At 65.4% G+C, this 56,981-nt stretch carries 52 protein-coding genes (2 of these 52 cut by a window edge); 30 read left to right on the top strand and 22 right to left on the bottom strand.

Annotated features, from left to right (window positions below; all coding sequences use genetic code 11):
* Together B3098_RS17050 and B3098_RS17045 are read right to left on the bottom strand one after the other, a co-directional pair.
* On the bottom strand, positions 1-369 hold the beginning of the coding sequence (locus B3098_RS17050; RefSeq protein ID WP_286897948.1) for an MFS transporter. 1,203 nt of this gene lie to the left of the window's left edge; only the first 369 of its 1,572 coding nucleotides appear in the window; its start codon is at positions 367-369; the stop codon falls past the left edge of the window.
* Between the two features lie 86 nt (positions 370-455).
* Positions 456-959, bottom strand: a complete 504-nt coding sequence (locus B3098_RS17045; RefSeq protein WP_056326595.1) for a peroxiredoxin — start codon at positions 957-959, stop codon at positions 456-458.
* A gap of 247 nt (positions 960-1,206) precedes the next feature.
* On the opposite strand from B3098_RS17045, the gene B3098_RS17040 reads away from it, so the two are divergent.
* The gene (locus B3098_RS17040) at positions 1,207-1,629 is read left to right on the top strand and encodes a hypothetical protein (RefSeq protein ID WP_175138166.1); all 423 of its coding nucleotides are present in this window, start codon (positions 1,207-1,209) and stop codon (positions 1,627-1,629) included.
* A 40-nt stretch (positions 1,630-1,669) separates the two neighbouring features.
* On the opposite strand, the gene B3098_RS17035 is transcribed toward B3098_RS17040, so the two are convergent.
* The 7 genes from B3098_RS17035 to B3098_RS17005 all read right to left on the bottom strand — a co-directional run bounded on the left by B3098_RS17035 (position 1,670) and on the right by B3098_RS17005 (position 14,517).
* Positions 1,670-2,524 (bottom strand): DUF6708 domain-containing protein, encoded by an 855-nt coding sequence (locus tag B3098_RS17035; RefSeq protein WP_286897944.1) that lies wholly within the window; start codon positions 2,522-2,524, stop codon positions 1,670-1,672.
* Positions 2,525-2,638: 114 nt separating this feature from the next.
* On the bottom strand, positions 2,639-3,655 hold the full coding sequence (locus B3098_RS17030) for a DUF6708 domain-containing protein (protein ID WP_286897942.1): 1,017 nt from the start codon (positions 3,653-3,655) through the stop codon (positions 2,639-2,641).
* 51 nt (positions 3,656-3,706) lie between these two features.
* Positions 3,707-6,595 carry a toxin VasX gene (locus B3098_RS17025; protein WP_286897940.1) on the bottom strand — a complete coding sequence of 963 codons (2,889 nt, stop codon included), beginning with the start codon at positions 6,593-6,595 and terminating at the stop codon, positions 3,707-3,709.
* Between the two features lie 2 nt (positions 6,596-6,597).
* Complete coding sequence (locus B3098_RS17020) at positions 6,598-7,485, bottom strand: DUF4123 domain-containing protein (RefSeq protein ID WP_286897938.1); 888 nt, start codon at positions 7,483-7,485, stop codon at positions 6,598-6,600.
* Position 7,486: 1 nt separating this feature from the next.
* Positions 7,487-9,613 (bottom strand): type VI secretion system Vgr family protein, encoded by a 2,127-nt coding sequence (locus tag B3098_RS17015; RefSeq protein WP_286897936.1) that lies wholly within the window; start codon positions 9,611-9,613, stop codon positions 7,487-7,489.
* Between the two features lie 282 nt (positions 9,614-9,895).
* Positions 9,896-10,777 carry a dienelactone hydrolase family protein gene (locus tag B3098_RS17010; RefSeq protein ID WP_191576051.1) on the bottom strand — a complete coding sequence of 294 codons (882 nt, stop codon included), beginning with the start codon at positions 10,775-10,777 and terminating at the stop codon, positions 9,896-9,898.
* Between the two features lie 68 nt (positions 10,778-10,845).
* Positions 10,846-14,517, bottom strand: coding sequence for a DUF748 domain-containing protein (locus B3098_RS17005; protein WP_286897934.1), 3,672 nt, complete (start codon positions 14,515-14,517; stop codon positions 10,846-10,848).
* A 166-nt stretch (positions 14,518-14,683) separates the two neighbouring features.
* Here B3098_RS17005 and moaC point away from each other — a divergent pair, with 166 nt between their 5' ends.
* The 5 genes from moaC to glp are packed head-to-tail and all read left to right on the top strand — an operon-like array spanning position 14,684 to position 17,620.
* Positions 14,684-15,172 carry a cyclic pyranopterin monophosphate synthase MoaC gene (gene moaC, locus B3098_RS17000; protein ID WP_286897933.1) on the top strand — a complete coding sequence of 163 codons (489 nt, stop codon included), beginning with the start codon at positions 14,684-14,686 and terminating at the stop codon, positions 15,170-15,172.
* On the top strand, positions 15,153-15,404 hold the full coding sequence (locus B3098_RS16995) for a MoaD/ThiS family protein (protein WP_279970931.1): 252 nt from the start codon (positions 15,153-15,155) through the stop codon (positions 15,402-15,404). The genes moaC and B3098_RS16995 overlap by 20 nt, the downstream gene beginning before the upstream one ends.
* A 4-nt stretch (positions 15,405-15,408) precedes the next feature.
* Positions 15,409-15,891 carry a molybdenum cofactor biosynthesis protein MoaE gene (locus B3098_RS16990; protein ID WP_279970930.1) on the top strand — a complete coding sequence of 161 codons (483 nt, stop codon included), beginning with the start codon at positions 15,409-15,411 and terminating at the stop codon, positions 15,889-15,891.
* Positions 15,888-16,409, top strand: coding sequence for a molybdenum cofactor biosynthesis protein B (gene moaB / locus B3098_RS16985; protein WP_175137751.1), 522 nt, complete (start codon positions 15,888-15,890; stop codon positions 16,407-16,409). Before B3098_RS16990 ends, moaB begins: the two co-directional genes overlap by 4 nt.
* Before the next feature lie 5 nt (positions 16,410-16,414).
* On the top strand, positions 16,415-17,620 hold the full coding sequence (gene glp, locus B3098_RS16980; RefSeq protein WP_175124511.1) for a gephyrin-like molybdotransferase Glp: 1,206 nt from the start codon (positions 16,415-16,417) through the stop codon (positions 17,618-17,620).
* Here the strand turns inward: glp and mobA are convergent.
* From mobA to B3098_RS16965, 3 genes are read right to left on the bottom strand one after another with little or no spacing between them, the layout of a single operon-like run.
* Positions 17,605-18,225: a molybdenum cofactor guanylyltransferase MobA gene (gene mobA / locus B3098_RS16975; RefSeq protein WP_279970950.1), complete on the bottom strand. Its 621-nt coding sequence runs from the start codon at positions 18,223-18,225 to the stop codon at positions 17,605-17,607. The two genes, glp and mobA, sit on opposite strands and share 16 nt — an antisense overlap.
* A 7-nt stretch (positions 18,226-18,232) precedes the next feature.
* Complete coding sequence (gene moaA / locus B3098_RS16970; protein ID WP_286897929.1) at positions 18,233-19,333, bottom strand: GTP 3',8-cyclase MoaA; 1,101 nt, start codon at positions 19,331-19,333, stop codon at positions 18,233-18,235.
* Between the two features lie 7 nt (positions 19,334-19,340).
* A complete protein-coding gene (locus tag B3098_RS16965) occupies positions 19,341-20,450 on the bottom strand; it encodes a substrate-binding domain-containing protein (RefSeq protein WP_279970928.1) in 1,110 nt (369 codons plus the stop codon).
* A gap of 158 nt (positions 20,451-20,608) precedes the next feature.
* On the opposite strand from B3098_RS16965, the gene B3098_RS16960 reads away from it, so the two are divergent.
* The 10 genes from B3098_RS16960 to B3098_RS16915 all read left to right on the top strand — a co-directional run bounded on the left by B3098_RS16960 (position 20,609) and on the right by B3098_RS16915 (position 34,149).
* Positions 20,609-21,166: a formate dehydrogenase subunit gamma gene (locus tag B3098_RS16960; protein WP_286897927.1), complete on the top strand. Its 558-nt coding sequence runs from the start codon at positions 20,609-20,611 to the stop codon at positions 21,164-21,166.
* Positions 21,163-22,743, top strand: a complete 1,581-nt coding sequence (locus B3098_RS16955; RefSeq protein WP_175186289.1) for a formate dehydrogenase beta subunit — start codon at positions 21,163-21,165, stop codon at positions 22,741-22,743. Before B3098_RS16960 ends, B3098_RS16955 begins: the two co-directional genes overlap by 4 nt.
* Positions 22,744-22,756: 13 nt before the next feature.
* Entirely contained in the window at positions 22,757-25,633 is a 2,877-nt protein-coding gene (gene fdhF, locus B3098_RS16950) for a formate dehydrogenase subunit alpha (protein WP_286897925.1), read from the top strand.
* Between the two features lie 26 nt (positions 25,634-25,659).
* Positions 25,660-26,481, top strand: coding sequence for a formate dehydrogenase accessory sulfurtransferase FdhD (gene fdhD, locus B3098_RS16945; protein WP_279970926.1), 822 nt, complete (start codon positions 25,660-25,662; stop codon positions 26,479-26,481).
* Between the two features lie 17 nt (positions 26,482-26,498).
* On the top strand, positions 26,499-26,756 hold the full coding sequence (locus B3098_RS16940) for a formate dehydrogenase subunit delta (RefSeq protein WP_105240256.1): 258 nt from the start codon (positions 26,499-26,501) through the stop codon (positions 26,754-26,756).
* Between the two features lie 128 nt (positions 26,757-26,884).
* Positions 26,885-28,552 carry an OFA family MFS transporter gene (locus B3098_RS16935; RefSeq protein WP_286897919.1) on the top strand — a complete coding sequence of 556 codons (1,668 nt, stop codon included), beginning with the start codon at positions 26,885-26,887 and terminating at the stop codon, positions 28,550-28,552.
* A 141-nt stretch (positions 28,553-28,693) separates the two neighbouring features.
* Positions 28,694-29,818 carry a class I SAM-dependent methyltransferase gene (locus tag B3098_RS16930; RefSeq protein ID WP_286897917.1) on the top strand — a complete coding sequence of 375 codons (1,125 nt, stop codon included), beginning with the start codon at positions 28,694-28,696 and terminating at the stop codon, positions 29,816-29,818.
* A 180-nt stretch (positions 29,819-29,998) separates the two neighbouring features.
* Positions 29,999-30,511 (top strand): sigma-70 family RNA polymerase sigma factor, encoded by a 513-nt coding sequence (locus B3098_RS16925; RefSeq protein WP_286897915.1) that lies wholly within the window; start codon positions 29,999-30,001, stop codon positions 30,509-30,511.
* A complete protein-coding gene (locus tag B3098_RS16920; RefSeq protein WP_279970922.1) occupies positions 30,508-31,491 on the top strand; it encodes a FecR domain-containing protein in 984 nt (327 codons plus the stop codon). Before B3098_RS16925 ends, B3098_RS16920 begins: the two co-directional genes overlap by 4 nt.
* Positions 31,492-31,674: 183 nt before the next feature.
* Complete coding sequence (locus B3098_RS16915) at positions 31,675-34,149, top strand: TonB-dependent siderophore receptor (RefSeq protein ID WP_286897911.1); 2,475 nt, start codon at positions 31,675-31,677, stop codon at positions 34,147-34,149.
* A gap of 80 nt (positions 34,150-34,229) precedes the next feature.
* Here B3098_RS16915 and B3098_RS16910 read toward each other — a convergent pair whose 3' ends face one another.
* The 3 genes from B3098_RS16910 to B3098_RS16900 form a co-directional block, all read right to left on the bottom strand.
* Positions 34,230-35,474, bottom strand: coding sequence for an arsenic transporter (locus B3098_RS16910; protein ID WP_286897909.1), 1,245 nt, complete (start codon positions 35,472-35,474; stop codon positions 34,230-34,232).
* A gap of 15 nt (positions 35,475-35,489) precedes the next feature.
* The gene (locus B3098_RS16905; RefSeq protein WP_279970919.1) at positions 35,490-35,795 is read right to left on the bottom strand and encodes an MFS transporter; all 306 of its coding nucleotides are present in this window, start codon (positions 35,793-35,795) and stop codon (positions 35,490-35,492) included.
* Positions 35,796-36,158: 363 nt separating this feature from the next.
* Positions 36,159-37,097, bottom strand: a complete 939-nt coding sequence (locus B3098_RS16900) for a GlxA family transcriptional regulator (RefSeq protein ID WP_286897907.1) — start codon at positions 37,095-37,097, stop codon at positions 36,159-36,161.
* Positions 37,098-37,359: 262 nt separating this feature from the next.
* Between B3098_RS16900 and B3098_RS16895 the strand changes: the two genes are divergently transcribed.
* Positions 37,360-38,118 carry an SDR family oxidoreductase gene (locus B3098_RS16895; protein ID WP_286897904.1) on the top strand — a complete coding sequence of 253 codons (759 nt, stop codon included), beginning with the start codon at positions 37,360-37,362 and terminating at the stop codon, positions 38,116-38,118.
* Between the two features lie 52 nt (positions 38,119-38,170).
* Positions 38,171-39,400 carry an MFS transporter gene (locus B3098_RS16890; protein ID WP_286897902.1) on the top strand — a complete coding sequence of 410 codons (1,230 nt, stop codon included), beginning with the start codon at positions 38,171-38,173 and terminating at the stop codon, positions 39,398-39,400.
* 18 nt (positions 39,401-39,418) lie between these two features.
* On the opposite strand, the gene B3098_RS16885 is transcribed toward B3098_RS16890, so the two are convergent.
* The 3 genes from B3098_RS16885 to B3098_RS16875 form a co-directional block, all read right to left on the bottom strand.
* A complete protein-coding gene (locus B3098_RS16885) occupies positions 39,419-40,192 on the bottom strand; it encodes a DUF1345 domain-containing protein (protein ID WP_286897901.1) in 774 nt (257 codons plus the stop codon).
* 69 nt (positions 40,193-40,261) lie between these two features.
* Positions 40,262-40,786: a chromate transporter gene (locus B3098_RS16880; RefSeq protein ID WP_286897899.1), complete on the bottom strand. Its 525-nt coding sequence runs from the start codon at positions 40,784-40,786 to the stop codon at positions 40,262-40,264.
* A complete protein-coding gene (locus tag B3098_RS16875) occupies positions 40,783-41,358 on the bottom strand; it encodes a chromate transporter (RefSeq protein ID WP_286897896.1) in 576 nt (191 codons plus the stop codon). Before B3098_RS16875 ends, B3098_RS16880 begins: the two co-directional genes overlap by 4 nt.
* A gap of 139 nt (positions 41,359-41,497) precedes the next feature.
* Here B3098_RS16875 and B3098_RS16870 point away from each other — a divergent pair, with 139 nt between their 5' ends.
* The 8 genes from B3098_RS16870 to B3098_RS16835 all read left to right on the top strand — a co-directional run bounded on the left by B3098_RS16870 (position 41,498) and on the right by B3098_RS16835 (position 49,533).
* A complete protein-coding gene (locus B3098_RS16870; protein WP_175124492.1) occupies positions 41,498-42,427 on the top strand; it encodes a LysR substrate-binding domain-containing protein in 930 nt (309 codons plus the stop codon).
* Positions 42,428-42,564: 137 nt separating this feature from the next.
* Entirely contained in the window at positions 42,565-43,383 is an 819-nt protein-coding gene (gene murI, locus B3098_RS16865) for a glutamate racemase (protein ID WP_286897894.1), read from the top strand.
* 87 nt (positions 43,384-43,470) lie between these two features.
* On the top strand, positions 43,471-43,896 hold the full coding sequence (locus B3098_RS16860) for a universal stress protein (RefSeq protein WP_286897893.1): 426 nt from the start codon (positions 43,471-43,473) through the stop codon (positions 43,894-43,896).
* 9 nt (positions 43,897-43,905) lie between these two features.
* On the top strand, positions 43,906-44,334 hold the full coding sequence (locus B3098_RS16855) for a universal stress protein (protein WP_279970912.1): 429 nt from the start codon (positions 43,906-43,908) through the stop codon (positions 44,332-44,334).
* 9 nt (positions 44,335-44,343) lie between these two features.
* Entirely contained in the window at positions 44,344-45,660 is a 1,317-nt protein-coding gene (locus tag B3098_RS16850) for a PQQ-dependent sugar dehydrogenase (RefSeq protein ID WP_279970911.1), read from the top strand.
* Positions 45,661-45,739: 79 nt separating this feature from the next.
* Positions 45,740-46,444, top strand: a complete 705-nt coding sequence (locus B3098_RS16845) for an SDR family oxidoreductase (protein ID WP_286897892.1) — start codon at positions 45,740-45,742, stop codon at positions 46,442-46,444.
* A gap of 144 nt (positions 46,445-46,588) precedes the next feature.
* A complete protein-coding gene (locus tag B3098_RS16840; protein ID WP_279970910.1) occupies positions 46,589-48,139 on the top strand; it encodes a DUF1800 domain-containing protein in 1,551 nt (516 codons plus the stop codon).
* Entirely contained in the window at positions 48,136-49,533 is a 1,398-nt protein-coding gene (locus B3098_RS16835; RefSeq protein ID WP_286897890.1) for a DUF1501 domain-containing protein, read from the top strand. The genes B3098_RS16840 and B3098_RS16835 overlap by 4 nt, the downstream gene beginning before the upstream one ends.
* On the opposite strand, the gene B3098_RS16830 is transcribed toward B3098_RS16835, so the two are convergent.
* The gene (locus tag B3098_RS16830; RefSeq protein WP_286897889.1) at positions 49,517-50,389 is read right to left on the bottom strand and encodes a type II toxin-antitoxin system HipA family toxin; all 873 of its coding nucleotides are present in this window, start codon (positions 50,387-50,389) and stop codon (positions 49,517-49,519) included. The genes B3098_RS16835 and B3098_RS16830 overlap by 17 nt on opposite strands.
* A complete protein-coding gene (locus tag B3098_RS16825) occupies positions 50,386-50,673 on the bottom strand; it encodes a helix-turn-helix domain-containing protein (protein ID WP_279970907.1) in 288 nt (95 codons plus the stop codon). Before B3098_RS16825 ends, B3098_RS16830 begins: the two co-directional genes overlap by 4 nt.
* A gap of 240 nt (positions 50,674-50,913) precedes the next feature.
* Here B3098_RS16825 and B3098_RS16820 point away from each other — a divergent pair, with 240 nt between their 5' ends.
* The 4 genes from B3098_RS16820 to B3098_RS16805 all read left to right on the top strand — a co-directional run bounded on the left by B3098_RS16820 (position 50,914) and on the right by B3098_RS16805 (position 53,215).
* Positions 50,914-51,378 (top strand): GNAT family N-acetyltransferase, encoded by a 465-nt coding sequence (locus B3098_RS16820; RefSeq protein ID WP_239212897.1) that lies wholly within the window; start codon positions 50,914-50,916, stop codon positions 51,376-51,378.
* Positions 51,379-51,479: 101 nt separating this feature from the next.
* Entirely contained in the window at positions 51,480-51,848 is a 369-nt protein-coding gene (locus tag B3098_RS16815) for a hypothetical protein (protein ID WP_175137728.1), read from the top strand.
* Positions 51,849-51,872: 24 nt separating this feature from the next.
* A complete protein-coding gene (locus B3098_RS16810; RefSeq protein ID WP_175124480.1) occupies positions 51,873-52,403 on the top strand; it encodes an RNA polymerase sigma factor in 531 nt (176 codons plus the stop codon).
* A complete protein-coding gene (locus B3098_RS16805) occupies positions 52,400-53,215 on the top strand; it encodes an anti-sigma factor family protein (protein ID WP_286897884.1) in 816 nt (271 codons plus the stop codon). Before B3098_RS16810 ends, B3098_RS16805 begins: the two co-directional genes overlap by 4 nt.
* A 95-nt stretch (positions 53,216-53,310) precedes the next feature.
* On the opposite strand, the gene B3098_RS16800 is transcribed toward B3098_RS16805, so the two are convergent.
* Both B3098_RS16800 and uca read right to left on the bottom strand, forming a co-directional pair.
* Positions 53,311-54,039, bottom strand: coding sequence for a GntR family transcriptional regulator (locus B3098_RS16800; RefSeq protein WP_286898203.1), 729 nt, complete (start codon positions 54,037-54,039; stop codon positions 53,311-53,313).
* On the bottom strand, positions 54,036-56,981 hold the 3' portion of the coding sequence (gene uca / locus B3098_RS16795; RefSeq protein WP_286897882.1) for an urea carboxylase. It continues 693 nt past the right edge of the window; 2,946 of the gene's 3,639 nt are visible here — the last part of the coding sequence; the start codon falls outside the window, past its right edge — the gene reads right to left on this strand; it ends in the stop codon at positions 54,036-54,038. The genes B3098_RS16800 and uca overlap by 4 nt, the downstream gene beginning before the upstream one ends.

Below are 56,981 nucleotides of genomic sequence, written 5' to 3'. Positions count from 1 at the left end.
GGTCTGTTCGTTGAGCCAGCTCTCGATGACCATGAACTCGGTCACCATGACGATGCCGGAGACGATGCGGAACACCAGCCACAGGGGCATGGATTCGACCAGCGTCTGCGCCAGGATCATGCTGGTGGCAATGGCCGCGCAGGCGACGAACGCGCGGATGTGGCCGACGCGGATGATGAGCTTGTGCCCAAGCCGCGCGCCGCACACGAGCCCGAGGTAGTAGCCGGCGATCAAGGTGCCGATCCACACTTCGCTGACGGACTGGGCGGTCAGCCGCAGGCCCATGTAGGTGTTGAAGAGACCCGTGCCGATAAGCATCAGCAAGGTCGCAAAATAAAGCGACGAAAACGATGAGATCGTGGAGAGCATGGCGTCGACAACCGCTGCTGGCTTGCAGCGCCGCGGGCCGCCGGGGCGGCCCGCAACACTGGCGGTAAAACAGGAACCTGCGGAGATCAGGCTTGCGAGAGCATGGTGGCCGCGTCGCTGACTTCAAACTTGCCAGGCGCTTCCACGTTCAGTTGCTTCACAACGCCGTCGACGATCAGGGCGGAGTAGCGCTGCGAGCGCACGCCCATGCCGCGCTGGACGAGGTCCAGTTCCAGGCCGAGTTCCTTGGTCCACAGCGCGGAGCCGTCGGCCAGCATGCGGACTTTGCCGTCGGTCTTCTGTTCACGTCCCCAGGCGCCCATGACGAAGGCGTCGTTGACGGACACGCACCAGATTTCGTCGATGCCCTTGGCCTTGAGGGCAGCGGCCTGTTCGACGTAGCCGGGCAGATGCTTGGCCGAGCAGGTGGGCGTGAAGGCGCCCGGCACGGCAAACAGCGCAATGGTCTTGCCGCGGGTCAGGTCGGCGACCTGGAACGCGTTGGGACCGAGCGAGCAGCCGGCGGTTTCGGTTTCGATGAATTCGGTCAACGTGCCATCGGGCACGCGGTCGCCGACTTTGATCGTCATGTAGATCTCCAAAATGAAAGGGGGCAATGCATTGAGGCAGGACTGCCTCACAGCCCCCATCATAGTTCGAGCGCGGCCGGCTTGCTGCCTTTGGCGGAAGGCGAAAAGAAGATGAACAGTTCGAAACGACTCCACACGGCGAGTACACGGCGAGGAAACGCGCGGTTGCCATAATGCCGTAGTAGACAACGCCCGCCGCAGCCGCGAGAGGCTGACCGCTGCGGAGGGCTTCACCGGGAGACTTTCGATGCGCAAATTCCTGACCGGGCTGGCATTGACGCTGGCCGCTGCTGCCCCGGCGTGGGCGGCTCCCGATGCGGCTGAGCAGGCCCAATACGACTCCTTCGTTATCGCCGCTGGCGCGTCCAATGGCGCGGCGCGTGCTTGCGGGGCTTCAGAGCCTGACCTGGCGCAGCATCAGGAGACGGCTCGGAAGAATCTCACACGCTATGCCGAGGAATATGGATTCCCGACGGGCGGCTTCGATGCTGCGTTTGCAAAGGGGCAGGCCGATGGGACGACGATGATGGAGGAGATGAAGCGGTCTGGGGTGGATGGGTGCCGGGGGGTGCTGGGAGGGTTTCAGAGCGAGCGGGTGATGAAGTATGAGGACATGAAACGGGCGCTGGCTGAGGTTAGTGATGGGCTGCCGGGGGAGAAGGCTCGGTAGAGCGTAGGTGACGGCAGACCGGCGTGCGCCGGTACAGGCCTTAGTCGTCCCGCCCGTCCCAAACGTTATCGCAAGCGTCGATCAGCCCCTGCGGCCACTTACGGCGTGGCAGAACGCGATCAAGTGCGTAGTAAAACAGGTCTCCGATGATCGCTATGGGCGCCAGCGGCAATGCGACGAAGAGAAAAAAAGGCACAGCAATCGGATACCACCAGAGCTTCACGCGCAGCATCTTCAGTGGATTGAAATGCCGGAAGGCGTCAAGGGGGCGCTCCAGGCGATAAGCCATGGATGGAGCCGCAGCGGGAACCGCTGCCGCGCCTTCCCGCATAAACAGTCGGATGTACTCCCAGACCATTGCCGCGCCGTAAATACCCCGCTTCGCCATCGCTGCCGGTGCGTCCTGGGTGCCCATGACGACGGCGCGCAATTGCTTTCCGTTGAGCCCCCAACGAGGAAGAACCAAACAGAGAATTCCCTCATTGATGGGAACTCCGTCGGCTGTGGCGGTGGTGACGTCTTTAATGTAGACCTGGATCTTGCTCCAATCATCGGAAACGACATTTTTCTCATGAACAAAACTGATAGTTTTTGTTTTTCGGTTAAATACGATGAGTAGCTGGCGGCGCCACGGGACAAAAATCCATGAGGATCCGATGAGCACAAACAGACTCATGCCGAAAGACACATACCAATTATGCAAATAAAACTCCAAAAAATCGCCGTGAGACGTGCCCTTCGAAACTGATTTTGTGTAATTTACAAACTCAAACAGGGAAAATAGCGCCCAAACAAAAACCGACGTGATGACCGCCCACCAACTCATACTTCCCCGGCCGCCATAGAGGGAACCGGAAGCGGTCCGCATAAACAGGCAATCAGTCGTAACCTTCATGACATTTTTTTGTCGGCTGCTGGCTTGACTCCGAGCGGCGGACCGTCTTGCCGCAGCGCGTCTACGCAGCTATAAAGGACGCTGCGTTCTTTTTCGGGACATTGGGAATTTCCATTAGTCGTCCCGTCCATCCCAAACGTTATCGCATGCGTGAACGAGCTCCTGAGGCCACCTCCGGCGTGGCAGGATCCGGTCAAGCGCGTAGTAGAGCAAATCCCCAACGATCGCAACCGGTGCGAGCGGCAACGCAACGAAAAGGAAGAAGGGCACGGCCACCGGATACCACCAGATCTTCACGCGCAGCATCTTCAGTGGGTTGAAATGCCGGAAGGCGTCAAGGGGGCGCGACAAGCGATACTCTGCAACGGAAGTAGTCGGAGGGACCGCATCTGCGCCTTCTCGCATATAAAGGCGGATATACTCCCAGACCATCGCGGCACCATAGATACCCCGATTGACCATGGCCGCCGGCGCGTCTCGAGTGCCGTATATCACGACACGCAATTGCTTTCCATCGTTCCCCCACCGTTGAAACACGAGGGACAGAATTCCTTCATTCACGGGGGCGCCTCCAACTGCTATGGTAGTTACATCTTTAATGTAGGCATTGATCGAATCCCAGTCTTCGCTGATAACCCTACTGTCTACAAAGCAGGAGACCTTTCTGGTCCTTCGATTAAATATGATCGGCAATTGACGACGCCACGGGATGTACATCCAGAAACAGCTGACCCAGAGCGCCGCAGCCATTCCAATCGGGTAAAACCAAAACTCCCCATAGTAACTACCATACCCATCAGCAATTTCCTTACTATCCGCCGAGTATTTATACGACGCCAGGAGAGTCACGGAGAAGAAAAACCATGCGAATACGCCAACAACAGTTGCCCACCAAGTCATGCTATAGCGGCCACCATACAACGACCCGGACGCCGTTCGCATAAATAAACAATCTTCTGTCATCCGAATCAAATTGTTATCCACCGCAGGGGCAACACCGAGAGGCGGGTCACCAATTCTCAGAGCATCCACGCGGCTGTACACCCAACTCTTTTCCACCGCCGGCACCTCATGCGATGGTCTATCAAATTTCATTGGAATACTCCATTGCCACACACCCACCAAATCCATGGCTCAACTTCCGATCGCCGTCATAATGTCGCATCGTCATATTGAAATCGATCAGTAATACCAAGGAGCATCCTTCTGCGTGAAGGAATATTTTGCAGTGAGAGGCTCACTATATCCCTCCGGCGTGTATGCGGCCGTCAACCGTAGGTCAAACGCAACCTTGCTGCTTAAGCCAGCAATGACGTAAGTACGAAGGGACCCGCCAGTAATCAATTCCTCAGGAGCATCCTCGCTCAAGCTAATTTTCGATGTGAGGTCGTTCAAAGCGTCAACACACCCTGACGACGCTTGTCTGTGAATTTGAAGACGGTGAATATCGCCTTTTAAGGGGTATGCCACCTGAACAACCAACCTATCAAGCCCAATCACTTTCCACTCAGATTCTATTTTTCTGGGTGCATAGTTTATTTCGACGTATGCCTTGTTTTCCGCCTCAAGCGTCGGATAAATCACGTTTTCGCGCCCCATGGAAATGTGCTTTCCAAAAGTTCCGTCATTGAGCCAGAATTCCAGTTCCGAATACCGGGAATCGTCGGCTCGAAATAACCACCAAAGACCGAGCCCCAGGAGAATCATTCCCGCAACAATCCAGCCAAAAACAGGAAATCCGGCTGAAGCCCCTGCCAAACCAATTCCGGTAGAAATCATTCCTGCGCCGGCGTTCGTCAAGGCGACCCCACCGAGTGCGATGCCAATGCCTGCAAATGCGTAATAGGTTGCTGCGGAGCTATTTCCAATCCGCCACTGCCCCCATGCTTTGAACCAGTTAGTGGCAGCATCGAAAAAGGCCCCCGCATAACCGAAAAAGCGAACAGCAAAAATGCTAGCCATTCGATTAAGCAGCCGCCCTGCAACCGTGACTGAATTAAAAAGCCTGGGTATTAAGGGACGTGTCGATGTTAACGCACCGTTTATAGCGCTCCCCGTTCCGACGACCGCCGCATATAGGTTGGATTGTGTTGCCAGGTCGTTCGAGTTCACCCCCAACCGATAATCTTCCGCGGCTTTAAATAAATTCCACATACTCAGAACCGCGACGCCACTTGCAGCCCCCCCTTCAAACACCTGCAAAAAGGGATTCGCATATCGCGTAAGTGGCGTCAAACGCTCCCATTCCAATAGGACAATTTCATTCCCGGCGCGTTGGGCAATCGACCCTTCAGCAGTCAGCCCTCGAACACCCGATGCTTGTTGGAGCCGCGCGTAGCCCTCTTCCAGCGTCAGCCTGCGTCCAACGATTCGATCCCCGTAGCGTTCTTCGAGCAGGCGACGCAAATGCGCGGCGTCGGCCTCACTGCCTGTACCTGCCAACCGATGAATAAGGGCATCCACACCATTTCGGACCGCGCCGCGCCAACTCGGGGAACGGGTCAAGGTATAGACCCCGACCTGTTCCATGAGATATTGAACGGCCACGAATCTCACGAGGCCGGCAAACACCTTGCCGGCCGCCGTATCCACGAGTACGTCGGCCTTGTTCTCCACAAGCGTGTCCCCGAAGCCTTTGTCATGCCCTAGGTTCTCCAGGATCGGGTTTTCCTTCCATGGCAACGCCCACCATTCTCCGAACAGCGCTCTTTCATGGTCCTTCTTGCCGACGGGCGTCGTCTCTGTGCCCCAGATCATGCCTTCGATGCAATGGCTGAAGGCCGTGGCATGGCTGGTTGAAGCCACTGGGTCGGTAAGGTCGTAGCGCAGAAAGGTTGCGCCAAAGTCCGCAGGTTTCGCACACTGCCGGTAGCCTTTCAACCAGACGCAACGATCATTCTTGCGGTCCAGCACGGCAATGTGCCGCTTTTCCAGTTCGCGCTCGAAGTTCTTCAAGTATGCGACCCGCTCCTCTTCCATCACATGCCTGGAATAGCGCTCGGCATTGAGCGCTAGAACGGCCGCCCGTTGGCCTGCTGGGTCTTTGGGCATGGCATCCAGCTGCGCCTTGGCGCTGGGATACGAAGACGGCCGATACCGCGCTGGTTCGCGCTCCTGAACTGCAAGGTTGTCTTCAAACCATTTGCGCTTGTACTCGTACTCGTAGACATCGCGCTTGAGTGCCTTGTCGAGCTTCTCCTGACCCGCCTCATCTTGCAGATTTATTCCCTTGCTGTTGGCATAGGCAGCCTCGTAGATCCGTCCGATCAACTGGGCGATGATTGTCTTGCGATAGCGCTGAATATCGTCGCCCTTGCTTGCCGCATCAGGCGCCGAGTTGTAAGTCTCCATCTCCGAGCGAGATTCATGGAATATGCCGCCCAGATCCTGCACCAGCGCAATGTTGTCGCGCATGACGACCGCTATCTGCTTGGCGGACGCCACCACTTTCATACCCGTCACCAAGGATTGGGCGGAAGGTGTCGACTGTTTGATACGCCGGGCCGAAAAGCTGAGATCAGTGCCCTTGAACTCTTCCACCAGCTCACTTAGTCGACTAGCTGCAAAGGTGTTCGCAGTTGGCGCGCTGTCCGCCCAAGCCTTCACATCAATGGTCGTTGCCAGCTTTGCCCGGATGCCGTCCTGGTTCGATTCGATTTCGCGGATTTTTCGTTCGGTCAGGAGCGTGTCCGTCAATAGAATGTGGACTGCCGAACGCTCATTCGCCCAGATGTGGGACAGGGAGCGTCCCGGTTTATAGCCCCCGAGCGCCGCTTCCAGTGAGCGATACCTGGACAGAAGCTCGACGAATTGACCGTGCTCCTCGTTGACCCGCCACACGAACACCGTACCCTCGGTTTCGTCGAACAGATAGACGAATCCCGCGCCCACGCAACGCAATCCATACTGCGCGTGGTCTAGCTTCTGAAAGCCAGTCTCCAGCGACGGCGCGTCATAGGCATAGTCGGCGCCACCCTTGGGCCGTGGATGTGCGGAATAGCGCAACGGAAACAAGGGGATTCGGACCTTGCAGCTTTCGTTGGTGCTGCAGTAGCCAGTGCTTGCTGCCATGATCAGAGTCCTTCGGTCATCAGGTGATTCATTGCCCGTGCGGCGCGGGCACCCGGTGTCAACGCCGTGTCCTGCAACAGCGCAACGACCGTCGCCGCGCACCGTCGGTAAGCGGGATGACGGAAAGCGTCCAAGGCGGCGTCCAGATGGGAGAGCTCTTTGAAACCCCAGCTTCTGAGGTGGTCCATCCACACGCCGGTTTGCTGGCGCGGGTCGTCGCGAAAACTGTGGGGTGCTTGCCGGGTGATCGCGATGTGCCTGCGAAGGTGCTGGTCAGTCAGCCCCGCATCGATGGCGGTCATTTCTGAGTGATTGAATTGGAAGCCGCCTTGTACCGGGCACGGGCCATCTGGTTGGCGATAGCACCACCACTGATGTTCCGGTCCAAGATTCTCCCGCCAGATCAGCTCTTGAATCGCTCCCAGCAGCGCCGCGGCTCTGTATGGCTCGAGCGCTCGCAACACGCTCGCGAGGGCGGTTGTCTCCTGAAGCCGGAACCGTGCCTTGTTGCCATTGGGCATCAGCACGAACAGGACCGCGCGCAGTTGGGCTACTACCTCGTCGATCGGACGGGACGAGGCCAGGAATACAGCGCCACCCGTGGAAGCCCAGGCGTCTACGAAGCGTTCCGATAGACGAGAATCCGGTTGGTACTGCACCAGGAGCGGCCCGTTCGAGTGGTGGCTGTCGTACTCGGTGTCGCTCCAGACCCAACGCAGGGAAGTGGCATAGTCGACTTTGCGTACGAAGTCACTAATGGTGGAGCGCTCCGGCGAGTCCGGCTGGCGCATCAGCCACTCGTCAAGAATTTCTGTTTCGAGCAGCAGAAAGGTGGCCAGCGAAGGTGGATTCAGTTCTGCTTGCGTCACCTGGTCCAGGGCCATCAACATGTCAGCCTCCCTGGAAATTGCCACACGGGCAGTCCAACCGCGGGCAACTGCCATCGCTGCGCTTCATGCACAGCACGTCGAAAGGCAGGCCCGGCGCGGGAACGCCCACCGGAGCCGGAATCGGGCTCGCGCCGCCGCTCTGTTGGCGCATCGGCCCCTTCATCTGAATCTTGATTCCATCGAGCATGATGCCCGAACCGTCGATTCGAATGGATCCTCCCGGTCCTTTGAGAGAGAGGCTCTCCCCTGCCTGGATCTCGTAGACTTTGGTGCGATGACGAATCGCATGTCCGGCCTGCAACTCGGCATGCCCTTCAACCGCCTGTTCGTGGTTTCCGCCGATGTTCACCCAATGATTCGCCGCGGTTTTGTCGCGGCGGTTGTTGCCCACTTCTTCAGTGCGGTCCTTGGCGGTGTAGATGGTGTGGTTACGACCCACCGTTATAAAGTCATCTCGCCCGATGTCGTGCCGCCGGTCCTGGCCGATGTTCACATGTTCGTCATTGCCCACGGTCTCCTTGCGGTCGTGGCCGATGGTGATGGTTTCATCGTGCTCAACCTGCTCGCTGCGGTCATGGCCGACGAACGTGGTTTCGTCGTGATTGACGTGGATGTTCTGATCCTTCTGCGCGTGGACGTAGATTTCCTCTTGGTCTTTCTCGTCTTCGAAGCGCAGTTCGTTGTACCCCTCGCCCTTGTGGGTCTTGCTTTTGATGGTCATCCGCGTCTTGTGGCGCGGCAGTTCGTAGGGCGGCAATTGCAGGCGGTTATAGGCGCGGCCGGTGATAACGGGTTGATCAGGATCCCCATCGAAGTAAGAGACGATGACCTCCTGGCCGATGCGCGGGATGGTCATGTGGCCCCACGTCGCGCCGGCGATGTTCTGCGAAACTCGGATCCAGCAGGAGCTGTGTTCGTCCTCCTTGCCGAGACGGTCCCAGGGGAACTGGACCTTCACCCTTCCATACGCATCGGTGTAGATCTCTTCATTGGGCGGCCCAACCACCATGGCGTTCTGCGGGCCGTCGATGCATGGTCTGGGCAGCGGTTCCGCGCGCCACTCGACGTCATCCGGGACCAGCTTGGCCTCGTAGCTATAGTGCGTTCCCAACTGGGCTTGTGCACTTTCCTCGGCCTGACTCGTGTGTTGGATGCCGCGGTGGACAATGCGCACGGGGCGCCAGCCGCGGTTCATGTCTTCCCGCGGGTGGCCGGCCAGCGTGAAGGAGATACCGGGTTGCAGTCGCGGGTCATCGCCTTGGACCAGGGCAATGCGGGCATCGCGACGATGCCCGCGAAGGCGGTTCTCGGCGAAGGGCTTGCCGGCCTCGTCGAATTTGGCGCGGGCGGGATAGTCATAGCGTTCGTAGCGGCGGCCCTGGTGGTCCAAATCCCGCCCATCGCGGCTGTGCTGGTGCGTATACCGGGGATGGTGGAAGGTGTAGTCGCGCTGGGTTTGCCGCGCGGTGCGTACGTTCTCGGTGTACGTGAAACGTCGCAGCGCGGGTTGCGGCTGGTCGCCGCCGGGGACGGGGTTGTACAGAACCGGCTCATCGCCCACGCGTCCATGAATGAACAGGCGATCGCTGTGGACAAGCTGATGGCCCTCAGCGCTATGACGGAAGGAATAGAAGAAGCCTTCCTCGCGCATGAGGCGCTCGATGAAGTGGTAGTCCGTGTCGCCGGCTTGCACGCAGTATTCACGGGCCTGATGCTCGGTGGTGCTGCGCTGCTCGTAGTCTTGAGTCAGCCCATGCGCCTTGAGCACCGCCTCAGCGATCTGCGGGACGGTTTGGGACTGAAAGATCCGCCAATCGGAACTGAGTGAGAGGCGCGCCAGACGCGGCTCGACGATGGCGGAGTAGCGTGACCTGCGAAAGCCCGTGTCGCCTTGGACGAACGACGAGACCGCGCCGTGCACGTAGCGCACCGCCGTGTCGCCGTGCCAGATCGTGAGCAACGCGGCGCGGTCCAGCACCTCACCGAAGTCGATGGCGGGATTTGAGCTGGCCAGTTCCACTTCCAGCAGAAAGGTCTCGGACAAGCCTTCTTGCAGCGTGAATTCGACGACCTCGAAGGGCTCGTCGCCGATGGTGAACGTGAAGCACAGATCCGATTGAGTGGGCATGGCTGATTCCGGAGACGACCATGTCTCAATGCAAACGCTGTGCCAGCTTGATCGCGTCGAACGAGTTGTTATTTCTTATCAACCACTTAGCCAAGCCCCTCCGCAAGATTCTCCCATCTTGAATTGCACAAACGCTAAAAAGTGCTTCCTCACCGGATTTTTTGGGCCAATGGTGGCCCGACATTTCTCAAGCACTTGAAAACAAACAAAAAAAATCGGGCCAACCTTGACCCGAGCAGGTCAAAGTTGGCCCGATCGCTGAGCCTTCGGAAAAGTTGTCCCTTACAACCCATTCTGCTTGAACCAATCCAGCATCCGCGTCCACGCCTGTTCCGCTTCCGCCTTGCGGTACGAAGGACGATAGTCGGCGTGGAACGCATGACCGGCCTCGGGGTAGATGTCGATGCGAGACGCCTTGGCGGCCGCGGAGCCCTTGGCGAGTTCGACGCGCATGCGGTCGACGTCGGCTTGGGAGATGCCGGCATCCTTGCCGCCGTAGGCGCCAAGCACCGGGGCCTTCAGGTCGTTGACGATGGCCAGGGCCGACTTGGGTTTCAGTTCGGTGGGGTCACCCGCCAACTGGCCGTACCAGGCGGCGCCGGCCTTCAGTTTGGGGTTGTGGGCTGCGTAGAGCCAGACCTGGCGGCCGCCCCAGCAGAAGCCCAGGATGCCCAGACGGTCGGGGTTGCCGCCGTTGGCGGCGGCCCAAGCGGCGGTGGCGTCCAGGTCGGCGATGACCTGTTTGTCGGGGACCTTGCTGACGATTTCGGCCTGCAGTTTGGGGATTTCGGTGTACTTGGACGGGTCGCCCTGGCGCGCATAGAGTTCCGGCGCGATGGCGAGGTACCCCTGGTGGGCGAGGCGCCGGCAGACGTCCTGGATGTATTCGTGCACGCCGAAGATTTCCTGGACGACGATGATCGTGGGCAGGTTCTTCTTGCCATCCGGCGCGGCGCGGAACGCGGGTATCTTGCCGTCGGAGGTGGGGATCTCGATCCTGCCGGCCACGAGGCCCTTGGCGTCCGTGGTGATGGCGGTTTGCGCCACCACGGGGCCTGCCGCCAGCGAGAAACCTGCCGCCGCGGTGGTGGCAAGGAAGCCACGCCGGTCCAGCCGCAAGGGCGGGAGCAGGCTGTCGAAATGCGCGTCGTCCTGGTCTTTCATCGAAAATCTCCTGGTAAAAGACGGGCACGGAGGGACGCGCCTCGCGTCCCTGCCCGGGCCTGCCGAGTTCACTTCAGGGAGAAGTCCACGCGTGAGGGTTGCCCCTCGTCCTTGATGCCATCGGCGTCCAGCTGCGGCGCAACGATGAACACGCGATCCGCGAGTCCTTCCTGGGCTTGCAACTTCTCATATACCGCCTGCGCGCGGGCATCGGCCAGTTGGCGCAGTTGATCCTCGCCGACCGGGGCCGCCGCGCGCAGCATTGCTTCCATCTGCGCGGCCGGGACGGACTTGGCCATGCCGATGAAATTGCGCGGTTTGTCCTTGAGGTCTGCGTCATCGTAGACGTCTTCGAGGTACTTGGCACGTTCGGCGGCGGAGACCGTGACGCCCTTGGGGTCGGGCTTCTTGCCGCGCGGCGTGACGTCGGCGGCCTTGGCGGCGCGGATCTTGGCGTCGACCCAGGCCTGGCGCAGGCCTTCCGAGTCGGTCTTGGGGTCGGCGCGGCCGCTGATGTCCATCTTGAGGGCCGGACGGTCGGTGAGCGCCTTGGTAAGGGTATCGATGCGCTGGATCGTGTCTTCGGTGAGGACGGCGCTGCCGGGCGCGAATTCGACGTAGGACAGTTCTTCGCCGCCGCCGAACGCGGACGCGAGCAGGCTGAAGGGCGAGGTCACGGCTTTGACGACCAGGTTCATCAGCACGCGCACGACGATGCCGCCGACCGAGAACTCGGGGTCGTCGAGCGAGCCGGAGATGGGCAGGTTGATGTCGATGTTGCCGCGCGAGTCCTTGAGCAGCGCGACGGCCAGCAGCACGGGTAGCTTGGTGGCGTCAGGGCTGTTGGTCTTGTCGCCGAAGGTGAGCTGGTTGAGCACGACGTGGTTGGTGGCCTGCAGGGCGCGGTTCTTGATCTTGTATTCCAGGTCTACCGAGAGCTTGCCGCGCTTGATGGGGTAGCCGACGTACTTGGCCGAATAGGTGTTGAAGCGTGGCAGGTCGACGCCCTTGGCGGACGCCTTGAGGTCCAGGGTCAGGTATTGGGCGAAGGGCTGCACGACGCCGCTGATGGAGAGCGGTGCAGTGGTGTAGACCCGCCCCGTGACCTTGACCTTGGCGGGCTGCGGGTTGGTGGAAGAGACGGCGGTGATGCCGCCTTCGATGCTGGACAGTTCAGCAACGTAGTTGGGTTTGACGAAGCGGTCGGTGAAGGTCATGCGTCCGCGAGTCAGCGTGACGCTGTTGACCGAGATGTCCGGCATGGCGCTTGCCCGGCTGCCCTTGGCGGACGGCGCAGGCGCCGCGGGTGCAGGCGGCGCGGCGGGTATATCGGCGCTGCGGCCTGGCGTCTGCGTGTCCTGCGTGATGGAGCCGCCGGCCTGTCCAGGCGCGGCCACAAGGTCCATGACGTTGAGCCGGCCTTGCGCATTGAGCAGGATGCGGCCGTAGAAGTCTTCGAGCGCGATGTCGCCCAGTTTGGCACCGATCTTGTCGCCCGCCACGGAGATGTCCATGCCGGTGAAGCCCAGGCGCTTCCAGTTCAGGAAGTCGTCCTTGTTGACGCGGTCTTGCAGATCCAGGTCGGTGACGTCGACGGCGCCCTTCCAGGCGGCCTTCATCGGGGCGTTGCCGGCGGGGGCGATGAATTCGGCGTTGCCCTTGGCGCCCAGCGTGACGGCGCGGACGGTGGCGTTCAGGCTGGAGGCGAAGTACGGCGCGAAGCTGGCGACGTTCAGGCCGGAGAGGTCGACGGCGGTCTTGAGGGTAAGCGGCTGCGGGGTGAAGACGCCTTTGAGGTCCAGCTTGCCGTCGCCCTGGACGCCGGCAGCGGCCAGGGTGAAGTTGCTTTGGCCGGGGCCCATGGCGAGGCGGTCGGCGGTGATGCGCAAGGACTGCATTGCGATGTCGAGCGCGGGCTTGAGCGATTCGTCACGGGCCTTGAACTGTGTCAGGTCGGCTTGCACGGCCGTGGCGGATGCGTCGATCGCGCCGCCTTTTTCGCGCACGTGGACCTGCGCGGTGGCGCCCAGTCGGCCGTCAAGCAGGCTGATCGGCGCAGCGCTACGCACGGCGGGCGCCAACGGCGCGAGCGCCACATTGCCCAGGCGCACGTTCATGTCGAGCGACAGCGGTTTGATGACGAGCGGCCCTTTGGCGCGCAGCCAGCCGCCATCGGTGCTGTTGTCCATGGTCAGCCACAGGTTGATGGGCCGGTCCGGCTGCTGCGGCAGTTCGACGCCTTCAACAGTGGCGGCCAAGCCGGTCATCACGTAGTCGAGCTTGCTGACCGCGTCGGTGACGTAGACCTCGCCTTCATGCAGGTTGAAGGCGTCGAGGGTGACTTGCCATTCGGCGGGTGCGGGGGTGGGCGCGCTAACGGCGGCAGTGTCGGCGGCCGGGGCAGCGCCAGCCGTCGGGGCAGTGCCGGCCGGGTCAGCGGGGCGTGGCGCGCCTGACGCTGGTCCGGTGGGCGCTTGCGCCGTTGACCCCGTCCCCGCGTCTGCCTTGGCGACGGGGGCCGGGGTCGAAGGCGATTGCGTACCCGGCGCCTGCGCACCTGCCGCGGCAGGTGTCCCCGCCGATGCGGACGCCCCGCCCGCAGCCAGCGGCTTCAGCCCGCTGGCCTTGCGCATTTCATCGCGGACAGGCGTGGCGGTCGGCTCCACGCCGCCCAGCGCCTTCAGCCCGGCGACGACATCCTGCCAGTTCAAGTGCTCATTCGCATGACGCCGCACATGGATCTGCGGCGCCCACAGCCCGACCTCGCCGATATACACCTGCCGCGCGATCGGCTCCAGTTCCAACCGGCTGACGGTCAACGCACTCCACGCGGCCAGACTGCCGCCGGACGGATCGCGCACGTCCAGACGGCGCAAGCCCAGATCGCCGACGACGCGGATCTTGGGCGGCGCGTCCTTGGGTTGTTCGAAAACGACCTGCAGGTTCGAATCCAGCAGCGCGCTCTCGACCTTGAACGGCAGCGGCATGGGCCAGACGTCCGCCCACTTTTCCAGTTGCAGGCCGTCAAAGGCCACGCGCAAGGTGGATGAAGGCACCACGTCGAACGGACGCGCCACGCCGGTCAGGTCGAACGGACTGCCATTGATGCGCAGGTGCAGGCGCGGCTGCACGTCGATGTCGGTGGCATAGCCGAAGGTCGAGATGAACGGGATGCCGATGGCGAACTCGTCGACAACCTGCTTGCGGCCGGTGACCTTGTCGTCCAGCGTGATCGTGCCGTTCTCGATCACCATGTTGTTCAGCGAAAAACGCGGCAGGCCTTCGTCCGGCTTGGGCGGCTCGTCAGGCTTGGCGGCGGCCAATTCGGCGACGCGTTGTTCTATGTCAGAGAAATTGAAGCGCACGACGTCTTCGCGGACGATGGCGATGGTAGGCTGCCGCAGCGTCAGACGATCGACCACCGGTGCAAACCAGAACAGCGATGTCCACGATGCGCTGGCATCCAGTTCGGCCAAGGTCAGCAACGGCGTCTGCGCGCCGGGCTGCGCCACGGCCAGGTCTTGCGCGCGGACGGTCAGCGTGAAGGGATTGAAGGTGATCTTGCCGACGGAAACGTCGCGGCCGATCATCTTCGAGACATCGTCAGTCAGGACGCCGTGCAGCACCTTTGGCACTTGCCAGGCCGCAACGCCAAACAGAATCAGCACGAACGCCACAATACCCAGGAGAATCTTGCCGGCGCGTCGGGTGAACCGTAGCTTGGGCATCCGCACGGGCATTGAAAGTCTCCTGATACATATTGAAGGCGATCCAACCTTCCACTGACTGCAGGCGCGATTATCGCGCCCCCTTTACTGCTCGTCTATCATAGGCGGAACAGCGGACCCGGCCGGCTTGCCCGGCCCCGCTCTTTTCATTCATTAACAATTCTTGATCCCGATTTCCATGTCCGAGACCCCCCCCACCTTGAGTCACCTGGACGAAGCCGGCCAGGTCCGCATGGTCGACGTCATCGCCAAGACGGACACCGAGCGCGTGGCGGTCGCCGCCGCCAGCATCCGCATGAACGCCGTGGCCTATGGCCTGCTGACCCAGCCGGGCCAAGGCAAGGGAGAGGTCCTGAACACGGCGCGCGTGGCCGCCATCCTGGCCGCCAAACGCTGCGCCGACATGATCCCTCTGTGCCACAGCCTGCCGCTGTCGTTCGTCGGCGTGGAATTCGCCCTGAACGACGCCGAGCATCGCATCGACATCCTGTCCACCTGCCGCACCAGCTACAAGACGGGCGTCGAGATGGAAGCCATGATGGCGTGCAGCGTGGCCGCGCTGACCATCTACGACATGTGCAAGGCGGCCGACAAAGGCATCGTGATCGAACAAGTTCGCCTTAAGTACAAGGCGGGAGGTAAAAGCGGTGAATGGCGCAACGATTAATCTGCTGTACTTCGCGCGCGTGGCCGAACTGGTCGGCAAGCGCACTGAAATCTGGCCCGTGCAGGGCGAATCCACCGGCGCGCAATTGCTGGCCGAGCTGGGCGAACGCTATCCCCAGCTGGAACCGGCCACGCGCCTGAAGCTGGCCATCAACCAGACGCACGCCAAGCCCACCGCCGCTATCCGCGCCGGCGACGAAGTCGCGGTGTTTGAACCGGTCACCGGAGGCTGACGCCATGATCCGCGTCCAGGAAGCCGACTTTGACAACGCGGCGCTCACTGCCGCGCTGCGGGAATCCGCCGGCCCCGGCGTGGGCGGCATCGTCACATTCGTGGGCTACGTGCGCGACTATGCGCCGGACACGCCCACCGACACGCTGTTTCTTGAACACTATCCGGGCATGTGCGAGCGCGAGCTCGAAGACATTGCCGCCACCGCCCGCGCGCGCTGGAATCTGGCCGGCACGGTCATCGTCCATCGCGTCGGCGCGCTGCACCGCAACGCGCAGATCGTGTACGTGGCGGCGGCCAGCGCCCATCGCGGCGACGCCTTCCGCGGCTGCGAATTCATCATCGACGCGCTCAAGACGCGCGCACCCTTCTGGAAGCGCGAAACCCTGGCGGGCGGCGACAGCTTCTGGGTGGAACAGCGCCAATCCGACCAGGACCGCACGGACGCCTGGGACGAAGACACTGCCGACAAAAAGGAGAATCCATGAGCGAAGCCATCCCGGTCCCGTTGGGCTGCGGCGTACTGACGATCAGCGACACCCGCAGCGCGGGCGATGACACGTCCGGCAATCTGCTGGCGAACAGCCTGGCGCAGGCCGGTCATCAGTGCGTGCGGCGCGACATCGTGCGCGACGACATCTACCAGATCCGCCGCGTCATCAGCGACTGGATCGCCGACCCGGAAGTGCAGGTCATTCTGACCACCGGCGGCACGGGCTTCTCGCATCGCGATCACACGCCGCAGGCCATACTGCCGCTGCTGGACCGCGAGATTCCGGGTTTCGGCGAACTCTTCCGCCAGATCTCCTACACCGAGATCGGCAGCTCCACGATCCAGTCGCGCGCGTTCGCGGGGTCGGCCAACCAGACGCTGATCTTTTGCCTGCCCGGCTCGAACAACGCCTGCGAGACCGCCTGGACGAAGATCCTGCGCGAGCAGCTTGACAGTGGCCACCGCCCCTGCAATTTCGCCTCGCAATTCAAGAATCACGAAGAAGAAGCCTGACACCCATGCTGGATTTCGATCAAGCTCAGACCCTGCTGGCCAACGCCGCCGCCCCCCTCCAACGCACCGAGCACGTCGACCTGGCGAATGCCAGCGGCCGGGTGCTCGCCACCCATCTTGACGCCACGGTGGACATTCCGCCGGCCGACAACAGCGCCATGGACGGCTATGCGCTGCGCCTGGCCGACTGGAGTCCGGAAGCGCGACTGCCGATCCAGCAGCGCTGCTACGCCGGCGACGTGCCCGAGCCGCTCAAGCCCGGCCAAGCCATTCGCCTGTTCACCGGCAGCGTGATTCCCGCGGGCGCCGATGTGGTCGTCATGCAGGAAGACACGACCGAAGCCGACAACCACGTGCAGATTTCGCGCGAGCCGCGCCCGGGCCAGCACATCCGCCGCCGCGGCGAAGACACGATGGCAGGCGCCGCGCTGCTGCCGGCGGGTACGCTGCTGCAGGCCGCGCACGTTGCACTGCTGGCCTCGCAAGGCATGGCCACCGTGCCTGTTTACGGTCAGCTTCGCGTCGGCATCCTGACCACCGGCGACGAACTCGTCCTGCCGGGCCAGCCGCGCGCCACGGAACAGATCTACAACTCCAACGGCCCCATGCTGGCGGCGATGGTGCGCGGCATGAGCGCCCTGCCCGTCCACGTGCTGCATGCACGCGATACCGAGGCCGACCTGCTGGCCGCCTTCAAGACGCTGCTGGCCGATTGCGATCTGGTGCTGAGCGTGGGCGGCGTGTCGGTCGGCGAGCGCGATCTGGTCAAGCCGGCGCTGGCCGCGCTGGGCGGCGAGCTGTCGTTGTGGAAGGTGCGCATGAAGCCCGGCAAACCGGTGGCGCTGGCGCAGATCGACGGCAAGCCCGTGGTCAGCCTGCCGGGCAATCCGGTGTCGGCCTATGCCGTCTTTGCCACGCTGGTGACGCCGCTGATGCGCCGCATGCAGGGCCGCGAAGAAATCTTCCCGCCGGTCAGCCAACTGCCGCTGCGCACCGCGCAGCCGCGCCAGGATGGCCGCGAGGAATTCCTGCGCGTGCAGTGCCGCGTGGCGGACGAAGGCGGCAGCGAGCTCGTGCCGTACGGCCATCAGGGGTCGGGCGTGATCAGCTCATTGCCGTGGTCCACTGGCTTGGCGCGCCTCCCGGCGGATGTGCTCGTGCAGGACAGGGATACGGTCTCGTACTACGACCTGCGTCACTGGCTGGCGTAGCGTTCCGCCAGCGCCAGATCTTCTGGCGTGTTGACGTTCATGAAGGCATGCGGCGGCGCGTCGTCGAAATTCGCTTCAACCGCGCCCGCCCTCGCCTGCCACAGCCCGACCTTGCGGTCGCCGCCGCGCAGGTAGGCCAGCAATTCAGGTAGCAGCGCCGTGCGCAGCGCCATGCAGGCGGAATGCCGCTGGCCGTGGGCGACGGCATAGGCGATTGGCGCATCTGCGGCGAGCGCCGCGCCGATCAGGCGCTGTGCCAGACCAGCGGGCACGAAAGGGGTGTCGCACGGCGAGACGACCAGCCACTGCGGCGCGGCCGTATCTTGCACGGAAACCGCCGACAGCGCCGCCGCAATTCCCATCAACGGCCCTTGCCAGTCGCCCAGTTCAGGCTCATCGTCCGCGACCACCTCGCCATATTGCGCATATACCGCGGCATGCCGGTTCGCGCTGATGATCAAGCGTCCGACCTGCGGCGCCAGGCAACGCGCCACGTGCGCCACCATCGGTTCGCCGCGCAAGACGACCAGTCCCTTGTCCTGCCCGTTCATGCGGGAGCCCTGGCCGCCGGCCAGGATCAATCCGGCCACGTCGTCACGCGCCATTGACGATTCAGCCACCGATGTAGCTCATCTCGATCTTGCGCGACGGGTCAGCCATGTTCTGGCCGCGCAGTTCGGAATAGTTGTCGCCGCGCGCGGACCAGATGCCCGCCAGGATGCGCGCCATTTCCTCGTCCGTCGCGCCGTCGCGCAACGGGGCCCGCAGGTCGTGGCCTTCGTGGGCGAAGAGGCACATGTAGAGCTTGCCTTCGGGTGACAGGCGGGCCCGCGTACAGCCGCCGCAGAAGGCGTGCGTGACGCTGGAGATAACGCCGACTTCGCCGCCACCATCCACGTAGCGCCAGCGTTCGGCCACGCGGCCCATTTCGACGGATTCCACGGGTTCCAGCGGATAGACCGCGCCGATGCGGTCCAGGACTTCGCGCGACGGCACCACTTCGTCGAGGTTCCAGCCGTTGCTGTTGCCCACGTCCATATATTCGATGAAGCGCAGGATGTGGCTGCTGTGGCGGAAGCGCTCGGCCATCGGCAGGATCTGCCCGTCGTTCAGCCCCTTGCGCACCACCATGTTGACCTTGACGGGCGCTAGGCCCGCCTCTGCCGCGGCATCGATGCCGCGCAGCACGTCGTCCGGCGTGAAGCCGCTGTCGCTCATGCCCTGGAACATGGCCGCATCCAGCGCATCCAGGCTGACCGTCACGCGCGTGAGCCCGGCGCTTTTCAGCGCGGCGGCCTTGCGCGCGAGGACGCTGCCGTTGGTGGTGAGCGTCAGGTCCAGCGGCCGGCCCTGCGGCGTGCGCAGGTCGGCCAGCATGCCGACCAGGTTTTCGATGTGCTTGCGCAGCAGCGGCTCACCGCCGGTCAGGCGGATTTTTTCGACGCCCAACTGCGTGAAGATGCCGGCCAGCCGGCTGATTTCCTCGAAGGACAGCAGCGCCGAATGCGGCATGAAGCTGTAGCTGCTGTCGAAGACCTCGCGCGGCATGCAGTAGGTACAGCGGAAGTTGCAGCGGTCGGTGACGGAAATGCGCAGGTCGCGCAGCGGACGCGCGCGCTGGTCCAGCGCGGGCTGTCCGGGCGGCGGCAGTTCCCCGGGCGGCACGGAAAGCGGCGCGCCGCGGTGATCGGCAAGGAAAATCACTTTGCTCATTGGCACATCATATCCCGGCGGATCGCGGTGCGCGTTCACGGGGGAACGCCTCGTCCAGGGTCTGCAGCCGACCGGTATCGCGGGCGTCGTAGCCGACGAGCTGGCCCACGTAACCGACATAGTCCGGCCCGCGCATGATGGACAGCAGATCCTGCATGGCCGGCGTGTCCAACGACGCCTTGCGGATGGCGAAGAAATACCGCTCGCGCACCAAGGGGATGAAGTCCAGTCCGAAGCGGCAGGCCGCCGTCTCCACGCCGACCCCGGTGTCGGCCATGCCGCTGGCAATGTGCGCGGCGATCGCCATGTGGGTGAATTCGTTGGTCTCGTAGCCCTGCACTTCGCCGATCGACACGCCGGCGCGCTGCAGCATCAGGCCGACCAGATAGCGCGTGCTGGAACCGATTTGCCGGTTCACGAAGCGCACGTCGCGGCGCGCCAGGTCCGCCATGCCGCGTATCTGCTTGGGATTGCCGGCGGTGACGAACAGCCCCGTGTTGCGCACGGCCAGATGGATCAGCATGTAGTCGTCCGCGTGCAGCCACTGCGCGTAGCGTTCCATGATGGGGGATTCGAAATCGCCCAGCGGCACCTGGAAACCCGCAAGATCGCACTCGTGCCGTTCCAGCGACGCCAGCGCCTCGATCGCAGTGCGATAGCGCAGCTCCAACCCGGGCGTGCGGCCGCTCATGTGCTGCATCAGCGATTCCACTGCAAAGCCGTGGCTGGCATGCAGGCGCAGGTGTGGGCCGCTTTCGGGCAGCAGGCGTTCTAGTTCCTCTTGCAGTTCGGACGCCATGCTGTCCAGCGTGGGCATCAGCCGCGCCTCGATCCGGCGGTTGGCCCACAGCAGACGCTCCGCAAAGGGCGACAACTGCGTGCCCTGGCGGCGGTTGGTGATGAGGAGTTGCGTGCCAAAGAGGGTCTCGAAGCGCCGCAGCACGCCCCAGGCGTGGCGGTACGACAGCCCGCAAGCACGACAGGCGCCGGCGATGTTGCCAGTGGCGTCGATGGCCGCCAGCAGCGCAAGCATGTCCTGCAACGGCACGGGGGTCGCCTCGTCGTCTCCGCCCAATGTCCATTGCGGCCGCAGGCCGATTCGGAACTTATATGTCATTTCTTTCTTATTGAAGGCGTTCAAGTACCTCGTTAGAGTACACAAATAACGCGGCGGATGCGTGATTTATATGTTTTTTTGAACATATTAATTGACCATCATCCGACCGGCACATAAGCCCCCGTTGACGGGGTCATGCAACACAGGAGGAGACCGACGTGCACCTGCGCGAGGCAAAATCCGATCTGGCATCCAGCGGTGGGGCCCGGGGCGGCAAGCTGGCCCTGGACGCCGCCCAGGCATCCACCACCCCGGCCATCGCGGCCACGGCCCGCATCCTTGCCCGGCTGCAAGACCAGCCCGGCCCGCTGCTCCCGGTGCTGCACGCGGTCCAGCACGAACTGGGCTGTATTCCGGCCGAGGCGGTGCAAATCATCGCCGAGGCCCTGAACCTCTCCCGCGCCGAAGTCCACGGCGTCATCACGTTCTATCCCCATTTCCGCACCGAGCCGGCCGCGCGCCACACGCTCGAGGTCTGCCGCGCCGAAGCCTGTCAGTCCATGGGCGGCGAACGCCTGGCCGCCCACGCGCGCACCGCGCTGGGCTGTGACTTCCACGGCAGCACGCCGGACGGCAACTTCACGCTGGAGCCGGTGTATTGCCTGGGCCTGTGCGCGCAGTCGCCCGCCGTCATGATCGACGGCCAGCCCCACGCCCGCGTCACCGAAGCCAAGCTTGATCGCCTGCTGGCTCGCACGCTGGAGGACACGCCATGAGCGCCCCCGTCGTCATCTACGTGCCGCGCGACGCCGCGGCGCTGGCCATGGACGCCGACACCGTGGCCCGCGACATCGAACGCATGGCCGACCAGCGCGGCCTGTCCGTGCAGGTGGTGCGCAACGGCTCGCGCGGCCTGCTGTGGCTGGAACCGCTGGTCGAAATCGCCACGCCGCAAGGCCGCGTCGCTTACGGTCCGGTACAACCGGAAGACGTGGCCTCGCTGTTCGACGCCGGCTGGCTCACGGGCGGCGACCATGCGCTGCGCCTGGGATTGACCGAGGAAATTCCCTACCTCAAGCATCAAGAGCGCCTGACGTTCGCCCGCGTCGGCGTGATCGATCCGCTGTCCTTGCAGGACTACGCTGCGCATGGCGGGCTGCAAGGCCTGAAGCGCGCGCTGGCCATGGCGCCCGCTCAGATCGTCGACGAAATGGTCGAATCCGGTCTGCGCGGCCGCGGCGGCGCAGCGTTCCCCACCGGCATCAAATGGAAGACCGTGGCGGGCACGCCCGGCGACACCAAGTACATCGTCTGCAACGCCGACGAAGGCGACTCGGGCACGTTTGCCGACCGCCTGCTGATGGAAGGCGATCCGTACGTCCTGATCGAAGGCATGACCATCGCCGGGCTGGCGGTGGGTGCGACGTACGGCTACATCTACGTCCGGTCCGAATACCCGCACGCCATCGCCACGCTCGAAGCCGCCATCGCGCGCGCCCGCAGCGTCGGCTGGCTGGGCGACGACGTGCACGGCAGCGGCCGCCGCTTCGATCTGGAGGTGCGCAAGGGCGCCGGCGCCTACATCTGCGGCGAAGAAACCTCACTGCTGGAAAGCCTGGAAGGCAAGCGCGGCGTGGTGCGAGCCAAACCGCCGCTACCGGCCATTTCCGGTCTGTTCGGCAAGCCCACCGTCATCAACAACGTGATTTCGCTGGCCACCGTGCCGATCATCCTGGCCAAAGGCGCGGCGTACTACCGCGACTACGGCGTGGGCCGTTCGCATGGCACGCTGCCGTTCCAGTTGGCCGGCAACCTGAAGCAAGGCGGGCTGGTGGAAAAGGCCTTTGGTTTGAGCCTGCGCGATCTGCTGTATGAATTCGGCGGCGGCAGCGCGTCCGGCAGGCCGCTGCGGGCGGTGCAGGTGGGCGGTCCGCTGGGCGCCTATCTGCCCGAATCGCAGTGGGACGTGCCCCTGGACTACGAAGCCTATATCCAGATCTCGGCCATGATCGGCCACGGCGGTCTGGTGGCGTTTGACGACACCGTGGACATGGCGCGCATGGCGCGCTACGCCATGGAGTTCTGCGCCATCGAGTCCTGTGGCAAGTGCACGCCCTGTCGCATCGGTTCGACGCGCGGCATGGAAACCATCGACAAGATCGCTGCTGGCGGTCAAAGCCGCGACCAGCGCGAACAGCAGGTGCATCTGCTGCGCGACCTGTGCGACACGATGCTTGGCGGTTCGCTGTGCGCGCTGGGGGGCATGGCGCCCTACCCGGTGCTGTCCGCGCTGAACCATTTTCCGCAGGACTTCGGCATCGAGTCCTCCCAGTCTGCCGCCCACGCGGCCTGAACCCGAGACCGCCATGCTAGAAACCGTCATCAAGCGCGATCGCGACATGGGCACGCCGGCGCGCGTGTCCGAAAAGACCGTCACCCTGACCATCGACGGCCAGGAGATCACCGTCCCCGAAGGCACGTCGCTGATGCGCGCGGCCGCGGATGCGGGCATCAACATCCCCAAGCTCTGCGCCACCGACAGCCTTGAACCTTTCGGCTCCTGCCGCCTGTGCCTGGTGCAGATCGAAGGCCGCCGCGGCTATCCGGCGTCCTGTACGACGCCCGCCGAGAACGGCATGGTGGTCTTTACCGAAACCCCCAAGCTGCACGACCTGCGGCGCGGCGTGATGGAACTGTACATTTCGGACCATCCGCTCGACTGCCTGACCTGTCCGGCCAACGGCGACTGCGAACTGCAGGACATGGCGGGCGTGGTGGGCCTGCGCAACGTGCGCTACGGCTACGACGGCGCCAACCACCTGAAGGCCGAAAAAGACGAGTCCAACCCCTACTTCACCTTCGACGCGTCCAAGTGCATCGTCTGCAACCGCTGCGTGCGCGCCTGCGAAGAAACCCAGGGCACGTTCGCGCTGACGATCTCCGGCAAGGGGTTTGATTCGCATGTGTCGGCCGGGCAGGACCAGCCCTTCCTCGATAGCGAATGCGTGTCCTGCGGCGCCTGCGTCCAGGCCTGCCCCACGTCCACCCTGCAGGAAAAGACCGTCATCATGATGGGCCAGGCCGAGCACTCGGTCGTGACCACTTGCGCCTACTGCGGCGTGGGCTGCGGCTTCAAGGCCGAAATGAAGGGCCAGGAAGTCGTGCGCATGGTCCCCTGGAAGGACGGCCAGGCCAACCGCGGCCATTCCTGCGTGAAGGGGCGATTTGCCTGGGGCTACGCCACGCACAAGGAACGCGTGCTCAAGCCCATGATCCGCAAGCACATCACGGATTCCTGGAAGGAAGTGTCCTGGGACGAAGCCATCAACTACGCGGCCTCGGAGTTCCGCCGCATCCAGAGCCAGTACGGACGCGACGCGGTGGGCGGCATCACGTCCTCGCGCTGCACCAACGAAGAAACGTGGCTGGTGCAAAAGCTGGTGCGCGCCGCCTTCGGCACGAACAACGTCGACACCTGCGCGCGCGTTTGCCATTCGCCCACCGGCTACGGCCTGAAGCAGACGCTGGGCGAATCGGCGGGCACGCAGACCTTTGACTCCGTCATGCATACCGACGTGGTCATCGTCATGGGCGCCAACCCCAGCAGCGGGCACCCGGTGTTCGCCTCGCGCCTGAAGCGGCGGCTGCGCGAAGGCGCGCGGCTCATCGTCATCGATCCGCGCCGCATCGAGCTCGTCAGCTCGCCGCACATCAGGGCCGATTTCCACCTGCAGGTGCGGCCCGGCACCAACACCGCGCTGCTGTCCTCGCTGGCGCACGTCATCGCCACCGAAGGCCTGATCGCCGAAGACTTTGTCGCCGAGCGCTGCGAGGAAAAGGCATTCCGGGAATGGCGTGATTTCGTCTCGCTGCCCGAGAACTCGCCGGAAGCCATGGAAGAAATCACCGGCGTGCCGGCGCAGGCGGTGCGCGGCGCGGCGCGCCTGTTTGCCACGGGCGGCAACGGCTCCATCTATTACGGCCTGGGCGTCACCGAGCACAGCCAGGGTTCGACCACCGTCATGGCGATCGCCAACCTGGCGATGGCCACCGGCAACATCGGGCGCGAAGGTGTGGGGGTCAATCCGCTGCGCGGCCAGAACAACGTGCAGGGCTCGTGCGACATGGGCTCGTTCCCGCACGAACTGCCCGGCTACCGCCACATCTCCGACAACACCGTGCGCGCGCAATTCGAAAAGGACTGGGGCGTCACGCTGCAGCCCGAGCCCGGCCTGCGCATCCCCAACATGTTCGAAGCCGCGCTGGGCGGGTCGTTCAAGGGCCTGTACTGCCAGGGCGAGGACATCGTGCAGTCCGATCCCAACACGCAGCACGTGGCGGCGTCGCTGGCGGCGATGGAGTGCATCGTCGTGCAGGACCTGTTCCTGAACGAGACCGCGAAGTACGCGCACGTGTTCCTGCCGGGTTCCTCGTTCCTGGAAAAGGACGGCACCTTCACCAATGCCGAGCGCCGCATTTCCCGGGTGCGCAAGGTGATGGAACCCAAGAACGGCAAGTCCGACTGGGAAGTGACCGTGGCGCTGTCCAACGCGCTGGGTTACCCCATGAACTACAAACACCCGCGCGAGATCATGGAAGAGATCGCACGGCTGACGCCCACGTTCGCCGGCGTCACGTACGACAAGCTCGACAAGCTGGGCAGCCTGCAATGGCCGTGCAACGACGACGCGCCGGACGGCACGCCCATCATGCACATCGACCAGTTCGTGCGCGGCAAGGGCCGCTTCATGATCACCAAGTACGTGCCCACCGATGAACGCAGCACGCGCCGCTTCCCGCTGCTGTTGACCACCGGCCGCATCCTGTCGCAATACAACGTGGGCGCGCAGACCCGCCGCACGCCCAATGTCATGTGGCACGGCGAGGACGTGCTGGAAATCCATCCGCAGGACGCCGAGGACCGGGGCGTGGCCGAGGGCGACTGGGTCGGCATCCAGAGCCGCGCGGGTGAAACCGTGCTGCGCGCCACGCTGACCGACCGCGTGCAGCCGGGCGTGGTATACACCACGTTCCACTTTCCCGAGTCCGGCGCCAACGTCGTCACCACCGACAGCTCCGACTGGGCGACCAACTGCCCCGAGTACAAGGTCACGGCCGTGCAGGTGACGCGCGTGTCGCAGCCGTCGGAATGGCAGCGGCAATGGTCGCGATTTGCGGATATCCAGCAAAAGCTCCTGCGCGAACGCTCGCGCGAGTCCGAGGCGGCGCTGACCGGGAAGTAACCGACAGCCAGCACGCCAGGGATCCCATGCCTACGCCGACCACCGCCCGCCCCGACTGCACGCCGACCCAGGTCATCCGCGTGCGATCGGGGGCCATCGCCCCCGACGCCGAGACTGACTTCGTCGCCGAGGAAACGCCGGTGGCGCTGGAATACAACGGCATCAGCCACGCCACCATGCTGGCCACGCCGGCGGACCTGGAAGACTTTGCCGTCGGGTTTTCGTTGTCCGAAGGCATCATTGGCAGCGTCAGCGACGTGCGCGGCATCGACCTGCTGCCGCAATGCGGCGGCCTCGTCGTGCAGCTGGAGATCTCGTCCGCCTGTGAAATGCAGCTGAAGACGCGGCGCCGCGCCATGGCCGGACGCACCGGCTGCGGCCTGTGCGGCGTGGAAACCCTGCCCGAAGTGCTGCGGCCGGTGGCCCCGGTGACCAACGCCGCACCCGTGCGCATCGAGGCCGTGCTGGCCGCCATGCGCGACATGCGCGCGCGCCAGACGCTGCACGACATCACCGGCGCCACGCACGCGGCGGGCTGGGCGGGCGCTGATGGCGCCGTCGCTTTTGTACGCGAAGACGTGGGCCGCCACAACGCGCTGGACAAGCTGGCCGGCGCGTTGGCGCGCCAGGCGGTCAACGGCAGCGACGGCATCGTCGTGGTGTCCAGCCGGGCCAGCTTCGAGATGGTGCAAAAGACGGCATCCGCCGGCGTCGCCGTGCTGGCCTCGGTCTCCGCCCCCACCGCCCTGGCCATCCGCCTGGCCACCGACGCCAACGTGACGCTCTTGGGCTTCACGCGCGATGGCGACGCCGCCATCTACACCCACCCTGAACGCATCCTTACCTGAACCGGACGCCAGACAGCATGGAAATCGTCAACCTGATCCGCATGGCCAACCGCATCGGCCAGTTCTTCGACGCCATGCCGGACCGGCCCGAGGCGCTGGAAGGCGTCACCAATCACATCCAGAAATTCTGGGAACCGCGCATGCGCAACGAGTTGCTGGACTTCCTGGCGCGCAGCCCCGACGGCGACGCCGGCGAAGAACAGCTGCATCCGCTGGTGCTGCAGGCGGTCACCCAGCATCGCGAGCGTCTTACCCCGCTTGCGCGCGTCGCATAGCGCACCCGGGCCGCCTCATGACGGCCCACCCCGAAGTGGCAGGACAGCAACAGATCCATAAAAGAGGCGGCGTCTCCGGGCTTTTCCGGGCTACGCACGCTATAAAGCCGCACCCCAGAGGAGACATCATGGAAAGTAGCGCCACCCTGGACCTGCCCGGCTCAAGGCCGGGTTTTTTCGACAAAGAACGCACCATCGCGGGGCCGGGCTTCTCGCGCTGGCTGGTGCCTCCGGCCGCGCTGGCCATCCACCTGTGCATCGGCATGGCCTACGGGTTCTCGGTGTTCTGGCTGCCGTTGTCCAAGGTGGTGGGCGGCGCGAAACCGCTGGCCTGCCCGCCGGACATGAGTCTCCTGGCCGAGCTCTTCACCACGAGCTGTGACTGGAAGATCTCGACGATGGGGTGGATGTACACCCTGTTCTTCGTGCTGCTGGGATGTTCGGCCGCGCTGTGGGGCGGCTGGCTGGAACGTGCGGGCCCGCGCAAGGCAGGCGTCGTGTCGGCGCTGTGCTGGTGCGGCGGCCTGGTCATTTCGGCCATCGGCATCTACCTGCACCAGATGTGGATGCTGTGGCTGGGGTCGGGCGTGATCGGGGGCATCGGGCTGGGGCTGGGGTATATCTCGCCGGTGAGCACGCTGATCAAGTGGTTCCCGGACCGCCGCGGCATGGCAACCGGCATGGCCATCATGGGCTTTGGCGGCGGCGCCATGATCGGCGCGCCGCTGGCCGACCTGCTGATGCGTCACTTCGCCACACCGACCTCGCCGGGCGTCTGGCAGACCTTTCTGACCATGGCGCTCGTGTATTTCATCTTCATGATGTCGGGCGCCCTGGGCTACCGCGTGCCGCCAACCGGCTGGAAACCCGCCGGCTGGACACCGCCCGCCAAGCAGGTCAACAACGTGATGATCACGCAGCGCCACGTCCACGTGAAGCGCGTGTGGGGCGTGCCGCAGTTCTGGCTGGTCTGGTGGGCGCTGTGCCTGAACGTCACCGCGGGCATCGGCATTCTGGGGATGGCGTCGCCGCTGCTGCAGGAAGTGTTCGGCGGCGGACTGATCGACAAGCCTGAACTGGGCTTCGGCCAGCTCGACAAGGACCAGCTCGCGGCCATCGCCGCCATTGCCGCCGGCTTCACGGGCCTGCTCAGCCTATTCAACATCGGCGGCCGCTTCTTCTGGGCCAGCCTGTCGGACAAGCTGGGCCGCAAGATGACGTACTTCGTCTTTTTCGTGCTGGGCTTCTTTTTGTACGCCGCCATCCCCTGGACCGCGCACATCGGCGCGCTGGCGCTCTTCGTGGCAGCCTTCTGCGTCATCCTGTCGATGTACGGCGGCGGCTTTGCCACCGTGCCGGCCTACCTGGCCGACCTGTTCGGCACCCAGATGGTGGGCGCCATCCACGGCCGGCTGCTGACCGCGTGGTCGGCGGCGGGCATCTTCGGCCCGGTCCTCGTCAACTACATCCGCGAATACCAGTTGTCCATCGGCGTGCCGCGCGCCCAGGTGTATGACATCACCATGTACATCCTGGCAGGCATGCTGGTCGTGGGCTTCCTGTGCAACCTGGCCATCCGCCCGGTCAACGCCAAGTACTTCATGACCGACGAGGAACTGGCCAAGGAAAAGGCGCTGGCGCACGAACGCGCCGTCGCCGCCGAAACCCACGGCGTGGGCAAGTCCAACTTCCGTACGCCGCCCGCGCTGATCGCCTTTGCGTGGGCGTGCGTCGGCATCCCGCTGGCCTGGGGCATCTGGATCACGCTGCAAAAGGCCGTCGTCCTGTTCCATTGACCCCATCCTGTCGCGGCGCCGCAAGCGCCGCGTGCCAGTCCCAGGGCGCGAAGCTGCTACATTGGCAGCCCGCGCCCTTATCTTTTATGTGCCACTTCCCATGATTCTGCCCTTGCCCCTTTTCCCCACCGGAGCGACCTCTTGAACGCGCCTGAACTGCATTGGGAAGAAAACGGCGTCGCCCGCTCGGCCCGCTGGCACTCGGAAACTGGCGCCACGCCGCCTAAGCGCGTCATCGTCGCCGACGACACGCTGACCGCCGACATGGCCTACCGCCACGCCTGCGAAGGCGTCGGCCTGCTGTGGCGCGGCGACTTCCAGAACGCGCGCCAGCTGTTGCAGGCCATCACACGCCGCGTCGACAAGCGCCCGCGCAAGCCGGTCGAAACCCAGCTCGAAGCCTTCAACCAGCACCGGCAGGTCCAGTCGCAGCGCGCCCGCATCCTGGGCATGCTGCTGATTCCCTTCGATGCCGGCCATACCATCCCCCTGCGCCGCGCGCCCGACGCGCATCCGGCCTGCGAAGCCGCGAACGTGCCGGGCGATACGCCATTCGTGGCGTCGCTGCGCGAGCTGCTGGGCCTGATCGGCGCCTATGAATGGCGCAGGAAGGGCGTGGAGATTGCCGCGCTGAACAACCGCATCCACCCGCACTACGGCGTGTTCTCGCCCGTGCGCGGCGAATATGTGGACCTGGTCGCCAACACCCCCATGCCGCGCGGCAGCGTGGCGTTTGATATCGGCACGGGCACCGGTGTTCTAGCCGCAGTGATTGCCCGCCGTGGCGGCAAGCGCGTCATCGCCACTGACACGGATGCGCGCGCCATCGCCTGCGCGCACGAGAACCTGGAACGTCTGGGCCTGTCGGGACAGGTGGACGTCGAACAGACGGACCTGTTCCCCGAAGGCCGCGTGTCGCTGATCGTCTGCAATCCGCCGTGGCTGCCCGCGCGGCCCAGCTCGCCGCTGGAACATGCCGTGTACGACCCGGACAGCCGCATGCTGCGCGGGTTTCTGAATGGATTGAAAGACCATCTGACGCCGAACGGCGAAGGCTGGCTGATTCTTTCGGACCTGGCCGAGCACCTGGGGTTGCGCACGCGCGAGCAGTTGCTGGAGATGATCGAAACCGCCGGGCTGCGCGTGATCGACAAGCTGGATACGCGGCCGGTGCACGGCAAGGCACGGAACGCGTCGGATCCGTTGTTTGCGGCGCGGTCTAAGGAAATGACGTCGCTGTGGAGATTGGGCGCAGCCGACGCCTGAAGGGCTTGACGGTGCGGGGCTCTCGACGCCGGGCGGGAGCCCCTTTCAACCCCAGATAGCGGAAGGCTGCGACCTCGGCTTGGGCGCAGCGGGAATGGGCGGGCGTGAAAAGAAATAGCCACGCGTCGCTGATTGGCTACAATTAGCAATCATTCCCATTAGCATCTGACCAGCAGACCCGTGCCGCCCGCCCCTTTTGCGTCCTCCGCCGAATTCGTCAGCCTGTACCGCGAGCACCATGGCTGGCTTGTGCAGATGCTGCGCCGCCGGCTTGCCGGCAATGCGGACAACGCCGCCGATCTGGCGCACGACACGTTCGAACGCGTCATGCGCAGCGAATCTCGCGCCGCGTTTGCCGAGCCGCGCGGCTTTTTGACCACGGTTGCCAAGCGTCTGCTGATCGACCAATCGCGCCGCCGGGCGATCGAACAAGCCTATCTTGAGACGCTGGCTGCCCGCAGCGAAGCCGTCGAGCCAAGCCCCGAGACGCATGCGCTGGTGGTCGAGGCGCTGGATGCCGTGTGCCGCATGATGGAGCAGTTGCCGGCGCGGGTGCGCCGGGTTTTCGTGCTGGCGCAGGTGGAAGGCCAGCCCTATCTGGACGTGGCGCGCGAGGTGGGCATTTCGGTGGCAGCCGTGCAGCGCGACATGATCAAGGCGTGGGAACACTGCTACACGGTGCTGTACGCATGAGCGCCGCGCACACCGAGCGGGTGCATCCCGACATCATCCGGCAGGCGGCGCAGTGGATGATGCGTGCTGGCGACGCCCCGGACGCCGCCACGCAGGCCGCCTGTACGCAATGGCGCGAAGCAGACGCGCGCCACGAACTCGCCTGGCAGCGCCTGCTGGGCATCAGCCAGGATCTCAAAACTGCCACCACCGCCAACGTGTCGACCGCCGCAGCGGGGCAGACCATCCTGCGCTATTGCGACCAACGCTCGCGCCGCGGCGCCCTCAAATGGATGGCGGCCGGCGTCGGCCTGGGCGCGCTGAGCTGGATGGGCGCGCGCGAAGGGTTGTGGGACGGCAGCACGGTCTATCGCACCGCGACGGGCGAGCAGCGCGTCGTGCACCTGCCCGACGGCACCGTGCTGACCCTGAACACCGATTCGGCCGTGGCGATGCGCTATGACGCGCACCAGCGCCGCATCGAACTGCGCAGCGGCGAGATCCTGATCGCTACAGGCACCGACGACGCGGGCCGGCCTTTCGGCGTAAGAACGCCAAACGGCCTGCTGACGCCGCTGGGCACGCGCTTTTCCGTGCGCCAGATGGACGACAGCCGGGGCGCCACGCACGTCGCGGTGTTCGAAGGCGCCGTGCAGGTGGAGCCGGACGCGCAAGTGCAGGCGCGCCGGGTCGTGCATGCGGGCGAGCAGGCCGAGTTCGACCGCCGCAGCCTGTCGCCCGTGACCTCGGTGAACGAAACGGCGCCGGCCTGGGCTGGCGGCATGCTGGTTGCGAACCGCATGCGGCTGGACCGGTTTGTGGCCGAGCTGGGCCGCTATCGCACCGGCATCGTGCGCTGCGACGCCGACGTGGCGCACCGCGAAGTCACCGGCGCGTTCCGGATCGACGACACCGACAAGGCGCTCGAGGTGCTTGCCGGCGTATTGGACCTGAGGCTGCGCTATCGCACGCGCTACTGGGTCAGCGTGGGCCGGGCATGAAGGCGCTGATTCGCGCCGATTCGTCGCCCGATTTCCCCCCCGATTTCGCCGCCCGCCCGCAGCGCATCCCGACCATTTTGTAACAACGCCGCAGATTTTCATTTCTGGTTCGTTAGACCAAGAGAAGGCCCCGAGGCGCCCGCGGGCCGCGCTTTTCAATCGACGAATCAGGAACCCCCAGCCATGGCACGACGCCATTCCCCTTCTCCCCTCACCTTGTCATCGTCTCCGCGCATGCGCTTGCGCCTTGCCGTCCACCTTGCCCTGACGGCGGCCGCCACACTCGCCGTCCCCGCCGCGTCGTGGGCGCGGGCCGCGTCGTCCGGCGAAGTCGCCTTTGCCATCGCGCCCACCACGCTGGATGTGGCGCTGGGCCAGTTCGGCGTGGCCGCCAAGGTCACCGTGGCCGCTTCGCCCGCCCTGACGCGCGGCGTGCAGACGCAAGGATTGTCGGGCCGGTACACCGCGGAACAGGGCCTGTCCCGATTGCTGGCCGGCACTGGCCTGCAGGCGGTCCCCAACGCCAACGGCGAGGGCTATCACCTGCGGCGCATCCCGCAGGACACGCCGGGCGTGTCCACGCTGGCGCCGGTGACGGTGACCGGCATGACCAACGATCCCGTCACCGAAGGCACCGGCAGCTACACCAGCCGTGTCGTCACCATCGGCAAGGGCCGCCAGACGCTGAAGGAAATTCCCCAGTCGGTCACCGTTGTGACCCGCCAGCGCATGGACGACCAGAACGCCAACACGCTGGACGAGGTGCTGGCCAACAGCACCGGCATGACGCTCTACAAGAGCCCGATGGGCGGCAGCTACGTGTATTCGCGCGGCTTTCGCGTGGACAGCTACCAGTTCGACGGCGTGAACCGCGCCTTCTACTATCCCCAGGCCGACAGTTTCACCACCGAAACCGTGACGCTGGACCGCGTGGAGATCATCCGCGGCGCCACCGGGCTGCTGCAAGGAGCCGGCTCGCCTAGCGCGGCCGTCAACCTGGTGCGCAAGCGCCCGCTGGCCGAAACCCAGGTGCAGATGCTGGCCAGCGGCGGCTCGTGGAACAACTATCGCGCCGACATCGACGCCAGCGCGCCGCTCAACGAATCCGGCACGCTGCGCGCCCGCGGCGTGGCCAGCTACAACGACCGCGAGTACTTCTACGACAGCGCGAAAAGCCGCACCGGCGTGCTGTACGGCGTGCTGAGCTATGACTTCACGCCGGACACCACCCTGACCGGCGGCGTCAGCTACGAGGAACTTCGGTCCACGCCCTTCTTCCACGGCCTGCCGCATTACAGCAACGGCGACGACATCGGCTTGAAGCGTTCAACCTCGCTGGGCCAGGACTGGAACCGCTGGAACGGCAAGCAGACCACCGTCTTTGCCGAGCTGGCGCATCGCTTCAACAAGGACTGGTCGCTCAAGCTGACCGGCACGTCCACCCAGGAATCCAACGATTCGAAGTACGCGTTCACGGAAGGCGCCGTGAATCCCGTGACCGGCCTGGGGCCCATGCTGTACGCGGGCCTGTTCGACATGTCCACGCACAACAAGGCGTTGAACCTGGATGTGGACGGCGCCTTCGAGGCGCTGGGCCGCAAGCACTCGGTGACCTTCGGCGCCAGCATCAACGAACTGACCAGCAAGAACGATTTCGCGCTGAACCGCCTGAACCGCGCCGTGAACGTGTGGAACCCGGATCACCATGTGCCGGAACCCACCGACGACTGGATGCGCGAGAACGCCTACCGCAGCGCCGCGACCATCGTGAAGATGAAGCAGACCGGCGTGTACGGCGTCGGCCGCTTCAGCCTGGCCGACCCGCTGACGCTGGTGGCCGGCGCGCGCGTGAGCTGGTACGAGAACACCAGCCGCTACCGCAACAGCGGCGAGCAGTACGTCGATCCCTACAAGGACAACGGCGTCGTCACGCCCTATGGCGGCCTGATCTACGCGTTCAATCCGCAGTGGTCCGGTTATGTCAGCTACGCGCAGATCTTCGAACCGCAAAATGCGGTGGACGCATCGGGCAAGGTGCTGGACCCCATCGTGGGCAAGAACTACGAGATCGGCCTGAAGGGCGAACTGATGGATGGGCGCCTGAACACGTCCATCGCGCTCTTCCGCGTCGATCAGAAGAACCGCGCGCAAGAGGATCTGACCAGCGTGTGCGCGACGGGCGACATCTGCTACCTGTCGAGCGGCAAGGTGCGCAGCCAGGGCCTGGACGCCGAGATCAGCGGCGAAGTGGCACCTGGCTGGCAACTCTTTGTGGGCTACACGTTCAACACGCTGAAGTTCCTGGACGACACCTCGGTCACCAACACCAACTTCGCGCGCACCGTCACGCCCAAGCACATCCTGCGTCTGTGGTCCGACTACCGGCTGCCGGGTGAACTGTCGGCATGGTCGCTGGGCGGCGGCGTGAACTACCAGACGGGGAGCTACACGGAAACGCGTTCGGTGCGGGTCTCGCAAGGGTCTTACGCGGTGTGGAATGCGCGCGTCGCGTATCAGATCAACAAGAACTGGTCGGCGGCGTTGAACGTGAACAACATCTTCGACAAGACCTACTACCAGACCATCGGCGCGCCGGGCTGGGGCAGCTTCTATGGCGATCCGCGCAACGCGACGCTGACGGTACGCGGCACGTTCTGATCCGGGACCGGGAAGGCGCGCGGCGCGCTGGCCATCGCCAGGCCTGCGCCGCGCGCCGCGTCAATTCAAGACGTGCGGCGTCAACTGAAGACGTGCAGCGCGCCCAAAGCCAGAATCAGCGCAGGCGGCATCACCAAGACGCCCAGCCGCAGAAAGCTCAGCGCGCTGATGTGCATGCCTTCGCGGCGGACGGCCAGCAGCCACAGCAAGGTGGCGAGCGAGCCGCTGACCGACAGATTGGGACCCAGGTCGATACCGATCAGCAACGCAGCATTGGCCGTGCTGGACAGGTCGGCCATGCGCGCCAGCGTGCCCGCCATCAACCCCGCGGGCAGATTGTTGATGACGTTGCCCGACAGCGCGGCGCCCACGCCGCCAGCCCAAAGCGCGGCGTCCGCGGACAGGCCGCGCATCAGGTCCGCCAGATCCTGCAGCACGCCGCTGGCGGCCATGCCTTCGACCAATACGAACAGCCCGGCCACCAGGGGCAGCACGCCCCACGCGACACCCTTGATGAGCCGCAGCGGCCCCGACCGCGTCACCGCCAGCACCAGCTCCGCCGACACGCAGCCGGCGATCAGCGTCGGCAGGCCCAGGCGATGGCCGAGCGCCGACGTGATCAGCAGCGTCCCGGCCGTGATGGCCACGCCCAGCGCAGCCATGCGCAGCGGCCATGTCATCGGCGGCAACGGCGGCGAAGCTTTCAACGGCTGCCGCAGATCATCGCGAAACACCAGCCGCAGCGTCACGTACGTGGAGCCGATGGCCAAGACGGAAGGCAGCGCAAAGTGCGCCAGCCACGGTCCCAGCGCGGGCATGCGGTCCCCGAACACCACCAGATTCGCCGGATTGGAGATCGGCAGGACGAAGCTGGCCGCGTTGGCGATGAAGGCGCAGACGTACAGGTACGGCAACGGCGGCGCGCCGACCACCCGCGCCACCGCATAGACGGCGGGCGTCAGCACGACGGCGGTGGCATCGTTGGACAGCAGCACGGTGACCACCGTGCCCACCAGGAACACCAGATCGAAGAGCCGCCGAGCGGACCCGGCCGCGTGATCGGCAGCCGCCACCGCCACCCAGTCGAACAGGCCTGCCTGCCGGGCGACCTCGGCCACCAGCATCATGCCGATCAGGAACAGGTAGACGTCGGTGCCTTCCAGAATGGCGCTGCCCGCCTTGGCGGCCGGCAGCAAGCCCAGCGCCACCAGCGCGACCGCGCCGGCGGTGGCCCAAACGTACTCGGGGAGCCGCCACGGACGAAAAAGAATGGCCATGGTGGTCGCGGCGGCAATCAACCAGATCACGGCGTTGGATAGCGACATGCTTTTAGAAGAGGATCAAGGAAGGGAATTGGAAGCCGATGCGGCGGTCGCCGGGGCGTCCACGCGCGTTTCCGGCAACACCAGCAAGGTCATGCAAGCCAGGCCGGCAATGCCTGCCAGCGCCAGAAACGCTGCACTGTAACCCGCGTGCTGCACGATCAGGCCGGCGAGCCCATTGCTGAGCGCCGCGCCGATACCGAACACCGTGGTGACGGCGCCCAGGCTGGCGTTGAACCGGCCGCTGCCCTGGGTCAGGTCCAGCACCATCAGGGGCAGGACAGCGCCGAAGATGCCCGCGCCGATGCCGTCGAGCAACTGCACGCCCACATGACGAGCCCGATGCTGTCAGGGCGCCAATGATGGACGGCAAGCAGATAGATCGCGAGATAGGGGCCAAGCCCGTCCCGCACATCGGCCACGAAGAAGTTCAGCCAATCGAGAGGACGCGTTGCGGGCGATGGAGAGTGCAAGGCAGACGTGGAAAGCGTGGATGTCGATCGGTGTCGGCCTGAAATCGGCGCGAGGCCCTTGCCTCGGTTCGCCGGATATGCCGGAGCCGCGCGCCAGGCATGCGCCAGCGTTCGGATGGCGCATCTTAGATCACAACGATCCGGGCGTCAGCGACATTGCGCTACAGCGGCGCGGCGTTCAACGCCCTGTCAGTTTCAGGTCCAAGATGACGCCTCATGCGCCGGCAGGTTGCACCCCGCGCCTCACCTCGCTCGGCGGCTGGCCATACGCGCGCAGGAACGCCCGCCGCATGCGATTGCGGTCCGCGAAACCGGTATCGCGCGCCACGATATCCAGGGAATGCCGCCCTTCTTCCAGCATCCCGCGGGCCGCTTCCAGCCGCAGCAGCTCCACCACCTTGGCGGGGGAATGCCCGGTCTCGTCACGGAACACCCGGCTGAACTGTCGGGGCGACAAGCTGGCCGCCTCGGCCAGTTCCTCCACTGTCAACGGATTGCGCAGATGCTCCTTGGCATAGACCAGCGCCCGTTGCACGCGGTCGGAGCGCGGTTCCAGTTCGAGCAAGGCGGAGAACTGCGATTGGCCGCCCGGCCTGCGGTGATAGACCACCAGCCGGCGCGCGACGTCGCGGGCCAGTGCCGCGCCGTGGTCGTCTTCGATCAAGGCAAGCGCCAGGTCTATGGCGGCCGACATGCCGGCCGACGTCCAGATGTTGCCGTCGCGCACGAAGATGCGGTCAGGGTCGACGCGCACTTCGGGAAAGCGTTCCTGCAGGCTGCGCGCATGTGCCCAGTGGGTGGTGGCGGTGCGGCCGTTCAACAGGCCGGCCTGCGCGAGGACGAACGCGCCCGTGCAGACGCCCGCGACACGGCGCGCTTCGGTGGCGGCGCGCGCCACGTAGCGGGCCAGGCCGGGCGAGATTGGCCCCGGCCTCAGTTCGCCCGCCACGATCAGGGTGTCAGGCATCACGCCGAGAGCAACCGTCTCGATGCCGGCGTTCATGGTGGACCGGATGAGGCCGCCGCCTTCCGACAGAATGGTGACGCGGTAGCCGTCGCGGTCCAGGGCGATGTTGGCGAATTCGAATGCCGCCAGCGCAGCCAGGCCCATCACCTGGAAACCGTCTTCGAGAATGAGGCCGATCTGGCGCATGTTTAAACCTTTGTCTGGAAATGACGCTTTAAGGCTATTTGAGCCGCGAGTACTCGTCAACCGATGAATTGCTCGGGGGACGCGATGTGGTCTGCACGCGCACTATTTATCCCTTCAGCACGACGGACGGGGAAGTACACAAAAAATCAGCATGTCCTAAAACGACGCTTTATTGACATTTGAGACAAACTCAAACTGCCTCATAGTGCCCACACCGCGATCTGAACGAACCCAGACGCTCACCAACCAACGAGGCTCCGACATGCAACTGACCCAAAACACCATCTTCATCACAGGCGGCACTTCCGGCATCGGCCGCGCGCTCGCCGTCGCTTTTCACGACCTGGGCAACAAGGTCATCATCGCCGGCCGCCGGCAGGCGCTGCTGGACGAGATCGCCGCGGCGCATCCGGGCATCGAAGGCATCCAGCTCGACATCTCGGACGCTCAGGACATCGACCGCGTCGCCAAGACCCTGATCGCCAAGTACCCTTCGCTGAACGTGCTGATCAACAATGCGGGCATCATGCCGTTCGATGACCCGTCGGCCACGATCGACGACGCCGTGTCGCAGCAGATCCTGGAAACGAACCTGCTGGGTCCGATCCGCCTCACGTCCGCCTTGATCGGACATTTGAAGGCGCAGCGTCGCGCGACGATCATCCATAACACGTCGATCCTTGCCTACGTGCCGATCGCCTCGAACGCCGTCTATTCCGCATCCAAGGCCGCACTGCATTCGTACGCGTTGTCGCAGCGGTTCATGCTGCGCGACACCAACGTGACGGTCCAGGAAATCGCGCCGCCGTGGGTCGACACGGACCTCATCAAGAAAAGCGGCGATCCGCGCGCCATGCCGCTGGATGCGTTCATCGCCGAGACGATGCAGAAGCTGGCGACGGACGCGCCCGAGGTGCTGGTCGACGCCATTCGTGACCTGCGGGACAACCCCGGCTCGAACGAGCATGGGTTCGTGAATGCGTTCAATCAGAGCCTGGTCGACAATCCGATCCCGGTCTGAGGCCGCGCCCACGCGGCGCCCTGCGGGCGCCGTCCCACTTTGGATAGACCTCATGACAACGAACTCTGACACGGCAGGCGCATCGCCTGCCCGTGCATCCACGGCGGCAAGCCGTGACGCCGGATTGCTGCCTGCCGGCTTCCTGGCGCTGGGCACCTTCGCCATCGGCACGGAAGGCTTCATGATTGCGCCGCTGCTGCCGACGATGGCGTCGGATTTCGGGATGACCGTGCCGCAGATGGCATCGCTCATCGTGGTGTTCACGCTGACGCTGGCGTTGAGTTCGCCGGTCATGACGGTCCTGACCGCGCGCTGGAATCGCCGCGCCGCCCTGCAGCTTGCCATGGGGTTGTTCGCGCTGGGCAACGTGCTGGCGGCCTGGTCTCCCGCTTTCTGGACATTGATGGCGGCGCGTGTCGTCATGGCGGTGGCGGCGGGGTTGTATGTGCCCAACGCCAACGCCCTTGCAGGCGTGATCGTGGCGCCCGAGCGGCGCGGCAAGGCGCTGGCCATCGTCAGCGCCGGCATGACGCTCGCGATCGCGCTCGGCCTGCCGCTGGGCGCGGTGACCGGTCACTTCTTCGGCTGGCGCGCCACGTTTTCGATTGTCGCGGTGATGAGCCTTGTGGCCATCGCCGGCGTCCGGGCCGGCATCGGCGCGGACGCTGGCGCCGGGATCCCGGTGGCGACGCTTCGGCAACGGCTTGCCGTCGTGCGACAACCGGCGATTGTCCGGCTGCTGTCGGTCAGCCTGTTCTGGGCGATCGGGGCGTTCACGGCCTACCCGTTTCTCGCGCCATATCTGGCAAGCGTGCTGGGGTTTGGCGAGACCGGCATCAGCGCGACGGTATCCCTCTGGGGCGTTGCGGCCGCGCTCGGCGTGACGACGGGCGGCGCCTTGTCCGACAGACTGGGCGCGAACCGCGTCGTGCGGATGTCGCTGACCGTGCTGGGGCTGGCGTTCCTGGGCTTGTCAGTGGCGACGGCGCTGGCCGCATCGAACGCCTTGGCGCCCGTGCTGTTCGCCGTGTTCCTGTGGGGCTTTACCGTCTGGTCGTTCTTTCCCGCACAAATGGCCCGCCTCATCGGGGCCGGTTCGCCCGGACAGGCGCCGGTGGCGCTGGCGCTGAACACGTCGACCATGTACTTCGGTTTTTCGGTCGGCAGCGCGCTGGGCGCCGCGATCCTGGGTGCGGGCGCGATTTGGGGCATCGGACTCGCGGCCGCGATCGCGCAGGCCGCCGCGTTCGGACTGGACCGGCGCGTCCGGACGCAGGGCTAGTTGCGCCCCCGCCCTGTCCTACGCCTGCCCCGCCGCCACGTTCACGCTGATCGCGATGATGAACACGTTGAAGAAGAACGCGATGACGCCATGCGTCATCGCCATCCGCCGCAGCCGCCGGTTGACGATCTGCACGTCCGACACCTGGAACGTCATGCCCAGCACCAGCGAGAAATACGCGAAGTCCCAGTAGTCGGGGTCGTCCGTACCCGGAAAATCCAGGCCCTTGCGCATGGCGTTCTTATGGCCGTAGTACCCGTGCGCATAGTGCAGCGCGAAGATCATGTTCATGTAAAGCCACGACAGCACGATGGTCACGGCGGCGGCCAGCGTGTCCACCAGGGCGCCGACGCTGCTTTGCGCATGCAGCTCCACCCACAACGCGACCAGCACCATGCAGGACAGCGCGACGCTGCTCCACAGGACGCCTGTGCGGCCCACATCGTGCTGACGGGCGTGCAGGCGCATGGAAGCGGCGCTGGTGCGGCCGAACACGCGCACGGTCAGGATCAGGAAGACCAGCGCCCCGGCGTCAAAGCCCAGCAGGAGGGCGAGGCTGGGCGTCAGGCCGGCGGCGTATAACCCGCCCGCGACGACGAGCAGCAGGCCGGCGCACAGCATCAGCCGGCGATGGGCGTCGAAGAACGGCAGCGGCTCGGCAATCGACGCCGCGCCGGCGCCGGCATCGCGGGGTGCGTCTTGCTCGGCGCGGTCATCCCGGGCGCTGCGGCCCCGGGGGTTTTCGTCTGAAGCGTTTTCGTCTGAAGCGTTTTCGTCTCTGAGCGGCTGCATGGCGGGCTCCTGTCCGCAGTGCGCACCCGTGGCGCTTATCGCGCGCTGGGCTCGCAAGAGTCCCCTACGCTAACTGATACCAAGCAAACCGGCCAGCGCGCCCGCGAACAGCAGCCACAGCGGGTGAATCCGCGTGACGCTGCCCAGGATCGCCACGATGGCAGCAATGGCGCCCAGCAACCACGTATGGACCGACGCCTCGGTGATGAGCGAGGCGCTGGCCGCGACCAGGCCGACGGTCATCGGGAAGATGCCCGCCTGAATGACCCCGCGCCACGGGCGGTCCTTGAATTTTTCCCACAGGCCCAGCGCGATGACGGTGATGATCGACGACGGGCCGAATTTGGCGATGGTGGTGGCAAGCACGCCCGGCAACCCCGCGACGTGCCAGCCGACCAGCGTAACGACCATCAGATTGGGCCCCGGTGCGGCCTGGCCCAGCGCGAAGAGCGCGGAAAAATCGGCGGCGGTCATCCAGCCGTGCACCTCCACGACCTGGCGTTGCATCTCGGGCAGGATGGTGTTGCCGCCGCCGAAGGCCAGCACGGACAGCTGCGTAAAGATCAGGACGAGCGCGATCGGTGTGTGAATCATCGACGTTGCCTCCAGACCATCAGAATGCTGAGCGGCGTCAGGACCGCCATGGTGGGCAGCAACGGAATGCGCAGCACGGCAATCGCAATGAAACAGGCGGTGGCGACCACGCCCGCCAGCCAGTCGCGGCGCCTGATGACCGGCATGCCGATCTTCACCGCCATCGAGATCAGCAACCCGGCCGCGGCGGCGGCCAGGCCGGCGAACAGGTGCTGAATGTCGGGATCGTTCTGGAACCGGTCGTACACCATGCCCAGCATGATGACGATGATGGACGGCGCCAGGATCAGGCCCATCAGCGCGGCAAAAGCGCCGCGCGGACCGCGGAATTTCATGCCCAGGGCGACGGACAGGTTGATGATGTTGCCGCCCGGCAGGAATTGGCACAGGCCCAGCAATTCGGTGAATTCGGCGCGGGTCAGCCAGCGGTGCTTTTCGACGACCATGCGCCGGGCCAGGGGCAACGCGCCGCCAAAGGCGGTCAGGCCCAGCACCAGGAATCCGTAGAACAACTGGCCGCAAGTAGGGGGAGGCCGTACGCCGGCCTCGTCAATGGGAAGTGCTGCGTTCATCTTTTTGGTGGCCGGCGCAAGGCCGGCGATGGGAACTGGCGGGGGGGCCGCGCCAGAGGTGGATAACGAATTTGCAGCGTACGCTTCGCCTTGAATAATGTCTAATATATGACAAGTTGAAAACTCATATCGAACAAATATGGCAAGCGTAGATTTACGGCTCCTGCGTTATTTCCTGGCGGTCGCCGAGGAATCCCACCTGACCAAGGCCGCAGCCCGGCTCGGCATTCGCCAGCCCCCACTCAGCCAGCAGATCCGGGTGCTGGAGGCTGAGCTAGGCGTGACCCTGTTCCACCGCCTGCCGCGCGGCATGGAACTCACGGAAAGCGGCCGCGCGTTGCTGGATGACGCGCGCAACATCATCGCGATGGTGGACCAGGCCGTGGACGGTGTGCGGCGGGTGTCGCAGGGCGAGGCGGGCCGCTTGACGGTGGGGTTCACGGGGTCGGCGGCATTTCATCCGTTCGTGCCGTCGGTCATCCGCCGTTTCCGCGAAAGCGCGCCGCACGTGCATCTGGTGCTGGAAGAAAGCAGCACCGGGGAACTGCGCGAGGCCGTGGCCGAAGGACGCATCGATGTCGCCTTCATCCGCGGCGCGCACGCGGACCCGGGCGTACAGATGGAAACCGTGCTTGAAGAGGCCATGCTGGCGGCCTTTCCGGCCGACCATCCCGCCGTCAAGGGCCGCACGCGCAAGCGCATCGCGCTGTCGGAACTGGCGGACGAATCGCTGATCCTGTATCGGCGTCACAGCGGCCCGGGCTTGTACGACGCGATCATTGCCGCCTGCAGCGCTGAAGGCTTCAGCCCGCGCGTCACGCAGGAAGCGCCGCGCATGCTGTCCACGCTGAGTTTTGTTGCCGCGGGGCTGGGCGTGTCGCTGGTGCCGGCGTCGCTGCGCCGCGTGAACATCGAAGGCGTGGTGTACGTCAGCGTGACGCACCCGAAAGCCCTGCGCGCGCCGCTGAACCTGATCTGGCGCGATGCGCCGCTGTCGGGCGCCGCGCGCAAGCTGATCGACGAGGCACGGCGGCAGCGGGACGCATCGCCGGCAGCGGAAAGCCAATAAACCCGCCAATAGGCCCGCCAGTAAACCCGCCAATAAACCCGCCGGCAAACCCGCCGCTGAACCCCGCCGGCAGAACGCCAATAGGCCCCGGCGCTACACTTGCCGCCACCGCATCCTGCATAGACCAACGTCTTTCCATGCTTTCCGAATCCCCCATCGGCGTGTACGACTCCGGCGTCGGCGGGCTGAGCGTCCTGCGCGCGATCCGCGACGCGCTGCCCAACGAGTCCCTGCTCTACGTCGCCGACTCCGCGCATGTGCCCTACGGAGAAAAGACCCAGGCGTTCGTCGAGCGCCGCGCCTGCGCCATCGCCGACTATTTCGTGTCGCAGGGCGCCCGCGCCATGGTGGTGGCCTGCAACACCGCCACCGCCGCGGCGATCGCGTTGCTGCGCAAGCGTCATCCCGAGCTCATCATCATCGGCGTCGAACCCGCCATCAAACCCGCGGCGCACCTGACGCATACGGGTGTGGTCGGCGTCTTTGCCACGACGGGGACGCTGGCCAGCCCCAAGTTCGCCGCGCTCGTGCAGCGCGAGGCGCCCGAAGTGCGCATCCTGCTGCGCCCTTGCCCGCAGTGGGTCCGGCTGGTCGAGCAAGGCGTGCTGTCGGGCCCCGAGGCCGCTGAGGCCGTGCGCGCACCGGTGGCCGAATTGCGCGAGGCCGGCGCAGACGTGCTGGTGCTGGGCTGCACGCACTTTCCCTTCCTGCGCGACGTGATCCAGGACGCCGCCGGCCCTGGCGTGCCGCTGCTGGAAACGGGCGCGCCGGTGGCGCGCTGGCTTCGCCACCAACTGCAGGAACGCGGCCTGCTGAGGGATCGCGGTCCGGGCGGACTGCGCTTGCAGACCACTGGCCAAGCGCCCGCGCTGGCGCGCCAGGCGAGCCTGCTGCTGGGCACCGCAATGACGGCGGACACGGTGCCCGACGCGTGGCGGGGAACGCCCTCCCCTTGATCCGACGCATCGCCGGGGCGCCGCCGGCGGGGCGAATGTGGGATACAGTGGAACGCACGCCCCCCTACGGTTCGCAAGGAGACGCTCATGAAACGCATCCTGATTCCCGTCGATGGTTCGGAACCCGCGCTGAAAGCGGTCAAGGCGCTGCTCGACGCGCGCCGCTACGATCCCGTCGAACGCGTGGACCTGCTGACAGTCCAGATTCCCTTGAAGGCCGGCGCGTTCGGCAGCGGCCTGTCGCAGGAAGAGATCGACGCCTATCACCAGGAAGAAGGCGAGGCCGCGGTTGAGTCCGCCCGCGCACTGCTGACGCAGGCCGGCGTGCCGTTCGAGACCCACATCCAGGGTGGCGCGGCGGCAGAGACAATCGTGCGCGTGGCCGAGGAAACCGGCGCAAACGAGATCTTCATGGGGACACGGGGGCTGGGGTCCGTGTCGGCGCTTTTCATGGGGTCGGTCGCCACGGGCGTGCTGTCCCTGACCGAACTGCCGGTCACGCTGGTCAAGTAAGGAGCTGCGATGCTGAATATCCTTGTTCCCGTCGACGGCTCCGAAAACGCCGACCGCGCCGTCATGTACGCCCGCCGCCTCGCGCAGGGCGCCAAATCAGCGCGCATCCATCTCATCAACATCCAGACCCCGCCACGCGGACGCGCCGGGGTGTCGCGCCTGATCACGCAGGACATGATCAATGACTTCTACGCCCGCGAAGGCCGCGAAGCGTCAGAAGAGGCGCGCAAGCAGCTGGATTCGGCCGGCGTGGACTACGTCAGTCATGTGGTCTTTGGCAACGCGCCGGCGGAAATCGCGGGTTATGCGCAGGACCATGGCTGCGCGCGCATCGTCATGGGCACGCGCGGCAATGGCAAGCTGACCAACATCCTGATCGGGTCGGTCGCCAATCAGGTCGTGCAGTTGGCGCACGTGCCGGTCACGCTGGTGAAGTAGGCGCGCGTCATGCCTGCCCTGCGCATCCTGCCGGCGGCCATCCTGGCGTTGACGCTGCTCAGCGCCTGCGGCGAGGTTGCCAAGCTGCCCGTCGAAGCGGGCATGGGTCCTGATCCCCAACTGCCGCCGCCCAACACCACGCTCATTCCCACGGTGAACACGGCCAAGGCCGTGGGCTGGCAGGACGGCGCGCAGCCGACGCCCGCCGCCGGCCTTGCCGTCACCGCCTACGCCAGCGGACTGGACCATCCGCGCTGGCTGTACGTGCTGCCCAACGGCGATGTGCTGGTCGCCGAGACCAACGCGCCGCCTAAGCCCGAGGACGCGCCGGGCGGCATCAAGGCGTGGGCCACGGGGTTGGTGATGAAGCGGGCCGGCGCCAAGACCGTCAGCGCAAACCGCATCACGTTGCTGCGCGACGCCAATCACGACGGCGTCGCCGAAACGCGGACCGTCCTGCTGCAAGGCCTGAATTCACCGTTCGGCATGGCGCTCGTCGGCAGCCATCTTTATGTCGCGAATGCGGATGCAGTCGTGCGCTTTCCCTTTACGCCGGGGCAGACGCACATCACCGCCCCCACCGAGAAGGTCACCGACCTGCCCGCGGGCCTGAACCATCACTGGACCAAGAACCTCATCGCCAGCCTGGACGGGTCGCGGCTGTACGTCTCCGTCGGATCGAACAGCAACGTGGGCGAAAACGGCATGGACATCGAGGAGGGCCGCGCCGCCATCTGGGAGCTGGACGTGGCCAGCGGCCAGAAGCGCCTCTTTGCGACGGGGTTGCGCAATCCGGTCGGCATGGCGTGGGGGCCGGACGGCAAGACGCTGTGGACGGCGGTCAACGAGCGCGATGAACTGGGCAGCGACCTCGTTCCCGACTACATGACCTCTGTGCGCGACGGCGGCTTCTATGGCTGGCCGTACAGCTATTTCGGCCAGCACGTCGATACGCGTGTGACGCCGCCGCGGCCGGATCTCGTGGCGCAGGCCATCGTGCCCGATTACGCGCTGGGCCCGCACACCGCCTCGTTGGGCCTCGCGTGGTCGGGCGGCGCCAAGCTGCCGGCGCCCTTCGTCCACGGCATGTTCGTCGGCCAGCACGGGTCTTGGAACCGCGATCCGCGCAGCGGCTACAAGGTGATCTTCGTGCCCTTCGACCAGAACCAGCCCGCCGGTCCGGCCCTGGACGTGCTGACCGGATTTCTCAATGACGCCGGCCAGGCGCAGGGCCGGCCGGTAGGCGTGGCCATCGACGCGCAGGGCAGCCTGCTGGTGGCGGACGACGTGGGCAACGTGATCTGGCGCGTGGGGTCCAAGCCGTAGCCGTCCGCGTCCGGCGTCTTGGGCCGCACGCCCACCCGCCCCTACAATGGCCGCTCCCGAATTCCAGACTGGAGCGAGCATGAGCACGGAAAAAGTGGCGATCCTCACGGCGGCCGGTAGCGGCATGGGTGCGGCGGCGGCGCGCAAGCTGGCGGCGGACGGCTACCGCGTGGCCATCCTGTCCTCGTCCGGCAAGGGCGCGGCGCTGGCGCAGGAACTGGGCGGCCTGGGTGTCACCGGGTCCAACCGCTCGACCGAAGACCTGTCCCGCCTGGTTGAAGCCACCCTGCAGAAGTGGGGCCGCGTCGATGCGGTGGTCAACAGCGCCGGCCACGGTCCCAAGGGTCCGCTGCTGGAGATCAGCGATGACGACTGGCATCTGGGCATGGAGTTCTACCTGCTGAACGTCGTGCGCATCACCCGCCTGGTCGCGCCGGTGATGAAGCAGCAGCAGTCCGGCGCCATCGTCAACATTTCCACCTACGCCACCTTCGAGCCGGAAGCGCTGTTTCCGACGTCGGGCGTGTTCCGCGCCGGCCTGGCCGCCTTCACCAAAGTGTTCACCGACGAATACGCGCAGCACAATGTGCGCATGAACAACGTGCTGCCCGGCTTCATCGACAGCCTGCCCGAAAAGGAAGAGCGCCGCGTGCGCATTCCGATGGGCCGCTACGGCACGGCGCAGGAAGTGGCGGACCTGATCGCGTTCCTGGCCTCCGATGCGTCGTCCTACATCACCGGCCAGAACATCCGCATCGACGGCGGCATCACGCGCTCCGTGTGACCCGCGCGGTATGACGCGCGCGCGACGCGTCATATCCGCCTGATCTCATGCGTTTGGTGTAGTCCCTCGTCCGAATGACGGTATTGAACGCCTCGCCGGGCTTTTAGTACCGTAGGTTTTCGCATTTGACGAGGTGCCCGGCGCATGACCGCTACGCCGTCAGCGGCTGCGCAGCAGTCCGCATCCCCGACTCCCGGCCAGGCCTCGCGCTTTCTGGCGCAGGCAACGTTCGGCCCCACACCGGCCGACATCGACGCCGTCGTGCGCGGCGGCTACGCGGCGTGGCTGGACGCGCAGCTGGCGATGCCGCCGTCGCAGACGCACTTCGACTGGCTGCTGCAAAAGAACCGGAATACCGAGGCCTTCAAGGGCAACGGCATCAACGCGCCGCTGGAATCGACGTTGTGGCGCAAGTTCATCAGTGCGCCCGATCAGGTGCGCACGCGGGTTGCGTTTTCACTGTCGGAGATCTTCGTCGTCGGCGTTTCGTCCATCACGGCGTCGTGGCCGCTTTTTGGCGCGGCGGGCTTCATGGACCTCTTGGCCAAGCACGCGCTGGGCAGCTACCAGGATCTGCTGACCGCCGTGACGCAGAACCTGTCGATGGGCTGCATGCTGACCTATCGCGGCAACCGCAAGGAAGATCCCAAGACCGGCCGCCACCCCGACGAAAACTATGCGCGCGAGGTGATGCAGCTGTTCAGCATCGGCCTGCTGGTGCTGAACCAGGACGGCACGGTGAAGATGGTGAACGGCGCGCCCGTCGAAACCTACACCAATGCGGACGTGCAGGGGCTGGCCAAGGTCTTCACGGGCTGGGACATCAACGGGCCGGAGACGAACGTGGAGTTTCATCGCCGTCCCATGGCGCTGAACAACGCGTTGCACTCGATGTCGGAAAAGCGCTTCCTGGGCGCGGTCATCCCGCCCGGCACCGACGGCCACCTGTCGCTCAAGCGCGCCATGGAGGTCATCAGCGCCCATCCCAATGTCGGGCCTTTCATCGGCATGCAGCTCATCCAGCGCATGGTGACCAGCAATCCCAGTCCCGCGTACGTGGGGCGCGTGTCGGCCGTGTTCAACGACGACGGCACGGGCCAGCGCGGCAATTTGAAGGCCGTGGTGCGCGCCATTCTGCTGGACCCCGAGGCGCGCCAGCCGGACCTGTCTTCGCCCCATTGGGGCAAGGTGCGCGAGCCCATCCTGCGTTTTTCGGGCTGGGCCCGCGCATTTGGGGCCACGTCCACCAACGGCGAATGGGCCATGCCGGACACCACGGACAACACGATCCGGTTGGCGCAGAGTCCCATGCGGTCGGCCACGGTGTTCAACTTCTTCCGGCCCCGCTACGTGCCGCCGGTCACCGAACTGGCCCGCCGCCATCTGGTCGCCCCAGAATTGCAGATCACGGACGAGACCAGCATTGCGGGCTACCTGAACTTCCTGGCGATCTACGCGGACCGCGGCTGGGAGGATCTGCAGACGAGCTATACGCCCGAGATCGCGCTGGCCAAGGATCCTGAGGCGCTGGTGGCGCGCGTCGTGCTGCTGCTGGCGGGCGACGCCTTCAGCGCACGCACGGCGGCGTCCATCGCCAAGGCCGTGGCCACGCTGCCGCCGGACCGCCCGCGCGACCGGGTTCGCGCCGCGATCATGCTGGTGGCCGCCACGCCTGAATATCTGGTGCAGAAATGACAGACCGCCGCGACCTCGACCGCCGTGCCTTCCTGCTGCGCGCCTTTGCGCTGGGCGCGACCCGCGCGGCCGCCCCGCTGGCGCTGAACCTGGCCGCCATCGGCGCCGCCGCCGCGCAATCCGCCCCGTCCTCGTACAAGGCGCTCGTGTGCGTCTTCCTGTACGGCGGCAATGATCCCTACAACACGCTGGTTCCGTACGATCCGTCGTCGTACCGCGCGTATTCCACGGCGCGCAGCGATATCGCCCTGCCCCGCGACGCGCTGCGCGCCACCCTGCTGCGCGGCAAGGCCGACACGCAGGGCGGCATGCAGTTTGCGCTGGCCCCCGCGCTGGCGCCGCTGGCCCCGCTGTACGAACGTGGCGACATGGCGGCGCTGCTCAACGTGGGACCGCTGATCGTGCCCACGACCAAGGCCGAATACATCGGGGCGCGCGTGCCCCTGCCGCCCAAACTGTTCTCGCACAATGACCAGCAATCGGTCTGGCAGGCACTGGCGCCGGAGGGCGCATCGTCGGGCTGGGCCGGCCGCCTGACGGATCTGTTCGCGGGCGCCAACGCGCAGCGCACCTTCACCGGCATCACGGCGGGCGGCAGCACGGTGCTGCTGGCCGGGCGCAAGGTGGCCGGTTATCGCGTGGGCATCAACGGCTCGACACAGATCGACCTGCTGCATCGCGACATGTACGGTTCCAGCGCCTGCACCGCGCTGCTGCGAGACCTGATCACCGAGCCGCGTGAACACCTGATGGAACGCGAGATGTCGCGCATCGCCGCGCAATCCATCTCGGCCGACACGCGCCTGCGGGCCGCCTTGGCGGACGTCGCCGTGCCGGGAGACTTTTCAACGCCGCTCGCGCAGCAACTGCGGATCGTGGCGCGCATCATCGCCGCCCGCGACACGCTGGGCGCGCGGCGTCAGGTGTTTTTTGTTTCGCAGAACGGCTATGACAACCACACGGGGCTGAATGACACACACCCGGCACTGCTGAAGGAGATGGGCCAGGCGCTGGCGGTGTTCCAGAGCGCGCTGGCCGAGATGGGCGTGGCGGATCAGGTCACCACCTTCACGGCCTCCGAGTTCGGCCGCACGCTGGGTTCCAACGGCAACGGCTCGGATCACGGTTGGGGCTCGCATCACTTCGTGCTGGGCGGCGCGGTCAACGGCGGCCGCTGCTACGGCGCCCACCCGGAAATCGCGCTGAATGGGCCGGGATTCGTCGACAACGGCCGGCTGCTGCCCACTACGTCGGTGGATCAGTTGGGCGCCGACCTGGGCGCGTGGTTCGGCGCCAGCCAGGACGATCTGCGGACGGTGTTCCCGAATCTGCGGCATTTCGGGCCGGAGCCGTTGGGGATGTTGACGCCTGCGCCGGTCAAATCGCAGGCTTAGGGGCGAGCGATTCCGCGGATTGCTTGAGCTTCTTTGCGATCGTCGCATCTATCTGCTTCATCCCGTGCGACCAAAGCTCCAGCATCCTGGCGATGTTTCGACCTACCGCTTCTCCTTGATTGGCGTGCTTGAACGCCACCGCAGATTCGGCAGTCCTCAACAGCGCCTCTCCGAGATGCTTGCGCCAGTGATTCTGTCTGCCCGGCGATACGTCACACACTTGCCCCAGTCGCTTTAGCGAATCCGCCGTGGGCCAGCGCTTCGTTCCGCCCAGCGTGAGTGCCATGCCGTCGTTGGCATCACCATGGTTGTCGCGGGGCGCGTATACGGACATCGTCAGCATGTCGAACACGGGAGCCAGCGTAGGAATCTCCCCGCCCTCGTACAACAGCCCAAAGTTCTTCAGATGCGCATCGCCGTTTCTGATGGCTGCGGCCAACAGATACTGCGCATAAAACTGTTCGCAGGCTCGTTGGCCAGCCATCCCGGGACAGAAGGCGCGGATGGTACGAACGATGCGCTCGGCCGAACCACTGAACTTGTCCCGCGCCGGCTGGCCGGTCAATGCACACATGTCTTCGAAACCGAGAGACCTACCCGTGGCGTCGACATCAAATCGTCTGACAAGCAACCGGCTGAAATCGGGGGCAAGATGCGTGTCGGGCACGTCTGGCAGCGAGACCTGAAACACTGGGAATAGAAATGGGCTGGTCCAGCTTTCTGTGCGGGGCGGCATCAGTAAAGACACTGCCAAGTCTCTTGGCGTATCGGGCAGATAGGTAAACACGAAGGAGGTAATCCCGGTCTGGTCCAGCACCCCAACCTTCTTGTCCTGCACATAGATGTCCAGCGTCATGATTTATGCCCTTCGCGCAAACGACGGTAGGCCGCCTCGTTTTCGGCATACACGTCTTCAAGGGTGGGCGGCGAATATTCTGCGGGGACCAGCCTCAACTCCAAGTCCAGGGCGCGCGCAAGGCGGCGCAACGTCGATACATTGCAATCCCCTCCACCCTCGATCGCTACCAATGCACGACGACTGATACCCGCAAGATCCGCGAGCTGAGCCTGCGTGAATTTACGGTCGCGTCGCGCCTTGACCAGCGCATTGATCAGGGGATCTGTGGAATACGAGGGCATATCCCAGCTCCAAAATGTGAAGTACACGTATCAAATTAACGCGATTGCCTGAATTTGTGAAGTCTACTACTCATTTTTTGAAAGGCCATTGCTGCCGTCTGTTTCCAGGACTGGTTTACGGTACGCCTCCAACGCCTCTCAAACCATCTAGCGCCCACCCCGGCAACCGATCTATAACGTCAGGCAACCCGCCCGCCATCCGGCGGCGCCCGCGTTCTCCCCTTCCCTTCGCACCGCAACATGAGCCTCACCCCCGATCTGGCGTTGCAGCCCGCCACCGAAGAAGATGTGCCGTTCCTGCTGTCCCTGCGCAAGCGCACGATGACGGCGTATCTGGAGCGAGCCGGCATCCCTGTGGATGATGCCGAGCACCTGGCGCGCATCCACTACCACTTTGACGACGCCCAGATCGTCTGGCTGGCCGGCCGTCCTGCCGGCCTGTTCAAGCATTACCGCGATCCAGCGGGCTGGCGCATCGTGCAGATCCAGATCGATCCCGATTTCCAGGGTCAGGGGCTGGGCCGCCGGCTGCTCGCCAAGGTGCTGGACCGGGCGGACAAGGAAGGCGCGCCAGTCACCCTGAGCGTCCTGAAAGGCAATCCCGCCCGGCGGCTGTACGAGGCGCTGGGCTTCACTTCCGTGGAGGAGACCGAGCTGGAGCATGAAATGCGGTATGACCCCGGCGCGGTCCGGCCGGGCGCTTGAACCCTTCGCGGCAGCTTTTTTCCGGACCGCTGGAATAAAGCGGCCCCGGCCGGCGTCCGTAGAGGGCAGTCCCCCAATCCTTTCCCTCTACGAGGCACACCATGCGCAAACACACCGCCGCGGCCCTGGCTCTTGCCTGCGCCGCCCTGTTCTCGGCCGGCGCCCACGCCCAGGCCGTCAAGACCCAGAACGGCATTCTGGTCGATAGCGCCGGCATGACGCTGTACACCTTCGACAAGGACACCGCGGGCAAGAGCGCCTGCGTCGACCAGTGCGCCAAGGCCTGGCCGCCCGCCATGGCCACCGGCGACGCCAAGCCGATGGGCGACCTGACGGTCATCACCCGCCCCGACGGCAGCAAGCAATGGGCCTACAAGAACAAGCCGCTGTACCTGTTCGCCAAGGACACCAAGCCGGGCGACAAGACCGGCGACAACTTCAAGGAAATCTGGCACGTCGTCAAACCCTGATCCGGACTGCTGCCCGATCAGACCATGCGCGCCGAAGACGAAGCCCAGATCCTGGCCTGCATCCCCAGCCTGCGGCGTTACGCGCGCGGGCTGACGGGCGACCCCGACCGGGCCGACGACCTCGTTCAGGACACGCTGGAGCGCGCATGGAGCCGCTATTCCCGCTGGCAGCGGCGCGGCGAACTGCGCGCCTGGATGTTCGGCATCATGCACAACCATTTCATCGACGGTGTGCGCGCCGCCAGCCGGCGCACCGACCAGACGGCGCCGGGCGACCTGCCCGACGCGCCGGTGCGCGCCACCCAGACCGATCAGCTTGAAGTGCGCGACCTGGACCGCTGCCTGCAGGCCCTGCCGGCCGAGCAGCGCGAGGTCCTGCTGCTTATTGCGGTCGAAGACCTTTCCTATCAGGAGACCGCACGCATCCTGTCGGTGCCCATCGGCACCGTCATGTCGCGCCTGTCGCGCGCCCGCGAGAAGCTCGGCGCACTGATGCGCGGCCGCGATGCCGCGCCGCGCCTGCGGCCCGTTCCCACCCCGCGTGAAATGCCATGAACGACAAACGCCTCCACCCGGTTCCCGCCGCGCGCACGCCGATCACCGAAGCCGATCTGCATGGCTACGCGGACGACCAGCTCTCCGCCGCGCGTCATGCCGAGGTGGCCGCCTTTCTGGCCGCGCATCCGCAGGACCAGACGCGCGTGGACGACTGGCAGGCGCAACGGCGCGCGCTGCATGCCTTGCTGGACCCCGTGCTGGACGAACCGTTGCCCCTGCGCTTGCCGCTGCGCGCCCCGGCACGGACGTGGCCGTGGCGCGCGATGGCAGCCAGCGTGGCGATTGCCGCGGTCAGCGCCAGCCTGGCGTGGTTCGCGCGCGGCGCCGTCGACGCGCGTCATCTGCAGGCCGCGCTGGCCACCGCCAGCTCCGAACGCGCGGCGGGCGGCTACGCCCAGCGCGCCGCCATCGCCCACGCCGTATTTGCGCCCGACATGGGCCGGCCTGTTGAAGTCAGCGGCGACAACGAGAAGGCGCTGGTGACCTGGCTGACCAAACGCATGGGCGCGCCGATGCGCGCACCGTCGCTGTCGAAAATGGGTTACGAACTGATCGGCGGACGCCTCCTGCCCGGTGGCGCGGGGCCCGTCGCGCAGTTCATGTACGGCGCTGCCGATGGTCAGCGCCTGACGTTGTATGTGACGCGGGAAGCGGCAGGCGGGCAGACCGCCTTCCAGTTCACGCAGGAAGGACCCGTCCGCGTGTTCTATTGGGTCGAGGGCGAGTTCGGCTACGCGCTGTCCGGCGCGGTCAGCCGCGATGAGTTGCAGCGCGTGTCGCAGGAAGTCTACCGGCAGCTTCAGGGCTGAAGACAGCGGCTGAGGACGGGGCTGGAGACAGTGGCTGAAGACAGGGGTTGAAAACCGAAACTGGGAACCGAAACCCGCCAGCTGCCCTCAACCTTTCAACCGGCGCTGGCGCGCGCCTCGTGCAGCATGTGCAGCGTGATCTTGCGCACCTCGGCCTTGCTCATGTCGATATGGGACCGCAACAGGCGCGCGGCCTCATCGGTGCGCCGAGCCAGCACCGCACGCAGGATGGCCGCGTGTTCGTCATAGGTGGCGTCCACGCGGAAGTCCTTCGTGAAATCCAGCCGCCGCACGATCCGGATCTTTTCCGTCACGTCGCGGTGTATCAGCGCCATCTCGGGATTGCCCGCAGCGGCCACCAGCGCGCAATGAAACGCCTCGTCCAGCTGCCCCACCAGCCGGCCGTCCAGGATGCGCTGCGGCGGCGGCACCAGCCACACGTCGGTCAGCGCGCCCAGCATCCCGGCCCGATCCATGTCCTGCCGCGCGCACAGCTTGTCCACCGCCGCCAGCTCCAGCACCACGCGCACGTCGTACAGCGCCTCGAACCGTTCAAAATCGAACGGCCGCACCTGCCAGCCGCTGCGCGGCCGCGCCAGCACGAAGCCCTCGCGTTCCAGCCGCGCGAGGCCCAGCCGCACCGGCGTGCGGCTCACGCCCAGCCGCGCCACGAGGTCGGCCTCGGTGAAGCGTTCGCCGGGCAGCATCCGGAAGCCGAACAGGTCGTCCTTGATGCGCTGGTAGACCTGATCGGCCAGCGAGCCCGCCAGCGTCGGCGACTGGCGAATGGCCGGTCCGGCCTGGACGGCTTCCAGCCGCATCATCCGGTCACGACGCACGTGGCGTCTTCGGTGATCACGACGAGCGGATCGCCCGCGTTGACGGGCTTGCCGGGCACGCACCGGATGGCGGACACCGTACCGGACGCCGGCGCGATGACGGACAGTTCCATCTTCATGGCCTCGACGACCACCAGCGTGTCGCCGGCCGACACGCTCTGCCCCACCTGGACCGGAATCTTCCAGATGTTGCCGCACATGTCCGCGCTGACCAGGCGTTCGCCTTCGCGCAGCACGGTCTCGGCCTCGGGCTGCGCAGCGGGGGGCTCGGCAGCCACATCCTCGTTCTTCCACAGCGCCACCTCGGCATCGAACGCCGTCTTCTGGCGCGCCTGGAACGCGGCAATGCTGTCCGCCTGCTCGGCCACGAAACGCTGATGCGCCGCGAAGTCGAACATCTCTTCCTCGATGCGGACCGTCGCGCGGCCTTCGCGGAAGTCTTCGCGCAGCACGTCCAGTTCGGCTTCGGTGACCGGATAGAACCGCACCTGATCGAAGAAACGCAGCAGCCAGGGCTTGCCGTCCTGGAACACGGGATTCTTCAGGAACTTGTTCCAGATAGGCAGCGTGCGTCCCACCAGCTGATAACCGCCGGGCGAATCCATGCCGTAGATGCACATGTAGACGCCGCCGATGCCCACCGTGCCCTCGGCGGTGAAGGTGCGCGCGGGGTTGTACTTGGACGTCAGCAGGCGGTGGCGCGGATCGATCGGCACGGCGCATGGCGCGCCCAGATAGACGTCGCCCAGGCCCATGATGAGATAGCTGGCGTCAAAGACGATGCGGCGCACCTCGTCGCGCGAATCCAGCCCGTTGATGCGCTGGATGAAGTCCACGTTGTTCGGCAGCCAGGGCGCGCTGGCGCGCACGGTTTCCTGATAGCGCTGCACCGCGCCCAGCGTGGCGCTGTCTTCGAAGGCCATGGGCAGGTACACGACGCGCGTCGGCACCTTCAGCGTCGCGACGTCGGCCAGTCCTTGCTCGATCTTCAACAGCCTGGCGATAAGCGCGCCTTGCAGGATCACCCGGCTGTCGTAGCGGATCTGCAGCGAGCGCACGCCCGGCGACAGCTCCAGCACGCCAGCCACCGGGTTCGCGTTCAATGCTTCCATCAGCAGGTGGATGCGCATCCGCAGCGCCAGGTCCAGCACGTTGTCGCCGTATTCCAGCAACAGGTAGCCGTCGCCCGCCTGCCGGTACGACACCGACGGGCGCGATCCTTCAGCGGGCAGCGCGGCCACGATGGTCTCGGAGTCGGTGGCCGGCACCGGCGCCGGTTCGGTCGCAGCGGGAACCGCCGGCGCCAGGTCGGCAATGCGTCGGTCCTGCGCGGCTTCCAGCGCGACGGCCTGCGGGTAGTCGATGCGCACGAAGCGGATGCGGTCGCCAGGCTTGACCTGTCCGACCTTCCACAGTTCGGCGCGGGCGATCGTGACCGGGCACACGAAGCCACCCAGGCTGGGGCCGTCGCGCGTCAGGATCACGGGGCTGTCGCCCGTGAAGTTGATGCTGCCGATCGCGTATTCGCAATCGTGGATGTTGGAAGGGTGCAGGCCCGCCTCGCCGCCGTTTTCGCGCGCCCAGGTGGGCTTGGGTCCGATCAGGCGCACGCCCAGGCGGTTGGAGTTGTAGTGCACCTCCCAGTCGGCCGCGAAGAACGCGTCGATGGCTTCCGGCTGAAAAAAGTCCGGCGCGCCGTGCGGGCCGTATAGCACGCCGATCTCCCAGGTGCTGCCGTACTCCGGGATCAGCGCCGCGGGCGCGGCCTGCGGCAGCGTCTCGGGCGGCGCGGCCGAGGCGCCCGCCAAATCAGGCCGCACCACGGGCAACATATCGCCCACGCGCAGCGTGCGGCCAGCATGGCCGCCGAACTGCCCCAGCGCAAACGTGGAGCGGCTGCCCAGATACAGCGGCACGTCCAGGCCGTTGCGCACCGCCAGGTAGCTGCGGCAGCCGGACAGCGCACGGCCGGTGGCCAGCACCTGCCCCGACGTCACGAAGATCGGCTGCCACATTGGCACGGGTTCCCCGTCCAGAGTGGCGGCGCACGAGGCGCCGGTCAACGCCACGACGGCGTCGCCGTGAAAGCGCAGCGTGGGTCCGACCAGCGTGGTCTCGATGCCGGCCGCGTCCGGCGCGTTGCCGACGATGCGATTCGCGACGCGAAACGCGTAGTCGTCCATGGGGCCGGACGGCGGCACGCCGATGTCCCAATAGCCCGCGCGGCCGGGATAGTCCTGCACGCTGGTGTAGGTGCCGGCTTCCACGACCTCGATCGCCGACGGGCGGTATGCAAAGCTTTCCAGAAAGCGCGTGGACAGCTGCCCAGCGCGAAAGCGCGCATCGGCCACGATCTGGCGCAGGTAATCCAGGTTGGTCGCGATGCCGTGCAGGCGCGTGCGCGCCAGCGCGTCGGCCAGCTTGTCCAGCGCGGCCTCGCGCGTGTCCGCATGCACGATCAGCTTGGCCAGCATCGGGTCATAGAACGCAGGCACGTCCGTGCCGGTCTCGACCCAGCCATCGACGCGCACGCCTTCCGGGAACGAGACCTCGGTCAACACGCCTGGCGACGGCTGGAACTGGCGCAGCGGATCCTCCGCATACAGGCGCACTTCAATGGATGCGCCTTGCGGCGCGCGCGACATGGCTGCGAAATCCAGCGGCTCGCCCGCGGCGACGCGCAGCATGCATTCCACCAGGTCCAGGCCGGTGACGGCCTCGGTCACCGGATGCTCGACCTGCAGGCGCGTGTTGACCTCCAGGAAGTAAAAGCTGTCGCGCGCCGGATCGTAGATGAACTCCACCGTGCCGGCAGAGCGGTAATTCACCGATTCGCCCAGCTTGACGGCGGCATCCAGCAGCGCGGCGCGCGTGGCGGCCGGCAGCAACGGCGCGGGGGTTTCCTCGATGACCTTCTGGTTGCGGCG

This window comes from Achromobacter sp. UBA2119, from assembly GCF_002331005.1.
GTDB lineage: Bacteria > Pseudomonadota > Gammaproteobacteria > Burkholderiales > Burkholderiaceae_B > Achromobacter > Achromobacter animicus.
Note: the sequence above shows the minus strand (reverse complement) of the source record. Positions and strands in the feature narration are given on the sequence as shown.

What these genes read in the sequence shown, in the direction of transcription:
- moaA (WP_286897929.1), bottom strand. Translation starts at nt 19,333, where the DNA reads ATGAGCAAAGTGATTTTCCTTGCCGATCACCGCGGCGCGCCGCTTTCC.
- B3098_RS16840 (WP_279970910.1), top strand. Translation starts at nt 46,589, where the DNA reads ATGACCGCTACGCCGTCAGCGGCTGCGCAGCAGTCCGCATCCCCGACT.
- B3098_RS16955 (WP_175186289.1), top strand. Translation starts at nt 21,163, where the DNA reads ATGAGCGCCCCCGTCGTCATCTACGTGCCGCGCGACGCCGCGGCGCTG.
- B3098_RS16990 (WP_279970930.1), top strand. Translation starts at nt 15,409, where the DNA reads ATGATCCGCGTCCAGGAAGCCGACTTTGACAACGCGGCGCTCACTGCC.
- B3098_RS16860 (WP_286897893.1), top strand. Translation starts at nt 43,471, where the DNA reads ATGAAACGCATCCTGATTCCCGTCGATGGTTCGGAACCCGCGCTGAAA.
- B3098_RS16855 (WP_279970912.1), top strand. Translation starts at nt 43,906, where the DNA reads ATGCTGAATATCCTTGTTCCCGTCGACGGCTCCGAAAACGCCGACCGC.
- B3098_RS17010 (WP_191576051.1), bottom strand. Translation starts at nt 10,777, where the DNA reads ATGAAAGACCAGGACGACGCGCATTTCGACAGCCTGCTCCCGCCCTTG.
- B3098_RS17005 (WP_286897934.1), bottom strand. Translation starts at nt 14,517, where the DNA reads ATGCCCGTGCGGATGCCCAAGCTACGGTTCACCCGACGCGCCGGCAAG.
- B3098_RS16845 (WP_286897892.1), top strand. Translation starts at nt 45,740, where the DNA reads ATGAGCACGGAAAAAGTGGCGATCCTCACGGCGGCCGGTAGCGGCATG.
- B3098_RS16835 (WP_286897890.1), top strand. Translation starts at nt 48,136, where the DNA reads ATGACAGACCGCCGCGACCTCGACCGCCGTGCCTTCCTGCTGCGCGCC.
- B3098_RS16800 (WP_286898203.1), bottom strand. Translation starts at nt 54,039, where the DNA reads ATGATGCGGCTGGAAGCCGTCCAGGCCGGACCGGCCATTCGCCAGTCG.
- B3098_RS16880 (WP_286897899.1), bottom strand. Translation starts at nt 40,786, where the DNA reads ATGATTCACACACCGATCGCGCTCGTCCTGATCTTTACGCAGCTGTCC.
- B3098_RS16965 (WP_279970928.1), bottom strand. Translation starts at nt 20,450, where the DNA reads ATGACATATAAGTTCCGAATCGGCCTGCGGCCGCAATGGACATTGGGC.
- mobA (WP_279970950.1), bottom strand. Translation starts at nt 18,225, where the DNA reads ATGGCGCGTGACGACGTGGCCGGATTGATCCTGGCCGGCGGCCAGGGC.
- murI (WP_286897894.1), top strand. Translation starts at nt 42,565, where the DNA reads ATGCTTTCCGAATCCCCCATCGGCGTGTACGACTCCGGCGTCGGCGGG.
- B3098_RS16920 (WP_279970922.1), top strand. Translation starts at nt 30,508, where the DNA reads ATGAGCGCCGCGCACACCGAGCGGGTGCATCCCGACATCATCCGGCAG.
- B3098_RS17020 (WP_286897938.1), bottom strand. Translation starts at nt 7,485, where the DNA reads ATGTTGATGGCCCTGGACCAGGTGACGCAAGCAGAACTGAATCCACCT.
- B3098_RS16900 (WP_286897907.1), bottom strand. Translation starts at nt 37,097, where the DNA reads ATGCGCCAGATCGGCCTCATTCTCGAAGACGGTTTCCAGGTGATGGGC.
- B3098_RS17040 (WP_175138166.1), top strand. Translation starts at nt 1,207, where the DNA reads ATGCGCAAATTCCTGACCGGGCTGGCATTGACGCTGGCCGCTGCTGCC.
- B3098_RS16875 (WP_286897896.1), bottom strand. Translation starts at nt 41,358, where the DNA reads ATGAACGCAGCACTTCCCATTGACGAGGCCGGCGTACGGCCTCCCCCT.
- fdhF (WP_286897925.1), top strand. Translation starts at nt 22,757, where the DNA reads ATGCTAGAAACCGTCATCAAGCGCGATCGCGACATGGGCACGCCGGCG.
- B3098_RS17030 (WP_286897942.1), bottom strand. Translation starts at nt 3,655, where the DNA reads ATGGATTTGGTGGGTGTGTGGCAATGGAGTATTCCAATGAAATTTGAT.
- B3098_RS16935 (WP_286897919.1), top strand. Translation starts at nt 26,885, where the DNA reads ATGGAAAGTAGCGCCACCCTGGACCTGCCCGGCTCAAGGCCGGGTTTT.
- glp (WP_175124511.1), top strand. Translation starts at nt 16,415, where the DNA reads ATGCTGGATTTCGATCAAGCTCAGACCCTGCTGGCCAACGCCGCCGCC.
- B3098_RS16915 (WP_286897911.1), top strand. Translation starts at nt 31,675, where the DNA reads ATGGCACGACGCCATTCCCCTTCTCCCCTCACCTTGTCATCGTCTCCG.
- B3098_RS16810 (WP_175124480.1), top strand. Translation starts at nt 51,873, where the DNA reads ATGCGCGCCGAAGACGAAGCCCAGATCCTGGCCTGCATCCCCAGCCTG.
- B3098_RS16910 (WP_286897909.1), bottom strand. Translation starts at nt 35,474, where the DNA reads ATGTCGCTATCCAACGCCGTGATCTGGTTGATTGCCGCCGCGACCACC.
- B3098_RS17045 (WP_056326595.1), bottom strand. Translation starts at nt 959, where the DNA reads ATGACGATCAAAGTCGGCGACCGCGTGCCCGATGGCACGTTGACCGAA.
- moaB (WP_175137751.1), top strand. Translation starts at nt 15,888, where the DNA reads ATGAGCGAAGCCATCCCGGTCCCGTTGGGCTGCGGCGTACTGACGATC.
- B3098_RS16830 (WP_286897889.1), bottom strand. Translation starts at nt 50,389, where the DNA reads ATGACGCTGGACATCTATGTGCAGGACAAGAAGGTTGGGGTGCTGGAC.
- B3098_RS16805 (WP_286897884.1), top strand. Translation starts at nt 52,400, where the DNA reads ATGAACGACAAACGCCTCCACCCGGTTCCCGCCGCGCGCACGCCGATC.
- B3098_RS16825 (WP_279970907.1), bottom strand. Translation starts at nt 50,673, where the DNA reads ATGCCCTCGTATTCCACAGATCCCCTGATCAATGCGCTGGTCAAGGCG.
- B3098_RS16850 (WP_279970911.1), top strand. Translation starts at nt 44,344, where the DNA reads ATGCCTGCCCTGCGCATCCTGCCGGCGGCCATCCTGGCGTTGACGCTG.
- moaC (WP_286897933.1), top strand. Translation starts at nt 14,684, where the DNA reads ATGTCCGAGACCCCCCCCACCTTGAGTCACCTGGACGAAGCCGGCCAG.
- B3098_RS17015 (WP_286897936.1), bottom strand. Translation starts at nt 9,613, where the DNA reads ATGCCCACTCAATCGGATCTGTGCTTCACGTTCACCATCGGCGACGAG.
- B3098_RS16870 (WP_175124492.1), top strand. Translation starts at nt 41,498, where the DNA reads ATGGCAAGCGTAGATTTACGGCTCCTGCGTTATTTCCTGGCGGTCGCC.
- B3098_RS17035 (WP_286897944.1), bottom strand. Translation starts at nt 2,524, where the DNA reads ATGAAGGTTACGACTGATTGCCTGTTTATGCGGACCGCTTCCGGTTCC.
- B3098_RS17025 (WP_286897940.1), bottom strand. Translation starts at nt 6,595, where the DNA reads ATGGCAGCAAGCACTGGCTACTGCAGCACCAACGAAAGCTGCAAGGTC.
- B3098_RS16890 (WP_286897902.1), top strand. Translation starts at nt 38,171, where the DNA reads ATGACAACGAACTCTGACACGGCAGGCGCATCGCCTGCCCGTGCATCC.
- B3098_RS16815 (WP_175137728.1), top strand. Translation starts at nt 51,480, where the DNA reads ATGCGCAAACACACCGCCGCGGCCCTGGCTCTTGCCTGCGCCGCCCTG.
- fdhD (WP_279970926.1), top strand. Translation starts at nt 25,660, where the DNA reads ATGCCTACGCCGACCACCGCCCGCCCCGACTGCACGCCGACCCAGGTC.
- B3098_RS16820 (WP_239212897.1), top strand. Translation starts at nt 50,914, where the DNA reads ATGAGCCTCACCCCCGATCTGGCGTTGCAGCCCGCCACCGAAGAAGAT.
- B3098_RS16895 (WP_286897904.1), top strand. Translation starts at nt 37,360, where the DNA reads ATGCAACTGACCCAAAACACCATCTTCATCACAGGCGGCACTTCCGGC.
- B3098_RS16940 (WP_105240256.1), top strand. Translation starts at nt 26,499, where the DNA reads ATGGAAATCGTCAACCTGATCCGCATGGCCAACCGCATCGGCCAGTTC.
- B3098_RS16885 (WP_286897901.1), bottom strand. Translation starts at nt 40,192, where the DNA reads ATGCAGCCGCTCAGAGACGAAAACGCTTCAGACGAAAACGCTTCAGAC.